Raw genomic sequence first — 53,013 nt, forward strand, 5'->3', positions numbered from 1 at the left:
ACGGTCGATCTGGCCATTGATCTTCACCCCGGCGGGCAGTTCCGGGGCCGTGCCGGTCAGGGCCACCTCGGCGCGGGAGCCGGGGCCGAACACCGGCGCAAAGCGGGCATCGTCCAGCACGCTGAAGGCTGCCTCGATCATCTCGGCGCGCTGTTCATCGTCCAGATCGACTTCCTTGGACAGCATCTTCACTGCCAGGGTCCGGCGCATCGCCGGTGCGATATCGGGCAGGCGCTCCAGCAGGCGGTGGATCAGGTCACCCCTGCGGAAACGGCCCAGCGCGGCCCCGCCAGTCGGGGCGGTCGCCAGCGGCGAGGGGGCGGGAATACGTTTGACCGTCTTGCCGTCCTCCATGCGGGAGGGGGCCGCAAAACGGGCCGACATGTCCGCGGCAGGGCGTGAATGCGCCCAGTCGGGCAGGATCGCGGCCTCGGTCTTGTCTGCCGGCGCGGCCTTGTCGGCGGGCGGGGGCATCTGCCCGTAATAGCGCCGTCCGTCCTCACCCTCCTTGGCCAGGCCGCTGTCGACCGCTGCCGTGAAGGTCTCGTCGAGGATCTGCCACCAGCTGCCCTGCATGGCGGCATCGGTCTTGAGCGCGCGGCCCATGATGATGACGCGATCCTTGGCGCGGGTCAGGGCCACATAGAGCAGGCGCAGGCCCTCCTCGCGCGCGCGGGCCTCGCGCATTTCTCGGAACTCGGCGGAGGCGGGGCAGTCCTCCTTGGCAGAGGTCGGGCAGAACAGCCACTGGACGGTGTTGTCCTTTTCCCTGGCGATCAGCGGCAGGCCCATGCCCTTCACCGGCGATGTGGTGTCGGGAAGAATGACGATGGGGGCTTCCAGACCCTTTGAGCCGTGGACGGTCATCACCCGCACCTCATTGCGGGCCCCTTCCATCTCGCGCTTGACCTCGACGGCGCTCTGTTCGAGCTGGTGGAGGCAGCTTTCCAGATCGCGCCCGCCGCGCTCCTCGGCGGCCAGGATCTGGTTCAGGGTCTCGTCAAGAGCCTCTTCGGTCTCACGTCCCAGACGGTCGAGGATGCGGGCACGACCCGAGCGACCATCCGCGAACAGGTGATTCAGTGCCGTAGTGAAGAAGGTGAAGGGATCGCCGTCGCGCACGGCCAGCAGGGTCTCCAGGAAGCTGGCGGCCTCTTCCCACTGGGGATGCTCGCTGCGGCGCTCGCGCAATACGCGCCACAGCTTGCGGCCCTCGCGCGTTTTCGCATCGGCCAGATGGAACAGGTCGTGGTCCGCGCCGAAATCGGGGATGCGGCAGAAGGGGCTGCGCAGGATTTCTGCCAGCGACAGGTCGTCGTCCGGGAACTGGGCAAACCGGCCGAGCGCCAGCATGTCGTCATAGACGATATGCTCGTTCAGCTTCAGCCGGTCGGCCCCGGCCACGGGCACGCCCTCCATCTTGAGGGCGCGGATGATTTCCTCGAACAAGGCCTTACGACGGCGCACCAGGATCAGATAGTCGCCATAGGTCGCGCCACGGGTCGTGCCGTCACGGTTATATACGGGGGCTGCATTGGCCACCTGTTCGCGGATCTCGCGGGCCAGGGCGCGGGCCAGCTGCTTGTTGGCGCTGGCCTCACTCTCCTGATCGACAGGGGCCGTCCACGGCTTCTTCTCTTCCGTGGGCGGATCACGGAACAGCGGCCAGATCTCGACCAGACCGCGCTGCCCCTGACGGGCGGCCTCGTGGGTGATGGTGTCGCCTTCGTCGCCATTGAGGGCGCGGGCACGCTCAGGATCATTGAATACGCGGTCGACGAAGGACAGCACATCGGGCGTCGAGCGGAAGGAGGTGCCCAGATCGACATTGCGGAAATCGGCCCCGACGGCGTGGGCATGAGCGCTGTAGCGCTGGCTTTCCTGCAGCAGCCGCTCGGGGCGTGCGCCCTGGAAGGAGTAGATGGACTGTTTCTCGTCCCCCACGGCAAAGACCGAGCGGGCGATGGCGCGATCACGCTCCACCCCTTCGCCCGCATAGAAGCTGTCGGTGAGGGCGCGCATGATGTCCCACTGCTCGGGGGCCGTATCCTGCGCCTCGTCGATCAGAATGTGTTCGATGCCGCCATCGAGCTTGAACAGCACCCAGGCGGCATCGGTACGGTGGACCAGCAGGTCCAGCGTCTTGCCGACCAGATCCGTGAAGTCCAGCCCGCCGACAGCGCTCTTGGCCTGTTCGTAGATGAAGGCGTGTACCTTGGCCAGTTCGAGGAGATAGTGGGTGTTCTGGGCGACGCGCGCGGCCCGAAGGCGACCGAGGGCAGCCTCATAGGCGATAGCCAGGTTTTCCAGATAGAGCTTGGCCTCTGCGGCGACTTTGGCCCCGCCGAACTTTTTACGGATCTGGCCCTTGGTGTCATAGAAGATGCTGTACATCGCCGACAGGGCGGTGTCGGGCGGCACGGCCGCGCGCATGCGCTCGGCCATCTTGATGTCATTGGCCCCACCGCCGGTTTCCTGAAGATCGGCCATGCGCCGCCATTCCGCCGGGTCGATCCGGTTCAGGAATTCGGCCTCGACATCCTGCGGCGACAGGTCGGCTTCCAGACCGACGATGTGCCACGGGGCCAGGGTGTGGTCGGTGTGACGGGCCTCCTCACAGGCCTTCAGCTCGTTGCGGCGGGCCTCGATGGCGCCCAGCAGGCTGTTGAAGCTCTTGAAGTCCAGATTGACGGCGAAATGGGCATAGGCGCGACCGACCTCGCTGTCGGCATTGCGCAGGGCGTACTGGGCCAGAACCTTTCGCGCATCACGTGAAAGCGCCTCGGCAGCCTGGTCCTCCAGAACTTCGAAGCCGGGGGTGACGCCAGCCTCGATGGGGAAGCGCCGCAGCAGCTTTTCGCAAAAGGCGTGGATGGTCTGGATCTTCAGCCCGCCGGGGGTCTCCAGCGCGCGGGCGAACAGGCGACGGGCGTCGGACAGGTCCTGTTCGGTCAGGGCGTTCGGGTCGCTGTTGTCCAGTTCGGACAGCGACTGGCGCAGGGCCGCGTCACTGGCTACGGCCCATTCGCCCAGCTTCTGGAACAGGCGTGACTGCATCTCGGCCGCGGCGGCCTTGGTATAGGTCACGCACAGGATCTCGCCCGGGGCCACACGTTGCAGCAGCAGACGGGCCACGCGCGCGACCAGGGTGGTCGTCTTGCCCGAGCCGGCATTGGCCCGCACGAAAATGGACAGGCGCGGATCGGCGGCAGTTGTCTGGTTGCGTCGGGCCTGTTCGACCGGTGACAGGGAAATCGCGCTCATGGCCTATGCCTCCTCACCGTTCTCGCCGCCGACGACGAACCATTCCCACACCCGGGCCAGATGATCGTAGTTTCCGCCGAAATTGCCCATGTACTGGGGCGCTTCCCATGACGGATAGGCCTTGGCCTCCTCGTCATAAAGGGCGACGGCTTCCTTGAGACGGTCCAGTTCGTCCGAGGCCAGGGTGGCGGCTGCGGGCTTGGAGACGTCCTTCTCCTCACCGCCCTTGCCACCGCCAACGCGGACATAGAGCAGCTGGTCGGGCGTGGCAGCAATGTCGAAGCCACCCCCGGCCAGGATGGCGGCGGTCAGCGGAAGCTGCGGCGCAAAGCCTGTCCTGACCTGGGTAGCCGAGGGAGGGGTGCCCGTCTTGAAGTCGATTACCGAGGCTTCGCCGTGGCACCGCTCGATGCGGTCGGCCTTGGCGGTGACGGTGAAGGGGCCGCCTGGGGCATCGAAGGTCAGCCGTCCGCTCTGTTCGACCAGAATGACGATGCCGCGCTGGCGACGGGTGCGCTCGAAATGGCCAAGGAACTGTGCCATGCGGTGACTGAGGGGCACTTCGCGCGCCATGGCCGCTTCGTTGAAGCCCTGTTGACGCAGCTCTTCCTGGATAAGGTCGGCCAGTTGCGCTTCCAGATCCTCGGGAAGCTCGCGCGGCCAGGTCTTGGTCATGCGCTCGATGGCGGCGTGGATGGCCGTGCCTCGCTTCAGGGCCTCGGCGGGCTCGCCCGGTCGGTCCAGCTTCCGCAGGCCCAGAATGCGCTCGGCATACAGGGCATAGGGGTCGCGCACCCAGCGTTCGATACTGGTCACCGGCAGCTCGCGCGGGCGTCGGTCGACGGGCGGTGTGGGGGCCGGTCGACGGGCATACTGTGGTGTGGCCGTCAGGGGCGCATCCATGGCCCGCGTCCATTCGGTGATGTCGCCCAGCGGCTCCAGCTTCACCGGATGGGACTCGTTATTGGCCCCCGAGGTCAGCATTTCGAGACGCCACAGCCAGCGCGAGGCGACAGCGGGCTGGCCGCCACGGCGCTCGCAGTGGACGAGGATGGCCTCGTCCGAGCAGGCGGCCTGGACAAAGTCCTGCGCGCTCTGGCCGATGCGACGCTCGGGTGGGGGCAGGCCCAGCTTGGCGCGCATTGGGCGTGACAGGAAGGGATCGACCGGCGCGCCCTGTGGCCAGATGCCTTCTTCCAGTCCGGCCAGGATCATCAGGTCGGCGCGGACCAGACGGGCCTCGATGGCCCCCAGAATCCGCAAGGACGGGTGGGTGGCTCCGCCGGTACGCACGACGGTTTCGGCCAGCAGGCTGTCGACCAGCTCGGAAAACTGGGTGGCATCGATCCGGCCCAGAGCCGCCCCGCCGCCGATCAGTCCGGTCAGGATGGCGGCGGCCTGTTCCCCGTCCGGTCCGGCCCAGGCCTGCTGGCCCGCCAGAGCCTCCATCAGCCGGGTCAGCCCCTCGGCGGCGAGATTGAGCGCGACCATGCCCTCGTCATCGAAATCGGCCTTCGCCTGTCCGATCAAGGCTTCCAGAGTGTCGATGAAACCGTTCAGCCGTCCATTGCGCTCGACAATGGCGGCGCGGGCCTCGTCCGACAGGCCGGAGCGGTCAAGGGCTCGATCCAGATGCTGTCTCAGGGCCGCAAAGCTGGCATGGGCAGAGGTGCGCAGACCGTAGCGTTCCAGCTCGCGCACATTTTGCGGCGTGGTCGCGTCACCCATGACCGTGAGCGGGTGTTTGAGGATGCCCAGCAGGGTCTGCGGATTGACCGGCTCCACCATCCAGCGGGCGCAAAGCCCCATCAATATGCCGGCGGGCATGCGGTTCAGTGGCTCACCCGCCGAGGCGTCGGCGACAATGCCCCAGCGTTGCAGACGGGCCTGGACGCGGCGGCCCAGCGCCTGATCGGGCGTGACGAGGGCGCAGGTCTTGCCGGGCGTTTCCAGCGTCTGGCGCATCATCAGCGCGATGGCGGCAGCCGCCTCTTCCTCGTGCTTGAGCGTCAGGGTCTTGAGACCGTGGGTACCCTCGGCGATCGGATCATGATCGGTTCCGGCGGCGGCGCGGATGTCGTCAATGGCCTGGCGCCAGTCACCCGTGGCATCGGCGGGACGCAGGGCTTCGTTGAGCAGGCGCTGGCGGGCCTGCCCCTTGCGTTCGGCCTCGGCGGTCAGAGCCGGGCGGAACCATGGGCGCACGGCCTCGCGGGCGATGTCGTGCCGTTCCAGAAGGCGCTTCAGGGCGCGCTGGGGGTGTTGTTCATTGTCGGCGTCGATCTGTTGCCAGACCTTTTCTTCGAGATGGAAGTCCAGACCGGGCAGAACCACACACCCCATCGGCGCACGGGCCACGGCCCCGAGCACATCGGCGGCAGCGGGGACGGTGCCGGTCGAACCGGCGACAATGACCGGATTTTGCGGCGGGCTTTCGCTCCAGTGTTCGGCCAGACGGCGCAACAGCTTGGCACGGCGCCATGCCGGATCGACCAGACCCAGTTCCTCGAGGCGTCTGGGCCATTGCTCGACCCCGATGGACAGGAATTTTGCCGATTTCTGCCAGTGCACGGCCATGTCGCCATCGACCAAACTGCCGATGACGCTCGGGTCCTGCACCTCTTCAAGCTGGCAGGAATCCAGGAACCGACCGAGGGCATCGGCCATGTCCAGTGCTTGCACCGGCGTCAGAGAGGGATCGTAGGATTCAACGATCATCCGCGCCAGCTCGAACCGGCGGGTCAGTGACGGGATGGCAGGCGCCAGGTCCATGCCCAGGGCACCGGGCGTGAACGGCGGCTCGTCATCCTCGAGGTCACCCAGCGGCCTGACCTGGGGCAGCAGGACCGGCTTGTCGCCCGACAGCTTCGACAGGGCGGCGGTAAAGGCCCGCGCGGCGCGGCGGTTGGGCAAGAGGATGGTGGCATCCGACAGCTCTTCGGGCGGGCGACCGCCCAGCCAGCTCAGGACCCCTGCCGCCAGATCTTCCAGAAACGGACGATGGGCCGCGATGGTGTACCAGCGCGGCGTACCGCCGGAAAACGGATCAAATACCCCCTCGCCCATTATCCCTATCCTTTAAGTTTCAGCTCGGCCTCGTCGCGGGCCTGCGGGTCACCGACGTGCATCCAGTCGCCGTCCATGACCGTCCCGTACAGCCGTCCTTCCTGCGCCGAGGCACGCCAAAGTGGGCTGAGCGAGAAGGCACCGTCCGGTCCCTGATCGGCATAGGACGGGCGGGTGATGTGCACGCCCATATAGGCAAACGGCACGGATGGACGATCGCCACGGAAGGTCAGGCGACCATCGTCCGCGACCGAGAAATCTCCATCGCCCTCAAAGCCGATGGAGCCTTCGCGGCGGGCCAGCAGCAGGGCGGCATCCATCATCTCGGGATTCCACAGACGCACCAGATCACCCAGCGCATCGCCACGGTCGATCCACACGCTGTCGATATTGGCGACGAACACCGGATCATCGCCCAGCAGGGGCTTGGCCTTCTTCAGGCCGCCGCCCGTTTCCAGCAGTTCGGCACGTTCGTCCGAGATGATAATGCGGACGTCATCACGCTTGGCCAGATGCTGCTCCAGACGGTCCGCGAACCAGTGGACGTTGACGACCGCGGTCTCCACCCCCGCCGCGACCAGACGGTCCAGCACATGGTCGATCAGGGCGCGACCATGGACCTCGACCAGCGCCTTGGGGCGGTCATTGGTCAGCGGACGCATACGGGTACCCAGCCCTGCGGCCAGCACCATTGCGGTTTTAGGAGCCGTCATTGGCGCACCTCCGCCGGAACATATCTATCGAACCATGCGGCGACCGTGGCCAGTGCCGGCTGTTCGAGGTTGCGGTTCAGATGCGCCCACATGCGCGGCAGGAACTGGGCATAGCGCGGCTTGCCGTCACGCGCGATCAGTCGGGCGAAGATGCCGATGATCCGCGCCTCGTTCAGCGCGGCGAGGCCCGCATAGTCGGCCATGAAGGCCGCACGGTCCACGTCGGGGCGCAGGGCGAAATAGTGGTCCAGCGCCTCGGCCTCCAGCTCCGGCGACACATCGCGGCGGGCGTCCTGAAGCAGGGAATGCAGGTCCCAGCTGGGATGGGCGATCACGGCATCCTGGAAGTCGATCATGCCGACGCGGGCGGCACCTTTGCGGTCCGCCAGCCAGATCAGGTTCTCGGCGTGATAGTCGCGGTGCGCCATGACAGATGCCCCTTCGGCCCCCGACTTCACGACCGGAGCCCATGCCTCGCGCCATGCGGTGATGGCGGCCTCGTCAAAGCTGACGCGGCTGTCGTATTTCGGCAGCCATTCCACGAACAGGTCAGCCCCGCCCTGAAGCGCTACCTCGTCATAAACCAGCATCGGCCACGGACCCGCCGGACCGTTCAGGACCGAAGGCGGGGTGCCTGCATCGTGCAGCTTGGCCAGTGCCTCGATGGCGGCAAGGTAGAGCGGGCGCTCAATCATGCCCTGTTCGATCACGCGGGCGAACAGGTCGTCACCGAAATCCTCCAGCAGGGCCAGACCATTGGCGGCATCGAGCGCCGGAATGGCGGGTGCCGACAGACCCAGAGCGTTCAGATGCGCGGCGACGGCGGCGAAGGCTTCGATGCGGCCGGCCGACAGGCGCGCGACGGCATTCCAGCCCTGTGCATGGCGCTCATCGGCACTCCAAGCCGGATCGCATGGCTGGCTCTCGGCGGCGAGCGGCTGGTCCATCAGCATGAAGCGGCGGCCATCGGGCGCGACAATGCGCTCATAGCGGCGGGTCGAGGCATCACCCGGCAGCGGGTGCCGTTCGGCATCAGCAAGGCCTGCCTTTTCCAGCACGGCCAGCTTCAGGGTTTCGCGCTCAGAGTTGGAGGTCATTGATCTTACCTTCCCAGCGGCCTGCGCCAGAAACGGTCGCAAGGCGGGACTGGCCCTCTTCTTCGAGGGTAATCGTCAAAATGTCGGGGCCGAGGAAACGCGACGGGTCATCGCCCAGACGTTCCGGCCATTCGATGATGGCACAGCCTTCGTCCAGCGCCTCGTCCAGTCCGATCTCCCACGCCTCTTCGGGATCGCTCAGGCGGTAGAGGTCGAAATGCGCCACCGCCGGATCGCTCTCGTAGAACTGCACGAGGGTGAAGGTAGGGCTGGGCACATCCTCGTCCGGACGGGTCAGGGCGCGGATCAGTCCGCGTGCAAGGGTGGACTTGCCCATGCCCAGCGGGCCGTAGAGCAGGATGCTGTCTCCGGCTTCAAGAAGGGGGGCAAGGGTCTGGCCAAGGCGGGTGGTCGCCTCGGCGTCGGCGAGATGCAGTTTCATTCAGGGAACGGGGCGTCCGGACGCGCGGCCAGATGCCGCTCGATATAGGTCTTTAGCTGATCGGTTGCGGCATCGGCGTCAACCGGCAGTTGGTCGGGTGATACGGGTTTGGCGAAGGTCAAGCCGAAGGTCCGGCCTTCCTTGTTCAGCAGTTCGTGGAAAAGAGTGACGTCGCGCAGCTCTTCGGAAAAGCGGTCGAAGGTGTGGAACAGCTTGCTGGTCGGCCCTGTCATCCGTACGGGCACGACGGGCGCATTGTATTTGCGGGCCAGCGACGCCGCCGAGCTTTCCCACGGCGGATCGGTCAGGACGCCGTTCTCCGCCCGTGCAAGCCTCCCTGCGGGGAACATGACGATGCAGCGTTCCTCGGCAAAGGCCTGTTTGGCGGCGTTCAGGGTGTGGCGGGTCTTTTCGCGGGTGCGCTTGGCGTGGACCCACTCCACCGGAATGATGGTTTCATCCAGTCGCGGCGCGACCCGCAGGGCATCGGCATTGGCAAAGAAGATGGCGTCATCGCGCACCTGCCGCACCGCATCGTACATGGCGACGCCGTCAGCGATCCCCGTCGGGTGGTTGCAGACAATGACGCACCGCCCCTTGGCGGGAAGGTTTTCCAGACCCGTCGTCTCGACCTTCAGCTTCAACAGGTCTGACACATATTGAAAAGCGTCGGCACCGCTGAGGTCTCTGACGGCATCGGCCATGGCCACGGCCTTGGGGTAGCCCAGCACGCCATAAAGGGCCGGTCGCACCACTGGCCAGAAGACCGAGCGCGTCAGACGCGGCGCGCGCTCCGCGATCAGGACATCGACGATGTGGAGGGGCGAGGAAGCCATGTCCTGTTCTCGCCTGTCACGGTGCGGCGGGCAAGCGCCTTGGCGTGACCGCGCAAACTGCTATGCAGGTCGCCAGTATTTTTCTGGGAAGGGGGAGCAGGCGTGATGCGTGCACACTGGATGATGGCAACGGCGGCGGTCGCCTTGATGGCGACGGCGGCTCCGGTTTGGGCTCAGGAAGCGGGGGCTTCGGAAACGGCTGCTCCGGCAGCCGCCAGCCAACCGGCCAAGACCGAACATACGCTGGAGGGCGGGCTGGGCCTGCAAACCTTGGCCTCGATGGAGCGTGTATCCGCGCCGGTCCTGTCGCCCGATGGCAAGCGCGTCGTCTATGCGGTGTCCAGTGTGGACTATGACGCCAACAAGTCCTCGTCCTCGCTCTGGATCGCCAATGTCGATGGTACGGGTGAGCCGCGCCGCCTGACAGTTTCCGAAGGCGGGGCATCGAACGCCCAGTGGGCACCGGATGGTCGCGCCATCTATTTTACCTCGTCACGTGGTGGCTCCAATCAGGTCTGGCGCACCGATGCCGAAGGTCATGCCGCCGCACAGGTGACCAGCCTGCCGGTCGGTGTCTCGGGTTTCCGGATCGCGCCGGATGGTCGCTCGCTGGTGCTGGGCGTGTCGGTCTTTGCCGACTGCGAGACGCTGGAATGCACCAAGACGCGCAGCGATGCAGCCGCCAAGGCCACCCAGACCGCCTATGACCAGATGCCCCTGCGCGTGTTCGACCGCTGGCACGATGGCAAGAAGTCCCACCTGTGGGTTCAGCCGCTGAATACATCGGGTCTGGCCGAGGGATCGGCCCGCAGCCTGACCCAAGGGCTGGAGGCCGACTTTGGCGTGGGTGGGATCGAGTTTACCCGCGACGGGGCCATTCTGGTTTCGACCAAGCTTCTGGGTGACCGCAACGCCTTCACCAACAACAACGACCTTTACCGTATTCCGCTGGCAGGCGGCGCTCCGGTCAATCTGACTTCCGGCCATACCGGACCGGACAGCAATCCGGTTCTGTCGCCCGATGGCCGCCGTCTCGCATGGCTGGCCAGCCCGCGTGAGAACGTCGGCGGGGATCAGGCTGTGGTCATGCTGGGTAATGCCGATGGATCGGGCGCGCGCGCCCTGACCCACTGGGATCGCGGCCCCGGTGACCTGACGTGGCGCTCGGATGGACGGGCGCTTTATGCGGTGGCCGCCGATCAGGGCCAGCAGCGCCTGTTCGAGATCGACGCCCGCACCGGCGACGTGCGCGCCCTGACCGATATCGGCACCGTTAGCGCCTATGACGAAGTGGGCGGCACGGTGGTCTATGCGCTGGAAAACTATACCGCCCCGACCCAGCTCTTTGTGCTGAAGGGCAATGAGGCGCGCCAGCTGACGTACCATAATGCCGATGCGATGGCCTCTATCCGTCCGTCGCGACCGGAAGAAATCCGTTTCGCGGGCTGGAACGGTGAACAGGTCCACGGCTGGGTGTTCAAGCCGGTGAACTATGTCGAGGGCCAGAAATATCCGGCCATCTATATGATCCATGGCGGTCCGAAGTCGCCGTGGACCGAAAGCTGGTCCTATCGCTGGAACCCGCAGGTCTATACCGGCGCGGGCTATGCGGTGGTGATGATCAATTTCCATGGCTCGCCCGGCTATGGGCAGGCCTTCACCGACGCGATCAACTCCAACTGGGGCACCCGCCCGCTGGAAGACCTGCGCAAGGGCTGGGAAGCGGCCCTCGAGCGTTACAGCTTCATCGACGGCAGCCGCGCCTGTGCGCTGGGGGCCTCTTACGGCGGCTATATGGTCAATATGATCGCGGGCCAGTGGAACGAGCCGTGGCAGTGCCTCGTCAACCACGCGGGCGTGTTCGATGTGCCGCAGCTGATGAATGCGATGGACATCGCCACCTTCATCCACGAGTTCGAGGGCAGCACATGGGACCGCAAGGCGGTCTATGACGCCCAGAACCCTGAAACCTATGTCGCCAACTGGAACAAGCCGATGCTGGTCCTGCACGGTTCGCGCGACTTCCGTGTGCCGATGGAACAGGGGCTGGCCACCTTCTCGGCCCTGCAACGTCAGGGTATTCCCAGCCGCTTTGTCCATGTGCCGAACGCCAACCACTGGGTGCTTGAGCCGAAGGCGTGGGTGAACTGGCAGCAGGAAATCCTCGACTGGACGGCCAAATACACCCAGCCCTCACGTTAATCTGAGGGTTTGCGGGCGGCGTATCGGGTGTTAGGCCTTTCAGCCTGACTGTCCCAAAAAGAGGGAGCGCCCATGCGCCGCCTGTCCCATCTTCTCTGCGGCCTCAGCGCCGTGGCCCTGCTGACCGCAGCCGCTCCGGCTCTGGCCGATACCGCGACCGCCCCGGCGGTGGCCGCGACGGCTGAAGCCGGTAACGCCTTTACCTATAACGACATGATCCCGGCCAACCGTCTGGGTGACCCGCAGGTGTCGCCGGATGGTGAGTGGGTCGTCTATTCGGTTACCCAGACTGATGTGGCCGCCAACCGCCGCAGCTCCAAACTCTACATCCAGTCGCTGAAGGGCGAGGGCCAAGCCACCGTCCTGCCGATCAGCGAGGGCGGTGCCAACACCGCACGCTGGGGCAAGGACGGACAGCTCTACTTCCTGTCGTCGCGCTCGGGCTCGTCGCAGGTGTGGATCTCGACCGACAGGGGCCAGACCGCGACGCAGGTCACCAACCTGCCGACCGATGTGAACGCTTATCGCGTGAACGATGCCGGTGATGCCGTGGCCGTGTCGCTGGCCGTCTATCCGGACGCCGAGAACCTCGCCGCCTCGGTCGCCCGCGCTGCTGCCGAGGCCGAGCGCAAATCGACCGGCAAGGTCTATGACCGCATGTTCGTGCGCCACTGGGATACTTGGAATGACCACACCCAGAACCACCTGTTCGTCATTGGTCTGGGCGACAATGCCCACGAGCCTGTCTGGGTGACCAAAGGCTTTGACGGCGACACCCCGTCCAAGCCGTTCGGTGACGAGAGCGAGTTCACCTTTGCCCCCGATGGCCGCAGCCTGGTTTTCTCGGCCCGCCATGCCGGAAACTCCGAGCCGTGGAGCACCAATTTCGACCTCTATCAGGTCGCCGTCGACGCGCCGGGCCAACTGACCAACCTGACCGAGAGCAATCCGGCATGGGATACCGGTCCTGTCTTCTCGCCGGATGGCCAGACTCTGGCCTATCGCGCGATGGAGCGTCCGGGCTTCGAGGCGGACAAATATTCGATCTTCCTGCGTGATGTGGCCACCGGCCAGACCCGCCAGATCGCCGCCAACTGGGACCGTTCGGCTGACAGCCTGCAATGGTCCAAGGACGGCAACAGCCTGTTCGTGACGGCAGGTGACGTTGGTAACACCAAGCTGTTCCAGATCGATACCCGCAACGGTTCGGTCGTTGCCCTGACCGGCGAAGGCCACGTCGGCGCGGTCCAGCAGACCAATGACGGTTTCGTACTGTCGATCGATACGCTGAACCGCCCCAGTGAGCTGTTCGTGAAGTCCTTCCGTGGCCGCGAAATGCCGCGCCGCATCACCAATGTGAACCCGCAACTGGACAACAAGCAGTTCGGTGCCTTCGAGCAGTTCAGCTTCCCCGGCTGGAACAACGAAACCGTCCACGGCTATGTCATCAAGCCGGCCAACTATGTCGAAGGCCAGAAATATCCGGTCGCCTTCCTGATCCACGGCGGGCCGCAAGGCTCGTTCGGTAACGGCTGGTCCTATCGCTGGAACCCGCAGACCTATGCCGGTGCAGGCTATGCCGTGGTCATGATCGATTTCCACGGTTCGACCGGCTACGGTCAGGCCTTCACCGACGCCATCAGCCAGCACTGGGGCGACCGTCCGCTGGAAGACCTGCAAAAGGGCTGGGCCTTCGCGCAGCAGAAGTACGGCTTCCTCGATGGCGATAACGCCTGTGCGCTGGGGGCTTCCTACGGCGGCTATATGATCAACTGGATCGCTGGCAACTGGTCCGACGCGTTCAAATGCCTCGTGAACCATGATGGCGTGTTCGACATCATGGGCATGGGCTATGGCACCGAGGAGCTGTGGTTCACCGAGTGGGAATACGGCGGCACGCCGTGGGAAAACCCGGAAGGCTATCAGCGCTTCAATCCGGTCAACCATGTCCAGAACTGGAAGACCCCGATGCTGGTCATTCAGGGCGACAAGGATTTCCGTATCCCGACCTCGCAGGCCCTGTCGACCTTCACGGCCCTGCAGCGTCGCGGCATCGAAAGCCGCTTTGTGATGTTCCCGGACGAGAACCATTGGGTCCTCAAACCGGCCAACTCCATGCAATGGCACAATGAAGTGTTCGGCTGGCTGGACCAGCACCTGAACAAGTAAGACCTTCCGGTCTTTCCGAAACGGGGCGCGTTCCTTAGGGGCGCGCCCTTTTTCTTGGGCGGCGCTTGCATCCCCGCGCAACGTCGTTCCTAAAGGGCGAATGGCGAGGGATGGAATGACGCGGCGCGCACTATGCGCCACGGCGGGGATGGTGACGGCGGGGCTGGCATTACCGGCGTGGGGCAGGTCGTTTGGGGCCGATGGGCGGATGGCCTACGGACCTGATCCGCGCCAGACGCTGCGCCTTTATCCCGCGCGGGGGCAGGGGCCGCATCCGCTGGTCATCATGGTTGGCGATGCCACTGAGAGGCCGTCCGGCGCGATGGAGCGCACGGCCCGTCGTCTGGTGTCTCGGGGCATGACGGTGGCTCTCATAGACCGCAGACCGTCGCGCCATGGGCTTCAGGCCCACACATCCGATGTCGTGCGTGCCCTGTCGCAGCTGCTCGCTCGGGCTGATGGTCTGTCGCTGGATGGCCGCTTTGCCCTGTGGGGCGAGGCGGCTGGCGCATCGGTCGTTCTGCTGGTCGCGCGGGACAGGCGCTATCTGACAGCGGCCAAGATCGATCCCTATCGGCTGTGGGGCACGGTGGCGCTGGGAGCGCCGCCGGAAACGGACCCGACCTTTACCCGCGCCTCCGCCTATGGCCTTGGCCCGACGCGGTCCCTTTATCAAGGGCAGGCGGGTCAGGCGGCGCTGGGCACCGCCTTCCTTGATGGCCTGTTCTAGGCCTTCATGCGCTCGAACAGGGCGCGGATAACCTCGACATAGATGGCCGTAAGGTCGCGCAGTTCCTGTTCGGGTACGCGCTCGTCGATCTGGTGCATGGTCTGGCCGACGAGGCCCAGTTCCAGCACCGGACACATGTAGCGAATAAAGCGGGCATCCGACGTGCCGCCGCTGGTCGAGGCGACGGGGCGACGGCCAACGGCCTTCTCCACCGCATCCTGAACCCCGCCGATGAAGGCATCGTTCTGGGTCAGGAAGGCCTCGCCCGAGATCATGTGCTCGACATCGATCTTCAGGCCCGTTTCGGCTTGCAGCTGGCCCGCTTCTTTGGTCATCCACTCGGCCAGTTCCGCACCCTGATGGGTGGGGTTGAAGCGGATGTTGGTACGGGCGCGGGCCACGGCGGGGATGATGTTGGTCGCCGTATTGCCGATGTCGATGGTGGTGATTTCGAGGTTCGACGGCGGGAACTCGGGATAGCCTTCGTCCAGCACACGCGCGTTCAGGCGCGTCAACAGTTCGGCGATGACGGGGGCCGGATTGGCGGCGCGTTCGGGATAGGCGACGTGGCCCTGTTTGCCGTGGACGGTGAACCAGCTGTTGATCGAGCCGCGACGCCCGACCTTGATCATGTCGCCCAGCTGCGCCGACGATGACGGCTCGCCGACGATACAGGCGTCGATCACCTCGCCCTCGCCCATCAGGGTCTCGACCACACGCTTGGTGCCGTGAAGGGCGGGGCCTTCTTCATCACCGGTGATCAGAAGGGACAGCGAGCCTTCGACCTCACCTTCGGACAGGATCTGCGACAGGGCCGCGACCCACGCGCCGATCCCGCCCTTCATGTCTACGGCACCGCGGCCATAAAGGATGCCGTCGCGGGTCTCGCCCTCGAACGGGCCGGTGGTCCATTGCTCGGTCGCACCGGTGGGCACCACATCGGTATGGCCCGCGAAACAGATGTTGGGAGAGGCCGTGCCGCGACGGGCATAAAGGTTGACGATGGGCGCATCCACGCCTTCACCGCTGGGGCCCGAAAACTCCATACGGCGGCAGGTGAAGCCCAGCTCGACCAGAGCTTTCTCCAGCACTTCCATCGCGCCTTCGTTGGCAGGCGTCACCGACGGGCGGCGGATCAGGGCGCGCGTCAGTTCGACAGGATCGAGAACGGAATTTGATGTGCTGTTCATACTTCGATGCTTTAGGCAGGTAAGCCTGTAACGAGAAGGGCGATCTTGCGCCTGTCCTCTCCATTTGCCGAGATTTTTGATCAGTGACGACCGAAAACCCCCGCACTGCGGATGAGACGCCCTTGGAGGGACCTTCCAGCCCGTGGAAGATTCCGGATTTCCGCCTTTTGTGGATTGGACGCGTGGTGGCGGTTCTCGCCATCCAGATCCAGTCCTCGGCCCTGTTATGGCAGGTTTATGAGATCGCGCGCCGCGATCACCCGATCGAACAGGCCAGTCTTTATCTGGGGCTGGTGGGCCTGTGCCAGTTCCTGCCGCTTCTGGCCTTCACACTGCCTGCGGGGGCCATGGCTGACCGGCGCGACCGCAAGAATACGGTAACCCTGTCGATCGTAGTCGAGGCTGTGTGCGCGGCGATCTTTCTGGCCATGGCGTGGCACGGCTCGCCGCCCCTTTGGGGGCTGCTGGCTGTGGCGGCGGTGTTCGGGGCGGCGCGGGCCTTTCTGGCTCCGGCTTCGCAAGCCTTCCTGCCGATGGTGGTGGGACGCAAGGCTCTGCCTGCCGCCATCGCGGCCCAGTCTATCGCCTTCCAGACCGGAGCCATCGCGGGCCCTGCTTTGGGTGGGGTGATCGTCGGCATTACCGTACCGCTGGCCTATGCCTCGGCGGCGGCGCTATTCCTGATCGCTATCGGCTGTTTCCTGATGATCAAGACCTCGGGCAAGCCCCAGGTCGTATCGACCCATTCGCCGGTCGAACTGGTCAAGGAAGGTTTGGCCTATGTGTGGAAGACCAAGATCGTACTGGGCGCGATTTCGCTGGATCTGATCGTGGTGCTGTTTGCAGGCGTGGCCCTGCTGACGCCGATCTTTGCGCGTGACATCCTGCATGTGGGGCCGATGGGCTTTGGCTTCCTTCGGGCGGCCTTCGGTGTCGGGGCGCTGTTCATGGCTCTGTGGCTCAGCCGCTTTCCGATCCAGAAGAATGGCGGGCTGTGGATGTTTGCAGCGGTGGCGGTGTTCGGCATCTGCACCATCGTTTTCGGCCTGTCCAAGATCGTCTGGCTGTCGGCACTGGTGCTGTTCATCGGCGGAGCGGCGGACATGATCAGCGTCAATGTGCGCCAGACCCTGATCCAGTTGGCCACGCCCGATCACATGCGCGGGCGGGTGTCGTCGGTGTCCATGCTGTTCATCGGCGCATCGAACGAACTGGGCGAAGCCTATTCGGGTGTGATGGTTCGTATGCTCGGACCGATTGGAGCGGCTGTTTTCGGCGGTTTCGGCGCTCTGGCCGCCACCGGCATCTGGGCCAAGGTCTTCCCGTCTCTTCGGAAAGCTGATCGGCTTTCCTGAACGAAAAAGCCCCGCTCACGAGCGGGGCTTTTTTGTCCTAACGCTTGCCTCGCGGAGGCTCGCTGCTTGAGGACATTTGGAAGTACTCTGGTGTAGCCCGCCTATTTCCACTCGCGGAAGTGTTTGGACAGCTTCAGGCCCTGTTTCTGGTAGTGGCTGCCGCCTTCGCCATAGAGGCGGGTGGGGCGCTCGGTCAGGGGTTCATAGACCAGTCGGGCGACGGTCTGTTCGTGTTCCAGCAGGAAGGGGGTGTCGTGGGTGCGAACCTCAAGCACGCCCTTGGAGCCTGCGCCGTGCGCCTCATCCGTGCCGAAGCCCGGATCGAAGAAGCCTGCATAGTGGACACGGAACTCGCCGACCGAGGGGTCAATCGGGGTCATTTCAGCGGCTTGGTCGACGGGGATTTCCACGTCGTCGCTGGAGGCAAGAATGTAGAACTCGCCCGGATCGAGCAGCAGGTCGCCATCACGCAGGGTCAGGGGTTCCCAGAAGTCGCGCGGGTCGTGACCGTCAATATTCTCCAGATCGACCACACCCGCATGGCGGCGGCCACGGAAGCCGACGATGCCATTGGCACCGGGCATCAGATCGACGCCAACGCTGCGGGTTTCCAGGCGCGGCGGCTCGCCGGCCTTGAGGCGCAGCTGGTTCAGGCGCGTGCCCGGACGCACGAGGATGGAGAAGGTCTGGGGCGCGATTTCCAGATACAGCGGGCCTTCATAGCCTTCATCGACGTCGTCGAAGCTCTGGCCCTTGTCGGTCAGCAGACGCACGAACACATCGACGCGGCCCGTCGAGGATTTCGGATTGGCGCGGGCGTTCAGCCCCTTGGGAAGGGACAGGTGTTCCTGCAGGCGGGCGATATAGACGCAGCCCTTTTCCAGAACATAGCCACCCGACAGGTCGATGGCGTGCATGGCCACATCCTTGATGCGGTCCTCGACCTTGCGCTTGCCCGGCAGGAAGCTGGCGCGGACACGCCACGCCACGTCCGACAGGCGCAGGTCCAGACTGGCCGGTTGGACCTGATCGGTATCAAAAGCGGTCTGGCTGGTGATGGCCCCCGTCGCGATCAGGGTCTCGATGCCCTGAAACGGGATGATGCCGGCTTGGTCGGGAAGAGTGAACTTGGTCATGCCGTCCTGTTCTCACACGGATTTTTCCGCCTGTCTCGCCCAGAAAACATCAGTTTGGAACGAGAGTCTGCTTGAACCCCGCGTACGGCGGGACGCATATAGCGCATGGTTCATGGTTCTGCCTATAGCGCCGAGACAGAAGGTATGGTCGTTCGCGTCCAGCCGTCGTTTCTCGCCGCCCAATCCGACCCCGAGGCCGGCCACTGGGTGTGGGCCTATCAGATCGAGATCGTCAATCTGACGGGGGCAACGGTACAGGTCGTGGCCCGTCGCTGGACCATTACCGATGCGTTGGGCCGCGTCGAGGAAGTCCGCGGATCGGGCGTTGTCGGCGAGCAGCCCGTGATCGAGCCGGGCGACAGCTTCTCCTATGCCTCGGGTTGTCCGCTGACCACGCCGTCGGGATCGATGGTGGGGGCCTATTACTGTCAGGACGAAGAGGGGCGGATGTTCGAGATCGCCATTCCCCATTTCAGCCTCGACGTGCCCGATACCCGTCGCACCCTGAACTAGGGCGCATAAGAAAAGGGCGTAACGGTTGCCCGCTACGCCCTGATCTTCTCGAGATTTCCGTCGAACGGAAACTTAGATGTAGCGACGGAGGCTACGGGCCAGTTCCGACGCGCCGTCCTTGGTCTTCTTGACCTGCGGCTGATAGGCCACGCGGGCGTGCTCGACGCAGTAGACGCCTTCCGAGGCGCGACGGCCGCAGAAGGAGAACTCACGCGAGGACGGGTCGCCGATCGGCCATTTGCACATGTGTGCGCCCAGCGTCAGGACGGTTGCCGTGCCCGGCAGTTCCGGCATCGGAGCCGGAGCGGACGGTTGGGCCACCTGCGTCGGCACAGCGGCCGGACGCGGAGCCACAGCTTCGATACGGCGCGGAGCCGACGGAGCTTGGGTCGGTTGAGCCGGAGCAGCAGCCGGAGCCGGTGCTGCCGGAGTTGCAGCCGCTGCAGCAGCAGCCTTGGTTGCGCTCGGACGAGCCGTGCGGAAAGTCGTGCGTGCCGGTTGCGACGGTGCCGCGCGGCCCGAAAGGCCCAGACGGTGCACCTTGCCGATCACAGCGTTGCGGGTCACGCCGCCACCCAGAGCCTTGGCGATCTGGGAGGCCGATTGACCTTCAAGCCACAGTTTCTTCAGAGCGCCTACGCGATCTTCGGTCCAGCCTGCGTTCATGCCACCCTCCAAGGGAAGTCGGATTCAATATCTTGTGTCGGAGGGCCGTAATTAGCGCTCCTCATTGGCGCCAATCGTAATTCACTGGTTAAAACACGCAATATGTGGAGATTCGGCTGTCCACAGAAACCAGATGTAGTATGGTTAATGTCCCGTTTTGACTCACTTTATTTAGTGTTCGTCTAACAACGGGCACCTTGCGAAACAGCCTAACTGTGCGCATTTGGGCGCTTATGACCTTGCAGAACCCGTCAGAACAGACCGTTTCCTCCCTTCACCAACCGCGTCGACATGCGGGCGTGAACTGGGTGGGCTTGCGTACACTCTATCTGCGCGAGGTGCGCCGCTTCTGGAAGGTGGGCGCCCAGACCGTGGCGGCCCCTGTCGTCACGACGCTTCTGTACATGATGGTGTTTGTGGTCGCGCTTCAGGGCGCGCGTCCGCCGCTTCACGGCACGCCCTTTGCCGAGTTCGTGGCACCGGGCCTGATCATGATGGCCATCTTGCAGAACGCCTTCGCCAATGCTTCGTCCAGCCTGATCCAGGCCAAGATCATGGGCACGGCGACCGACTTCCTGACCCCGCCGCTCAGCCCGCTGGAACTGACCATCGGTTTCAGCCTCGGTGCTGCGACGCGCGGTATCGTCGTGGGTCTGGTGACGGCCATCTGTGTCCTGCCGTTCGCCAAGCTGGGCATCAGCAACATCCTGCTGATCGTCTGGTTCGGCCTGATGTCGTCGCTGCTGATGGGTATGGTCGGCGTGCTGGCCGGCCTGTGGTCTGAGAAGTTCGACCATCTGTCGGCGGTTCAGAACTTTGTCGTCATGCCGATGACCTTCCTGTCGGGCACCTTCTATCTGGTCGACAACCTGCCCGCGCCGTTTGACACCATCAGCCACTTCAACCCGTTCTTCTATCTGATCGACGGTTTCCGCGCGGGCTTCATCGGCAATGCCGAAAGCAATCTGATGGTCGGTATCGCCATCAGCGGCATCCTGACGGTGGTGCTGGGCGTGATCTGCTGGATGGTGTTCAAGTCCGGCTGGCGCCTGAAGAGCTGATCCTGAAAACAGGTCATCCTGAAAAAGGACCGGTCGGTGGCCGGTCCTTTTTTCTGGCCAGTGTTTGGACGGACCGCTAACCCATAGGCAAACAGCACTGGCTGGCTTGATGGGGAAATAGACATGCGTATTCGTCAACTTACAGGCTGCGCGGCCTTTATTGCGGCCCAAGTGGCTGCTCTGGCCGTTGCGGGCGGTGCATGGGCGCAGCAGCCCGAAGCGGCTGATCCGTCGCTGGACGCCATCCGTTCGGCAGCCAGCGCCATGGTGCGCGGCTCCAATCCCGAACGGCTGGAAGTGCTGAAGTCACAGCTGGATGCCGCAGGCGTTCCCTATTCCCTGCATGCCTTTGAGGGTGGCAACCAGCGCACAGGCCCGATGGCGGGCAACAATGTCGTCATCACCCTCGGCGAGGGCGACAAGGACATCGTCCTGACCGCCCACTATGACGCTGCTGTGCTGCGTGACGGGGCCTTTTCGCATGGCGTCGTCGATAATGCGGGCGGGACGCTGGCAGTACTGATGGCGGCCAAGGCGCTTCCGGTGTCGAGCCTGAAGCACCGTATCGTGGTGGTGCTGACCGATCAGGAGGAACTCGGCCTGATCGGCGCGCGCAAATGGCTGGAACAGACGGACAAGAGCCGTATCGCGGCAGCCATCAATGTGGACGTGGCCGCCTATGGCCGCACGGTCATGTATGGCCTGAACAACGGCGAGGCTTCGCGCGGTCTGGTGCGTGATCTGCGTGTCCACTGCGCCGAACGGGATGTCGATTGCGTCGCATTCCCCGTCTATCCGCCGAGCGAGGACCGCGTCTTTACCGCCGCCAATCTTCCGGTGCTGTCGCTGGGCATCCAGAACCCCGTCGGTGCGCGCCAGATGTGGCTGGCCTTTAACGGCGGCGAGGACAACGGCCTGCGCGACGGCTTCGTGCCGGACGTCTTCCAGAACATCCACACCCATGAAGATACGCTCGACAAGCTGAACCCCGCCGACGTTGCGGCCTTTGCAGATTTCCTGACCCAACTGGTTGTCCGGATCGACGGCACCCAGCCCTAAGGGCCTATTCGGTAATGACCCTGGGCCGACGTAACCTTATCGCCGCAATAAAAGCCCGGAAACGGCCGGGCCGCGGTGTTGACTATGGGGCATCATCGTCGGACAAGGCTTGAACCCTTTTTAGCGGTCCCGTCGTGCAGCGGCGGGGCCGTCTCTCATTTCAGGAGCTTGCCGTGTCCGGTCATCTGATGGGCGTTTACAATCGTGCACCGCTGGAAGTGGAGCGCGGTCAAGGCACCCGACTGTGGGCTAAGGATGGTACGGAATATCTGGACTGCGTGTCCGGTATTTCGACCAATGCGCTGGGCCACGCCCATCCCAAGCTTGTCGAAGCGCTGAAGACGCAGGCCGACAAGCTGTGGCACGTCTCGAACATCTACCGCATCCCCGGTCAGGACGAACTGGCCGACATGCTGTGCGAAAAGTCGTTCGCCGATGTGGTGTTCTTTGCCAACTCCGGCACCGAGGCTGTGGAATGCGCGATCAAGACCGCGCGCAAATACCACTATGCCAAGGGCAATGTTGAGCGCATCGACATCTATGGTTTCGACGGCTCGTTCCATGGCCGTACCTATGGCGGCATCAACGCTGCGGCCAACCCGAACTACACCGAGGGCTTTGGCCCGCCGATGCAGGGCTTCTTCCAGCTGAAGTGGGGCGACAAGGACGCCCTGACCAAGGCGTTTGAATCCCCGACGACCGCCGCCATCATCCTCGAGCCGGTTCAGGGCGAGGGCGGCTGCCGCGCCACGCCGGAAGAGGACCTGCGCTGGATGCGCGAGATGGCCGACAAGCACGGCGTCCTGATCATCTTCGACGAAGTGCAATGCGGCATGGGCCGTACCGGCAAGCTGTGGGCCCATGAATGGGCGGGCATGACGCCGGACATCATGGCTGTGGCCAAGGCTCTGGGCGGCGGCTTCCCGATCGGGGCCTGCCTTGCCACCGCCGAAGCCGCTTCGGGCATGACCGCAGGCGCGCACGGCTCGACCTTCGGCGGCAACCCGCTGGCCATGGCTGTGGCCAAGGAAGCCTTCTCGATCATCTCCTCGGACGAGATCCTGAACAACGTCAACGAAGTCGCGGGCTATCTGAAGCAGCAGTTCGCCGGTCTTCAGGAACGCTATCCGGACGTGATCGCCGAGGTGCGCGGCAAGGGCTTGTTGATGGGTCTGAAGTTGATCCCGAACAACCGCGACTTTATGGGCTGGGCCCGCGACGAAGCCCAGCTTCTGGTCGCTGGCGGTGGTGACAATCTGGTGCGTGTCCTCGCGCCGCTGAACATCACACTGGACGAAGCCCGCGAAGCCGTGGCCCGTCTGGAAAAGACCTGCGAATACGCCCGCAGCCAGGTGGCTGGCTGAACCCCACAGTAGCTTGAGGAGGGTCGGACGTTCCGGCCCTCCATTCGAAACGACGGAGACCAAGATGGTCCGCCACTTCCTCGACATCCACCGCCTGTCCGCCGAAGACCTGCGCGGTATTCTGGATGATGCCCACGCCCGCAAGCAGGCCCGCAAGGGCTGGCCCAAGGGCAAGGTCGACGCCGATGCTCCTGCCAAGGACCGCGTTCTGGCGATGATCTTCGAGAAGAACTCGACCCGTACGCGCTTCAGCTTTGACGCCGCCATCCGCCAACTGGGTGGTCAGGCGATCATCGCCAATGCGTCGGACATGCAGCTGGGTCGTGGCGAGCCGATCGAGGACACCGCCAAGGTTCTGTCGCGCATGGTGGATGCGGTCATGATCCGCGCCAATGACCATGAGGACGTCGAGCGTTTCGCCCGCGTCTCGACCGTGCCGGTCGTCAACGCCCTAACCGACCGTTCGCACCCGTGCCAGATTCTGGCCGACCTGCTGACGATCGAAGAGCACCTCGGCAATGTCGCTGGCAAGACGATTGCGTGGGTGGGTGATGGCAACAATGTCTGCCACAGCTTCATGCACGCTGCGCCCAAGTTCGGCTTCAAGCTGCGTGTGGCCTGCCCTGCGGAATACCACCCTGACCTGCGCGATCTGGAAAAGGGCGGTGACCGCGTCTTCCTGACCAGCGATCCGGCCGAGGCCGTAAAGGGTGCCGACGTTGTGGTCACTGACACCTGGGTGTCGATGGGCGACAAGGACTATGAGGCCCGTCTGGCCGCGTTCGAGCCCTACACCGTCGATCAGGGCCTGATGGACCAAGCCAACGAGGGCGCGGTCTTCCTGCACTGCCTGCCCGCCCACCGCGGCGAGGAAGTGACCGATGAGGTCATCGACGGCCCGCAGTCGCTGATCTTCGATGAAGCCGAAAACCGCATCCACGCCCAGAAGTCGGTTCTGGCATGGTGCTTTGCGGGCTAAGCCTGTCGAATAGCCTATTAGGAAAGGCCGGTGCGAAAGCGCCGGCCTTTTTCGTTAATAGGTCACGGGCTGTGGACCGGCACCGAACAGTCCGGCGACATGGATCAGCAGCAGCATGCACAAGGCTGCAAACACCAGCATCAGAAAGCGCCACGGCATCATACGCGGCTTGGCGCGGGAAAGATCGAGCGGCCTTGCTCCCCTCCAACCGCACAGCGCGGTCAGGGATGCGGCAATGAACAGAAGGATGAGGGTGAGATTCAGGCTCATCCGCTCCACGTGGCCTAACGGAATTCTTTACGCAAGCCTTGAAGTTGTGGGCTGGCAAATCAGCAACCTTCTGTTAACCAAGGTCACAACGGTCCAGCTTTTGTATGCGGGCCTTCCGGCGTCGTCGGATCAATATATTGTGGTTATATAAGTTCTGATCCACTTTATGCTGTGTTTGGGTGCCCTTTTTCTGGGGCCGCGGGAGACGAATCAGTGAGCGCAACGGCGCCGTGGAGCGTTAAGGGAATCGACCCCAGAGCGCGCGAGATCGCAAAAGATCTGGCGCGGCGCTCGGGTATGACTCTGGGCGAATGGCTGAACTCGGTCATCATGGATGAGCCCGAGGATGACGGTACGCGCCGTATGCTCCTGAGCGACGGGCTGGACCGTCGCAGCCAGCGCCGCCGCAGCGAGGACGAAACCGAGACCAACTTCACCCTCAATGCGCTGATCGCCGAACTGGGCGAACGGCTGGAAGCGACCGAGCGTCGCTCGGCTTCTGCCATTCAGGGTATCGATCAGGCTGTCTCCACCCTGATGCGCCGCATGGAGTCGGACCGCGAGCAGGACAGCCAGCGCGAGCGTCGTCTGGACGATATCGGCCGTGAACTGCGCGAAGGGCACCAGCGTCTGCGGGCGCTGGAAAGCCGTGACGGTTCGGCTGGTGTCTCCGACCTCGGACAGCGTCTGGATCAGGCCCAAAACGCCACGCGTCTGGCCCTTCAGGGCATGGAGCGTTCGTTCGCGGCCTTGGAGCAACGACTGGGTCAGGTCGAGGCCCGCCCCGCCGGTGCCGAGGGCGCTCTGACGCAGCTGGCTGACAGCCTGCGTGAACAGATCGAGGCCAACCGTCAGGAACTGCTGGGCAAGCTGAACGGCGTGGCGGACAGCGCCCGTCTGGCCCGCGTGGAACAGGTCGTGGCCCAACTGGGAGCCCAGACCAAGGCTGCCGAGCAACGCGCCGCCCGCGCCGTCGAGGCCATGGGCCAAGAGGTCATGCGCATCGCCCGCAACATGCACACCCGCATGCAGGCGGTCGAAGAGGCCGCCGCCGCGAGCCGCGCCGAGGCTTCGGTTGACCAGCGTCTGGCGGAACTCGGCCGCGTTCTGGACGAGAAGCTGGATCGCGAGATCGCCCGCCAGTCCGAGACGATCGAGAGCCGCCTGACCCGTCACGAGGACCAGCACGCTCTGGCTCTGGAACGACTGGGCAATGAGATCACCCGCATCTCGGACCGCCTGTCGGAACGGATCGCCCAGACCGAGCGTCGCTCGACACAGGCGATCGACGACATCAGCCGCCGTCTGAATGAAAGCGCCGAGCGTCTGGAGCGCCGCTCCGATGATACGACCAGCGATCTGGCCGAGCGTCTGCGCCAAAGCGAGGAACGCACCCGTAAACTTCTGGACGAAGCGCGGGAGCAGCGGGCCCGTCGCGAGGCTTCGGCCTCGTTCAATGCCCCGCGCCTGACCGCCGAAGTGCCGCCGTCGGACACCTTCGACAGCGTGCCGGAGTTCATTCCGGAATCGCCCGCGGCCTCGCTGTTTGGCTCGACACAGGACAGCCCTCCCGCCCAGACCATTCTGGATGACTGGCGCGCGGTGGTGGCATCGCGTGCCGAACCGGCTGCACCCGAAGCGCAGGCTACGCCGGGCTGGGCCGATACGGTCGCGGCGGAACTGGCGGTCGATCCCTTCCCGTCGGCGGACACCTTGCGCCCGTTCGGCAGCCTGGAAGACGATCTGGACGCCGCCGTCAGCGAGATCTCGGCTCCGGTCGCCGAGGCCGATCCCTATCCGGCAATCTTTGAAGGCTCTGATGCGCCCGAGGACGTCTTTGGCGACATCCACGCCGTGCAGCCGCAAGAGCCGCAGCCGGAGTTGATCGAACAGTTCGCCGCCGCGCCGCAAGAGGATGCCGGTGCATTTGACTTCGGCGAGTTTCTAGCCGCCGAGGAAAAGGCTGCGGAAGAAGAAGCCCCGGAAGAAGTCCCTGTCGCTGCGAGCGATGAGGACCTGTACGCCGACACCGACCAAGCGGTTGAGGCGGCTCAGGACGTCTTTGATACGGCTCTGGATGACTTCTCGCTGACGCCCCAGCCGACGACGCGGGATGTGATCGACAGCGCGCGGGCCGCCATTGCCGAAGAGGCCGTCGAGGAAGCGCCCCTTAAGACCTTTGGCCTCAAGCTGCGCAAGAAGGGTGGCACCTCCGCCCTGCAGCAAAAGCTGAACCGCAAGGCCGAGCGCGACAGCTCCACCTTTGGTCAGGCGCTGAAGGTGTCGGCGCTGGCCATGCTGGTGGTTGGCGGCGGTGGCTATGGCACGCTCAAGCTGATGCGCGGTCAGGACCTGTCGACGCCGATGGGCAAGGAGCCGGTCGAGGCGGGGGCCCCGATGGCGGCTCTGGCACTGGATGCGACGCCGACCGATGCGGTTCCGTCGCGTGAGGTTGCCGAGACCGAGGGCAAGGCGATCTTTGAACGTGCGGTCGCCCTGATCGACAATGGCGATCCTTCGGGTATCGAGCCTCTGACCCGCTCGGCAGAGCTGGGCTATGTTCCGGCGCAGATGCGTCTGGCGGCCCTCTATACCGATGGCGGTCTAGGTGTCGGTGTTGATCTGGTCGAGGCGCGTGAATGGGTGCGCCGCGCCGCCGAGGCTGGCGATGCGCGGGCCATGCAGCACTATGCCACCCAGCTTTATGACGGCGTGGGTGGTGCCCGTGACGAGGCTGCCGCGGTGCATTGGATGCGCCGCTCGGCCGAGGCCGGTCGCGTCGACAGCCAGTACAACCTCGCGCACCTGTACGAGAAGGGTGTGAAGGGCGTTCCGGCGGACCGCGTTCAGGCCTTCACCTGGTACATGATCGCCGCCCGTCGCGGAGACCAGCAGGCGCTTGAATCGGTTCAGCGACTGACCACCAGCCTTACTGCAGAGGAACGCCGTCAGGCCCGCGACATGGCCGACGACTTCAATGTTCAGCCTTTGGCCTGATCAACCTCGGCTAGGGTAGGGGTGGTTTCTTCGCGCCCCCTTGGTTAAAGCCTTAGGAACGCCTCGTGGCGTTCCCGATGCCTGTACCCTGCAACCCGAAGGCGCGTACTGTGGATATTTATCTGCCGATCGCCGAAGTCTCGGTGAACTGGCCGCTCCTGATGTTGTTGGGGGCGACGGTGGGCTTTGTCTCGGGACTGTTCGGGATCGGTGGTGGCTTCCTGATGGCCCCCATCCTCGTCTTCATGGGCATCCCGCCGACGGTGGCTGTCGCCAGTCAGGCCAGCCACGTCGTCGCCTCCTCGACCTCGGGCGTCATCCGCTACACCATGATGAAGGGAGTCGATTACAAGATCGGCGGCATCATGGCCGTGGGCGGTGTGCTGGGTGCCCTCGTCGGGGTCGAGTTGTTCCGCTACCTGCGCCTCTTGGGGCAGGCCGATCTGGTGGTGGCGGTTTCCTATCTGATCTTCCTTGGCTCCATCGGCTCGATGATGGTGTTCGAGAGCCTGACCAAAATCCTTCAGCGCGTTCGGGGCGAGACGCCGCCGCGCAAGGAGCGCCGCCGCCCGATGTGGCTGTACGGCTTGCCGCTGCGTATGCGCTTCCCGCGCTCGGGCCTGTACATCAGCGCCATTCCGCCGTTCGGGTTGGGCGTGTTCGCCGGTGTCCTGTCGGCCATCATGGGGGTGGGCGGCGGCTTCATCCTTGTGCCGGCCATGCTCTACATCCTGCGCATGAAGGCCAGCGTGGTCGTCGGCACCAGTCTGTTCCAGATCATCATCACCACGGCCATCACCACCATCCTGCAGGCGGGACGTAACCAGACGGTCGATATCGTCCTGTCGATGATCCTTCTGCTGGGCGGGGTGGTCGGCGCCCAGTATGGTGCGCGCCTGTCGGGTCGTTTCCGCGCTGAAGAAATGCGCGCAGCGCTGGGGCTGATCGTGTTGCTGGTGGGTATCCAGATGGGGCTGGAACTGTTTGTCCGTCCCGGCGAGCTGTTCGTTATCGCACCGGGTGTGGGGTGATGATGTTTCAGGAGCTTCCCCCCGAGCCGCCCGCTGTCGTCGAGACGATTGCCGCACCCCCTGCGCCGGAACAAAGCGTCGATACCGCGCGCGAGGTGCGCGTCGCGGCGGCGCTGACCGACACCCAGATCAAGGTCGATACCCGCTTCAGCGGTGCGTCTATCGTGCTGTACGGGGCTGTGTTCAATCCGACCGACACGCCCACCGATGTGGTTCTCGTGGTGCGCGGACCGGACGAAACGGTGCGGCTGGTGAAAAAGACGCGCCACAATGGCGTCTGGCTGAACAGCCGTCCGGTGGTGTTCGAAGGGGCACCCGGCTTCTACATGACGGCCTCGACCCGTCCCTTGGCCGATGTCGCGGATTTCGGCCAGTTGCGCCGTTTGGGCGTGGGAGTCGATCACCTGCGGATCAATGCGCCCGAGGAGGCCACCACCGTCACCCGCTATGGTGTGCGCGATGTGGTCATCAGCCGTCTGGGCGAGGACTATCTGGACTGGCGCCGCGCCGTGATCCGTTTGAAGGAGTCGGCGGGACTCTATCGTGCCAATCCGCAGGGCGTGCGTTTTGTCGATCGCGGCCTTTTCCGCGCCGAGGTCGATCTGCCCGCTACCGCCCCTACTGGCACCTATTACGCCGAGGTCTGGCTGTTTCAGGAAGGGGCGCCGATCTCGGTGTCCAACATGACCCTGACAGTCGAAAAGGTCGGACTGGAGCGCCGCATTTACCAGTTCGCCCACCGCCGACCTTGGATGTACGGCGTGCTGTGTGTGCTGATCGCCATGGCGGTCGGCTATGCCGCCTCGCGCATCTTCCGTAACCGCTAACCCCTCAAGCAGCGAGCGACCGCGTCGCGAGCGATAGGGCACTAAAAAAGGGCGACCCGACGGGCCGCCCTTTTCCATGTTTACCTTTCGGCGTCTCTTAGGCGGCTTCAGCCGACTTCGAGAACTTGCCGTAGAAGGTTTCGCCAGCGGCAGCCATGTCGCGCAGCAGTTGCGGCACTTCGAAGCGCGGGCCGTAGGCGGCAGCCAGACGGTCAGCGGTTTCGACGAACTTGGCCAGACCGATCTGGTCGATGAAGGTGATCGGACCACCCGACCACGGCGCGAAGCCCCAGCCGAGGATGGCACCCAGGTCGCCTTCACGCGGATCGTCGATCACGCCTTCTGCCCAGCAGCGCGCCACTTCGACGGCCTGACGGTACAGCAGACGGGTCTTGATCTCTTCGACGGTGTCGAAGGCACCAGCGGTCTCGCCGAAGCCTTCGGTCTTGGTGGTCGGAGCCAGTTCGGCCAGACCCGGCCAGATCACCTTCGGCTTCTGGTCGTAGTCGTAGAAGCCCTTGCCGTTCTTGCGGCCATAGCGGCCACCTTCAACCATGGTCGAGACGATCTTCTCGCCTGCGGTCGGGACATAGGCGTCGCCCAGGTCTTCCTTGGTTTGCTTGGTGATCTTGTACGACAGGTCCAGCGCGACGTCGTCGTGCATTTCCAGCGGACCGCGCGGCATGCCGGTGGCACGGCCGATATTGTCGATGGCGACCGGCGAATAGCCTTCTTCCAGCAGCGCCAGACCTTCCATGAGATAGGTCGAGAAGCAGCGCGAGGTGTAGAAGCCGCGGCTGTCGTTGACGACGATCGGGGTCTTCTTGATCTTCAGGACGTAGTCCAGAGCCTTGGCCAGAGCCTCATCGCTGGTCTTTTCGGCCATGATGATCTCGACCAGCATCATCTTGTCGACCGGCGAGAAGAAGTGGATGCCGATGAAGTCTTCCGGACGCACCGAGGCCTCGGCCAGACCGGTGATCGGCAGGGTCGAGGTGTTCGAACCGAAGATCGCGCCCTTTTCGAGCTGGGCCTCGGCGTTCTTGGTGACGGTGGCCTTGATCTCGCGGTTTTCGAACACGGCCTCGATCACCAGATCCGAACCCTTGATCAGGTCGTAGTCGGTGGTCGGGATGATCAGCGACAGGATGCCGTCAGCCTTCTCCTGGGTCATGTGACCACGCGAGACGCGCTTCTGGATCAGGTCCACAGCGTACTGCTTGCCCTTCTCGGCGGCTTCCTGCGTGGTGTCGATCAGGATGGTCTCGATACCGGCCATGGCCTGGACGTAGGCGATGCCTGCACCCATCATGCCTGCGCCGATGACGGTGACCTTCTTCGGGTCCGACTTCGGAACGCCAGCCGGACGCACGGCACCCTTGTCCAGTTCCTGCTTGGACAGGAACAGCGAGCGGATCATGGCCTGAGCCTGCGGGGTCATCAGGGTCTTGATGAAGTAGCGGGTCTCGATACGCAGACCGGCATCCATCGGAACCTGAACGCCCTCATAGACGGCCTTCATCATGTTCAGCACGGCCGGATAGTTGCCGTACGAGTTCTTGCGCAGGATGGCGTTGCCCATGATGAACACCTGGGCACCGGCAGGGTGGTAAGGACCGCCGCCCGGGATCTTGAACTTGGGTTCATCCCACGGCTGGACAGCCTTGCCGCCGTTCTTGATCCAGGTCTTGGCCGCTTCGACCGACTGGCCGATTTCCACGACTTCGTGCACGACGCCAGCCGACTTGGCGTCGTTCGGACGCCACGACTTGCCTTCGGCCATCTGCATCAGGGCGGTCTGGACGCCGATCAGGCGGGTCAGACGCTGGGTGCCGCCGCCGCCCGGGAACAGGCCGACCTTGATTTCCGGCAGACCCAGCTGGATCTTCGGATTGTTTTCAACGACGCGATAGTGGCAGGCGAGGGTGAACTCGAGGCCGCCACCGAGGGCGAGGCCGTTGATGGCCGCAGCCACCGGCTTGCCGCAGGTTTCCAGAGCGCGGAAGGCACCGTTCAGAGCCCAACCGGCGTCAAAAGCCGATTGCAGGTCACCGGCGCCCGACAGCATGCCCGAAGCCATGTCACCGAGGTCGGCACCGGCGCAGAAGCCCGATTGCTTGCCCGAGGTGATGACCACGCCCTTGATGGCGTCGTCGCTTTGGATCTTTTCGACCAGTTGCGGGATCTCTTTGATCACAGCACCGGTCAGGGTGTTCATCGAACGGCCCGGGACGTCGAAGGCAACGACGGCGATACCGTCGGCATCGATTTCGATCTTGAAGTTTTCCATAGTCATTCGCTCCTAGATCAGACGCGTTCGATCACGGTGGCGGTACCCATGCCGCCGCCGATGCACAGGGTGGCCAGAGCCGTCGACTTGTCCGAGCGTTCCAGCTCGTCCAACACGGTGCCGAGGATCATGGCACCGGTGGCACCCAGCGGGTGGCCCATGGCGATGGCGCCGCCGCAGACGTTGATCTTGTCGTGCGGGATGTCGAGGGCTTGCATGTAGCGCAGGACCACAGCAGCAAAGGCTTCGTTCAGTTCGTACAGGTCGATGTCGGCAACCGACATGCCCAGCTTGGCCAGCAGCTTGCGGGTGACCGGTTCCGGACCGGTCAGCATGATCGACGGTTCCGAACCGATCGAAGCGCCGCCGAGGATCTTGGCGCGCGGCTTGAGGCCAAGGGCCTCGCCCATTTCCTTGGAGCCGATCAGGATGCCGGCAGCGCCGTCAACGATGCCCGAGGAGTTGCCCGGGGTGTGAACGTGGTTCACGCTGGCGACTTCAGGATAGCGCTGGTTGATCACGGCGTCGAAACCCATGGTGCCCATCATGGTGAAGGACGGGTTCAGGCCCGCGAGGGTCTGCATGGTGGTGTTCGGACGGATGGTTTCGTCGCGGTCGAGGCGCGTCAGGCCCAGCTGGTCCTTCACGGCGATGACCGACTTGGCAAAGCGCTTCTCTTCCCACGAACGGGCGGCGCGCTTGTGCGATTCAACCGAATAGGCGTCCACGTCGTCACGGCTGATGCCGTACTTCGAGGCGATCATGTCCGCGGACACGCCCTGCGGCACGAAGTAGGACGGGAAGGCAGCCGACGGATCGGTCGGCCATGCACCGCCGTCCGAGCCCATCGGAACGCGGCTCATGGCTTCGACGCCACCGCCGATGGCCATGCCGGCTTCGCCCGACTTCACCTTGGCAGCGGCAACGTTCACGGCTTCGAGGCCCGAGGCGCAGAAGCGGTTCAGCTGGAAGCCAGCGGTTTCCTGCGAGTAGCCGGCAGCCAGAACGGCCGTACGGGCAATACAGGAGCCTTGCTCGCCAACCGGCGACACCACGCCCATGACAACGTCGTCGACCTTGGAGGTGTCGAGGTTGTTACGGTCGCGCAGGGCTTCCAGAACCTGGGAAGCCAGGCTCAGCGCCGTGATTTCGTGAAGGCTGCCGTCTTTCTTGCCCTTGCCGCGCGGGGTCCGCACGGCGTCGTAGATATAGGCCTCGGCCATCTTGGTGCGTCTCTCTTTTATGTTCGTGTTCCCAGCTGATGACTCAGATGGGGATACGGGACTGTTCTTGCGATCTGCGCGCGCGAATTAATCCGGACGCAGTTCGAGAAGCTGCGCCTAGAAAACCGACGTTTACGTCAACGTCAAGTAACAAGGCGCGTGAGACACATAAGATGAGAGGCTCATAATGACAATAGTGTCAGTACGAGCCTCTGCTTTGGGTATTATCGGGCGAGACGGACCAGCTTGCCGTTGTCCTCGTCGGTGATGACCCAAACGGCACCGTCTGTTGCGACAGCGACATCGCGGATGCGCTCGCCAAGGCCGGTCAGCAGGCGTTCCTCGCCGACTACGCGGTCATTCTCTAGGACCAGACGGACAAGGTGCTTGCCGCCCAGACCGCCGATCAGGGCATTGCCTTCCCATTCCGGGAACATCGCCCCCTGATAGAAGGTCATGCCGCCCGGCGCGATGACCGGATCCCAGTAATAGACCGGCTGAACCGTACCTTCGGCGGTGCTGCTCATGCCGGGGATCGGTTGGCCATTGTATTCGATGCCGTATCCGGCAATCGGCCAGCCATAGTTGTTGCCCGCCGCGATCAGGTTCAGCTCGTCACCGCCGCGCGTGCCATGCTCGATGGTCCAGACCCGCCCCGTGCCCGGCTGGATGGCGATGCCCTGCGGGTTGCGGTGGCCATAGGTGAAGTTATGGGGCAGGGCGCCGTCGCGGCCCACGAAGGGATTGTCCTGCGGCACCGAACCGTCGGCGTTGATGCGGACAACCTTGCCATGGTGGGTGCCGAGGTTCTGGGCATCGGGTCGCTTGGGCTTGTCCGAACGCTCGCCGATGGTGATGTACAGCTTGCCGTCCGGCGCGAAGGCCAGCGACGAGCCATAGTGTTTGTCCCCGTCATAGGTCTGGGCGACCTGGAAGATGACCTGCAGGTTCTCGAGGCGGCTGTTATCGTCCGACAGGCGGGCGCGGGCGACGGCGGTGCCATTACCGCCCTCGCGCGGCTGGGCATAGGAGAAATAGACCAGACGGTCCTGACCGAAGGTCGGGCTGAGGATCACGTCCAGCAAGCCGCCCTGCCCCTTGGAATCAACGGCGGGTACGCCCGTGATGGGCGCGCCGATCTGGCCTTCCTTGGTCACGATACGCAGGCGGCCGGGCTTTTCCGTCACCAGCCAGTTGCCGTCCGGCAGCAGGGCCAGTCCCCAAGGGTGCTCAAGACCCGAGGCGATCACCGAATGGGACAGGGTACCTTGGGTCGCGACACCCGGCGCGCGGGTCTGGCCTTCGAAAGCCGGCTTCTGGTCGGGGTTACTCGGGGCGCGGGTCTCGACCGGAGTGCCAACGGGGGCAGGCGCGGCGCTCTGGCCCGTTGCGCCGCACGCTGTCGTCAGGGCGAAAATGGAGCTGGCGGCAACAAGGAGTGTCAGTCGCATCGGGATATCTCTCTGTGAAACCTGCGAAGGGGGGCGGGCGTCTTACGGTGACGATTGTTATGCGAAGAAGGTCAGCATGTTTAAGCAATTTCTGCGTTTAACCGCTTGAACCAAATCGTACTCGGCGATATAGGCACCGCTCTCGCGACGGATGACAACAGTCCTTCTCGTCGCAGAGCCTTCACGGCTCGGGTGGCAACACCCAAGGTGTGGAATGGTTGGGTAGCTCAGATGGTTAGAGCGGTGGATTCATAACCCACAGGTCGGCGGTTCGATCCCGCCTCCAACCACCACCTCCTTCTCCCTGAAATGATGGCTCATCAAAAAAGGCTCCCGATCCGGTCGGGAGCCTTTTTGCTGTCCTAGATGCCGATCGATCCGATGATGCCGAGGTGCTCAAGCAGGATCTTGATGCCCAGCAGGATCAGGGCGATACCACCCACGATCTCGGCCGCACGGCCCAGCTTGGTGCCGACCATCTTGCCGATCAGCATGCCGAGGGTGGCCAGCGTAAAGGTGGTGAAGCCGATGGCGGCGGCAATGATCCAGATATTGGCGCTGAGGAAGGCCAGGCCCACGCCGACAGCACCCGCGTCGATGGAGGTGCCAATGGCAGTGGCGATCAGGGTGAACAGCCCGCGCTTTCCGGCAGGCTTGGCTTCTGCGGCATCGTCTTCGTCATCGCCGTCGGGGATCAGGCCTTCATACAGCATCTTGCCGCCGACGATGCCGAGCAGGCCGAAAGCGATCCAGTGATCGACGGCCTCGACCAGTCCGGCGAACAGCAGGCCCACGCCAAACCCGACCAGAGGGGTAATGGCCTCGATCACGCCAAAGACCAGCCCCTGACGGACCGCCTGACGCGGCTCGGGGCGGTGCTTGGCACCACGGCTGATGGCAGCGGCAAAGGCATCGGCGGACATGCTGAGCGACAGCACGGCAATGGCGACAGGCGACATCATTATGGAAAACAAACTCATAGCCGGACGCGTGACAGCACACCCCGGGCGCAGGCCGGCTCGGCCCCCGAGGACGTGCTGGTCTCGCTAGGCGGAAAATCCGCTGATCGTGCCATGCCTTTCGGCAAGTGTGTTGACACGATCCCGACTGAGGGATGTCGGCAGCTACTCCCCAACGGCGGGGTCTCTATACCGTGTCGCGCAGGGCTTCAAGGCCACCCGACCAGTGGCGTAGGCGACAAACCCTCCTATCTGTGGTACACGCCCGCCCTTATCCCCCTTACGCCGTAGGATTTTTTGGCCGTGAGCATCACGCTGGACCTCTCGCGCACTGTCGCATCGAAAGCCCCCGTCAACCTGTCCGGTCTGACGCGCGAGGGCCTGCGTCAGGCGCTGATCGACGGCGGCATCTGCCCGCCGGAGAAGGCCAAGATGCGCGCCACTCAGGTCTGGCGCTGGATCCACCACTACGGCGTGACCGACTTCGCCCAGATGAGCGATGTGGCCAAGGAAACCCGCGCCAAGCTGGCCGAGACCTTTGTGCTGGACCGCCCCGAGGTGGTCGAGCGTCTGGTGTCCAAGGACGGTACCCGCAAATGGCTGATCCGCATGGGGCCGGGTATCGAGGTCGAGACCGTCTACATCCCCGACGTGGGCCGTGCGGGCGCTTTGTGCGTCTCGTCGCAGGTCGGCTGTACCCTGAACTGCACCTTCTGCCATACGGGCACGCAGAAGCTGGTCCGCAACCTGACCGCCGCCGAGATCGTGGCTCAGGTTCAGGTCGCCCGTGACGACCTCGAGGAATGGCCCTCGCCCAAGGAAGACCGCCGCCTGTCCAACATAGTCTTCATGGGTATGGGCGAGCCGCTCTATAACCTCGACAACGTCTCGGACGCGATCGACATCATTTCGGACGGTGAGGGCATCGCCATCTCGCGCCGCCGCATCACGGTTTCGACCTCGGGTGTGGTGCCCAAGATTCCGGAACTGGGCGAGCGCACCGGCACCATGCTGGCCATCAGCCTGCACGCCACCAATGACCCGCTGCGCGACAAGCTGGTGCCGCTGAACAAGAAATATCCGCTTGAACAGCTGATGGCGGCCATCCGCGCCTATCCGGGGCTGGGTAACTCCAAGCGCGTGACGTTCGAATATGTGATGCTGAAGGGCGTCAACGACAGCCCTGACGAAGCCCGCGCCCTGTGCAAGCTGATTTCCGGCATTCCGGCCAAGATCAACCTGATCCCGTTCAACCCGTGGCCGGGTACCGACTATGAGTGTTCGGACTGGAAGGCGATCGAGACCTTCGCCGCCATCCTGAACCGCGCCGGTTACGCCTCGCCGATCCGCACCCCGCGCGGCCGCGACATCCTCGCCGCCTGCGGCCAGCTGAAGTCGGAATCCGAGAAGAAACGCGCCAGCGCCCTGCGTCAGGAACAGCAGGCCGCAGCCGCCGAGGCCTCCGACGCCGCCTGAGGCTGTCTGTAGCCGTACTTCCAGATAATCCACCCTGCGACGCCACCCGGTACGGCCAGTAGCAGGGTGGCAGGGGCGCCTTGCGGCATGATGGCAAGGCCACCCGCCACGCTCAGGATCGCGCCTGTGGCAATCAGGGCCTTGCGGCCTCTGACGCCGATCCCGTGGAGGCAAAGCCAAGCAGGGATGCCCACAACCGTGATCCCTGCGGCGAAGGCGACAAAGCTGTAGATCAGCGAAACGCCTCCGGCGATGACCAGCAGATAGGTAACAGCCAGAACGCCTTCAGACACCCGCCCCACGCTGGCACCACCCGAAGATGGTGCGGTGAAGGCGCTGACGATGATGGCTGCAATGAATAGCGCGACCGTCATAACGGTCGTTGTGAGGCAGGCACCCAATACCGCATAGATGAGGGCTTTCACACGTTCGGGCATGGGTCTGAGCATCGCGCACCTGTTTAGTATTTAAGAAATATCTTAATCACTAAATTCATGGCGCTGGCAAGTGGTTAGGAAATCACTTAAATACCTCCCCATGCAGCGCGTCTTCGAAGCCCTCTCCAACCCGACCCGTCGAAAGATACTAGCCTATCTGTCGCATTCCGATCTGACGGCGGGCGAGATCGCGGCCAAGTTCGAGATGTCGAAACCGGCTGTGTCGCAGCATCTGTCGGTGCTGGAAGTGGCGGGATTGGTGACCAGCGAGAAGAAGGGCCAGTACGTCCACTACAGTCTGGCACCGGACAATCTGGCCAATACGTTGAACGGCTTTGTGCAGGAGGTTTGCCCCGTGGCCCGCCCGATCCGCAAGGCCAGTGCAGACATCGCCAGCACCCGTAAAATGGGCGAGACAGATTGATGTGCAACAAGTCGTAGCAAGAATTGGCTGCGACTGTTGCAGACCAAGGCTTGTCGAACTGCCGTTAGGCGGGCAAGTCATTTCCACGCGTTGTTGATCGCTTGGGCTTGAGGGGCCGTCTCGGAACAGATGAGTACGTCGAACGTCGCAGGAGTGCTTTCAAGTCCGGAAGTCCAGGCTTTTGCCAATGGCTTTCCGGTCATGATGCTGCATCTTGCCGTCACGCTCGGCATGCTGGCCGCAGCGGCCACCATCTATGCCCTTTTGACCCCGTGGCGCGAGGTTCACCTGATCCGTCAGGGCAATGCCGCCGCCGCCACAGGATTTGCGGCGGTCATGGTCTCGCTGGCCATTCCGCTGGCGGTCTCGCTGTCGGTGTCCACCTCCTTGCGCGATATTGTCATCTGGGGCGTGGCCTCGGTGGTGCTTCAGTTGCTGGTTTTCCGTCTGGTCGATCTTTTGCTGACGGGCCTGCCGCAACGTATCGAGCGGGGCGAGATTTCGGCGGCGGTGGTGCTGGCCGGTGCCAAGCTGGCGACCTCGCTGGTGATTGCCTCGGCTCTGACAGGCTGACAGCGGCATGAGACTGCCCCTTCCGGACTGGCTCATCTATTGCTCGGTCATCGGGGTTATCCTGGTCGCCTCGCTCAGCCGTGGGGAAAAGGCCAATGCGCCCGCCGAGCCGATGGACGATTCCGAGGCCCTGCTGGGTCCCATCTCTCCCTTTGATCCGACCGTTGTCGTGGATGCCAATGACGACGATGCCCGCCCCCAGATGGGCACGGCCTTTTCTATCGCCGATGACGGTCGATGGATCACCGCGCGACACGTCGTCGAAGGCTGTCGCCAGCCTGCGCTGATCATCGACCGTAACAAGGCGCTGGCCGCCGATGTCCGGCTGGCTGCCAAGACCGATGTGGCCCTCTTGCTGACGGATGGCGGGCCTGCGCCCCTGCCGCTGGCGGGGGACGAGCCGCTCTATAAGGGCCAGCGCGCCTTCCATCCCGGCTTTCCGCAAGGCAAGCCGGGTGAGGTGGCGACGCGCCTTATCGGTCGCGAAACCCTAAGGGTCAGGGGGCGCAATCCCTATGACGAGCCGGTGCTGGCATGGGCCGAGGCAGGCCGCACCAAGGGGCTGACCGGAACACTGTCAGGATTGTCGGGCGCGCCCGTGGTGGATCGTCGCGGCCGCGTTCTGGGCGTGACCATCGCCGAGGCCCCGCGTCGGGGCCGTATCTACACCACGGCCCCGCAGGCCTTTGTGGCGGCTGTTGGCCCCGAGCGCGGCGATAATGCCAAGGCGCTGGGGCAGGTGGTGACGACCCGCAACTATGGGGCCGTCTCCGACCAGTTGAGACGCGACCTGCGCGTGGCGCAGGTCGTCTGTCTCGGGGTTTGACCGCTTAGCGCAGGTTGGCGCTGTCGAGGTTCAGGTCCTTGGCGTCGATTACCTCGACGTTCGGGTATTTGGCGCGCAGGTCATCGAGGAACATCGAGGCGTCCCCGACCACCACCACATTGGCGCGGTCCGCCGGAATGCGGGCGGCGAAGGCGGCCTGAATGTCCTGCGGCGTCACGGCCTTCACGCGGTCGGCATAGACAGCCAGTTCGCTCAGCGGCAGGTCATAGGCGGCCAGTTCCGCCACCAGCGAGCCCAGACCCGACACGCTTTCGATCGAACGGCCAAAGCCGCCGATCATGATGGCGCGGCGCGGACCCAGTTCGGCCTCGCTGGCCGGTGACTGGCTCATCTTGCCCAGTTCTTCCAGCAGCAGTTCCACCACCTCGTCGGCGGTTTCGTTCTTGGTCTGGGTGGAGGCGGTGAACAGGCCGCTTTGGGCCATGGCACCGACACCCGAACGGGCACCATAGGACAGGCCGCGGTTGATGCGGATTTCCTGATTGAGGCGCGAGGAATAGCTGCCGCCCAGCAGGGTGTTCCCCAGAGCCAGCGGGAAATAGGCCTCGTCGGTGCGCGCGATGCTCTGCGAGGACACCGACACGGCGGCCTGACCGGCCCCCGGCAGGTTGATCACCACAACGCGCGGCGGCTGGCTGTTGGCCGGAATATGCGGGGCTGCGGCGCTGGGCGGGGTGGTGGCGCGCCAGTTGCCAAAGGCGCTCTGGGCCAGTTCACGCGCGCGCTCCGGCGTGATGTCGCCCGAGAAGGTCAGAATGGCCTGATCGGGGCGGATATAGGTGGTGTGGAAGGCCTTAAGGTCATCCGGCGTCAGCGACGAAACCGTGGCTTCGGTGGACAGGCGGCCATAGGGGCTGTCAGCAAAGTTCAGGCGCGTGGTGGCCATCGAGGCCAGCGATCCCGGCTGGCTCAGCGCCACGCGAAGATTGTCCAGAGCCTGGGTGCGCTGACGCTCCAGTTCCTCTTGCGAGAAGGCGGGCTTGAGGACGATCTGGCTCAGCAGTTCCATGGTCTGGCCAAAGACGTTGGACGGGCTGCTGGCATAGACGTTGAACTGGTCGCGGCCGGCACCGGCACCGATATTGGCCCCCAGCTGTTCGATCTGGGTCGCGATCTGCGGCGCCGACAGGGTCTGGGTGCCCTGCGTCAGCATGTTGGCCGTCATGGCGGCGACACCGGCCTTGCCCTGCGGGTCATAGGCGCTGCCCGCCTTGAAGGTCAGGCGTGCCGAGACCAGAGGCAGCTGGGTGTTGGGGGCAACCAGAACGCGCACGCCATTGTCCAGACGGAAGTCGGCGATGGCGGGCGTGGCGGGGCTGACTTCCGGTCCGGCTTGCGGAATGGGGGTGCGCTCGGCTTCCGGCTTGGTCACCGACGGCGTGCCCATCGGGGCGAGGTCGGCCACCTTGACCGGACCTTCCATATTCACGCGCTGTTGCGTGGTCGGATTGGCCTCGTCCGACGCCAGATAGCGGATGGTGATCTGGCGCTGCGGGGTCAGGTACTGGCGGGCCACGCGCTGGATGTCAGCGGCGGTGACTTTTTGCAGTTCGGCGACCTCATTGTCGGCGCTGGCGGCATCGCCCGTCTTGATCAGGGCCCAGCCCAGAACATCGGCGCGGCCTTGCGCGCCCTCGCGTTCGGCCAGAGCCGCTGCGATCAGTTCATTCTTGGCCTCAGTCAGCTCGGCCTCGGTTACCGGTTCATCGCGCAGGCGAGCGATCTCGCGCTCCAGCAGGCTGCGGCCTTCGTCCAGCGTGCGGCCTTGCGACATCATGGCATAGGCCATGAGGTAACCCGCTTCCTTCATGAAGTCGGGCATGGAGGAGGCGTTGTTGGCGGCCTGTGCCTCATAGACCAGGGCGCGGTGCAGTCGGCTGCTTTCTCCGGTCGACAGGATGCCGTCCAACACCGACAGGGCGGCGACGTCGGGGTGGCTGGCCGGTACGGTGTGCCAGCCGATGACAACCGTCTCCAGCGGCACGTTCGGCGCATAGAAGGTGTGCTCTTCCGGCGCTTCGATAGCCGGTTCACGGACCTGACGGACAGGGATGGCCGTGTCAGGGTTCTTCAGCGGGCCGAAATACTGGTCCACCCAGCCGTTCAGCTGCGCCTCGTTGAAATTGCCGTCCACGATCAGGAAGGCGTTGTCCGGACGGTAATAGGTGCGGTGGAAGCGCAGCACGTCTTCCAGCGAGGCGGATTCCAGTTCCTCGATCGAGCCGATCACGCCGCGACGGTACGGATGCTCCTTGAAGAAGGTGGCCGGCATGAACAGGCTGAACAGGCGGCCATAGGGGTTGGACAGAACGCTCTGGCGGTATTCTTCCTTCACCACGTCGCGTTCGGAGGCGAAGTTGTCCGCATCCACCACCAGCGTGCCCATACGGTCGGCTTCGGCAAACAGGATACGCTCGAGGTGATTGGCCGGAACCATCTCGTGATAGGCGGTCACGTCCTCGGCGGTGAAGGCGTTGTTATAGCCACCGACGTCCTCGGTCAGGCGGTCAAACGTTTCGTTCGGGACGTTCTCGGTCGCCTTGAACATCAGGTGTTCGAAAAGGTGGGCAAAGCCCGAGCGGCCCGAAGGGTCGTCCTTGCCGCCGACGCGGTACCAGACCTGAACCGCGACATTGGCCGAGGTTGGGTCATTGCGGGTGTAAACGTCCATGCCGTTGTCGAGACGGCGATGGGTATAGCCCAGCGGCGGGACGGTGACGCTCGAGGCTTGTTGGGCGGCGGCAGGGGCGGCCGGATGGGCCAGAGCCGGCACCGCAGTGCAGAGGGCAAGGGCCGAGGCGGCGGCGCAGAACAGGTGGCGGGTCTTCATGGACCACTCCCGATTGAAAAGTGTGGGGCACACTTAACGTCGGCTTGTCGCCACCCGCACCTTACGGTCTTGTAATATTTACCAAAGCTTGACCGTATCAGTCGTTGAAAACGCGCACGACAATATTGCCGTCGGTGTCCAGCCAGGCCCGTTTCATGCCTTGGCTGTTATAGGGATCGGCGATGCGGCCCTCGCGGTCCAGCGCGATCAATCCGCCGTCACCGCCCAATGCGCCGATCTTGTCGATCGTGGCCTGTGCGGCCTGTTCCAGCGACTGTCCGGCCCCCACCGAAATGGCTGTACGTGCGGCGGCAGCGACGCGGATGAAATACTCGCCCTGTCCGGTGCAGGACACCGCCGCATTGTCGTCCGCCCATGTACCGGCGGCGGGGATGGGGGTGTCGCCCACGCGGCCCGGCATCTTGCCGAACACACCGGCGGTCGAGGTTGCGGCGGCCAGACGGCCCTGGGTATCCAGAACGCAGACGCCGACCGTGCCGTGGCTGAGCGTGCCGGGGGGATGGTTGTCCTCTCCCTTGCCCGCACGGGTGTACCAGCTTTCCGCATCGGTCACGGGCTCGAGGTTCTGCGCCTGCGCAAAGCGGGCGGCACCGTTTCCGGCCAGCATGACGTGCGGGGTCTTGTCCATCACGGCGCGCGCGGCCACCACAGGGTTGCGGAAGCCCTGCAGGGCGGCGACGGCACCGGCCTTACCTGATGCCCCATCCATGATGCTGGCATCCAGTTCGTATTCGCCGTCGAGGTTGGGCGAGGCCCCGCGTCCCGCGACATAAAGGCCGCTGTCTTCCAGCATCACGACCGTTTCGACCGCGACATCCAGCGCCGAAGCTCCAGCGTCCAGCCGTGCCTTCATGGCCTCGACCACTTCGCGCATGTGTACGACCTCGCGGTCATAGTTGCGTTCGCGTCGTGCGCCTGCGCCGCCGTGCAGAATAAGTGCGGGTCGGACCATGGATGCTCCTAAAACAGTGTTCGCCCTCTAGGCAGGGGGCTATGGCGTGCATTAGCGTCACGATTGTGTCGGCACACGCCTATGGGGAGCGGAGTAGTATCTATGCGCGCAGTTTTGTCCAAGAGCCCGGGTGGGCCAGAGACGCTTGTCGTTGAAGATGTCATGGATCCCACGCCCGGTAAGGGCGAGGTGGTGATCGAGGTGAAGGCGGTGGGGATCAACTATCCCGACGCCCTGATCATCGAGGACAAATACCAGTTCAAACCCGAACGTCCCTTCTCGCCGGGAGCCGAGGTTGCCGGTGTGATCGATGCCGTGGGCGAGGGCGTGACGGGTGTTCGCCGTGGCGACCGCGTGATTGCGGTGCCCGGCTGGGGCGGGCTGGCCGAACGTCTGGCGATCAAGGCGAACCAGATCATCCCCATTCCGGACGGTATGGATTTCGAGACGGCTGCGGCCTTCATCATGACCTATGGCACCTCCTATTACGCTCTGAAGGATCGCGCCAATCTGCAACCGGGCGAGACGCTTCTGGTGCTGGGCGCTGCGGGGGGCGTCGGTGCGGCGGCAGTCGAGCTGGGCAAGGCCATGGGCGCGCGCGTGGTCGCGGCAGCGTCAACCAATGATAAGGTCGAGTTCGCGCTGGAACTGGGGGCCGACAACGGCCTCATCTATCCGTCGGGACCGATGGACAAGGCCGCACAGAAGGAACTGGCGGGCGAGTTCAAACTGGCGACGGGCCGTGATGGTGCCGATGTCGTCTATGATCCGGTCGGCGGCGACTATGCGGAACCTGCCCTGCGCGCCATGGACTGGAACGGGCGCTATCTGGTGGTGGGCTTCCCCGCCGGTATTCCGGCCCTGCCGCTGAACCTGACTCTTTTGAAGTCTGTCTCGGTAGTGGGCGTGTTCTGGGGCGCCGCCATAACGCGCGATCCGGCGGGCCATGCCCAGAATATGAAGGAACTGATGGCGCTCTATGCGCAGGGCAAGATCAAGCCGCGCATCTCGGGTACCTATCCGCTGGAACGATCCGCCGACGCCATCAGGGCGCTGAGCGAGCGTTCGGCCATGGGCAAGATTGTGGTGACGATCGAGGACTAGGCCTCTTCGTCACCGTCATCTTCGGCGCGCAGGCTCTCAAGGGTCTGCTTGGCCTTGTCATAGTGTCTGTCCTTGATGCTGGCCCCGAAGGTGGCCAGCACCGCGGCCAGAACAGCGGCATCATCGCTGAACCCGACGACCGCAAAGATGTCGGGGATGGCATCGACCGGCATGACGAAATAGGCCAGCGCACCCAAGAGGACCGCCTTGGCCCTGAACGGCGTTTCAGGGTCCTGGGTGGCGTACCACGCGGCGATCGCCTGTTTCGCAAAAGGGACGTGGGACGCCACGCGCCGCATCTTCGGCCAGAAATCGCGTTTGACGTGCATCGTATTCGTTTTATGGACCACGGGCACAAGAGCCTTTTCTGGATCGATGGCATCCATCGGGGATGTCGTTTTGGTTTTTGCGGGCATTACCGCTAAATCCCTTCAGCCAGTTCTGGGTTCAGAAATTTATATAGGAACGAATAGCGATGAAGCTCGACGGTTCGATTGCCGCAGTTGTCACGGGTGGTGCCAGCGGTCTGGGCGAGGGCACGGCACGTGCTCTGGCTGCCAAGGGCGTCAAGGTCGCCATCTTCGACCTGAACGAAGAAAAGGGCGAGGCCATCGCCAAGGAAATCGGCGGCGTCTTCTGCAAGGTGGACGTGACCTCGGACGAGAGTGTCGATGCCGGTTTCGCCAAGGCTCGTGCTGCCCACGGCCAGGAGCGCCTGACCGTAAACTGCGCCGGTATCGCCACCGGCCAAAAGACCGTCTCGCGCAAGAAGGACACCGGCGAGATCCGCGCCCATGACATGGCGCAGTTCGAGCGCACCGTGACGATCAACCTGTTCGGTACCTTCCGCGTCCTGTCCAAGTCGGCTGCCGGCATGGTCACGCTGGATCCGATGGAAGACGGCGAGCGCGGTGCCATCATCAACACGGCTTCCGTTGCCGCACAGGACGGTCAGATCGGTCAGGCCGCCTATTCGGCCTCGAAGGGCGGCGTCTATGCCATGACCCTGCCGATCGCCCGCGACCTGATGAACGACGGCGTGCGCGTCAACACCATCCTGCCGGGCATCATGTGGACCCCGATGATGGCGGGCATGGACCAGAAGGTTCAGGACGCCCTGGCCGCCATGATCCCGTTCCCGAAACGCCTTGGCACCCCCAAGGACTATGCAAACCTCGCCCTGCATCTGGCCGAGAACGTTTACATCAACGGCGAATGCGTCCGTCTGGACGGTGCCATCCGTCTGGCACCGCGCTAAGAACGCAAAGAAAATTCCGCGATCTTAAAAAAACGGTTGCGGATCGGAGAGGGGGCGGCTAAACGCCTCCTCCTCGACGCCGGACGGCACAGCCGTCCAACGGATGCGGGCGTAGCTCAGGGGTAGAGCATCACCTTGCCAAGGTGAGGGTCGGGCGTTCGAATCGCCTCGCCCGCTCCAGTCGAGATAAACAGAAAAAGGCCCGCCACCACGGCGGGCCTTTTTGTTTTCCGGCCCTGCCTGTGAGCGACCGAGAAATTTTCGAAAACTGTATGATTTCAGCTTTTTGCCTGTTGCCAACGGCATCGGCTTTGGCTATTCACCACCACCTCGACGCGGACGACACAGTCGTCCTGACGGATGCGGGCGTAGCTCAGGGGTAGAGCATCACCTTGCCAAGGTGAGGGTCGGGCGTTCGAATCGCCTCGCCCGCTCCAGTCGAGATAAACAGAAAAAGGCCCGCCACCTCGGCGGGCTTTTTTGTTTTCCGGCCTCCGGCAGCCGCGCCGCGATTGCATCCACGCACAGGCGGCTGACAGCGCCCTTATCCTCCGCCCCTAACCTCCGAACGACGGACATTTGTGTCTAACAGGGTATCGGCATGCGAAATTTGCCGCTGATGCGCCACACCTGCGCTTTGCATTGGTCAAAACGTGCGCCCATATGTGCAGCAGCGGTTGACCCAAAGTCAGGGTCTGCCTAAGCCCCACAGCGAATGTGCCTGTCTGTCTGGGCACGAATTTTAATGCTCAGAGGATTCCATGGCCGAAGCCTACGACGTCGTCATCATCGGTGCAGGTCCGGGTGGCTATAATGCCGCCATCCGTGCAGGCCAGCTGGGCCTGAAGGCTGCTCTCGTCGAGAAAAACCCGACGCTGGGCGGTACCTGCCTGAACGTGGGCTGCATGCCGACCAAGGCTCTGCTGCACTCGTCGGAACTGTTCGAACAAGCCAACAACGAGTTCGCCCACATCGGCATCGAAGTGAAGCCCAAGCTGAACCTCGGCCAGATGCACAAGTCCAAGGACGACAGCGTCGAAGCCCTGACCAAGGGCATCGAGTTCCTGATGAAGAAGAACAAGGTCACGGTCGTCCGTGGCTATGGCAAGATCGCCGGCAAGGGCAAGGTCGAGGTCGAAGCTGCCGACGGTTCGAAGCAGGTTCTGGAAACCAAGAACATCCTGATCGCCACGGGCTCGGAGCCGACCCCGCTGCCGGGCGTCGCTTTCGAAGAAGGCAAGATCATCGACTCGACCGGCGCTCTGTTCCTGCCGAAGGTTCCGAAGCACATGATCGTCATCGGTGCGGGCGTGATCGGCCTTGAGCTGGGTTCGGTGTGGCGCCGTCTGGGTGCCGAAGTCACCGTCGTTGAATACCTCGACAAGGTCGGCGCAGGCATGGACGGCGAAGTCGCCACCGCCTTCCAGCGCGGTCTGGCCAAGCAAGGCCTGAACTTCAAGATGTCGACCAAGGTCACCGGTGCCAAGACCTCGAAGGACGGCGTTGAGCTGACCGTCGAGCCGGCGGCTGGCGGCACTGCCGAAACGATCAAGGGTGACGTGGTTCTGGTGGCCATCGGCCGCCGTCCGTTCACCGCTGGTCTCGGCCTCGAAACCGTCGGCATCACGCCGGACCAACGCGGCTTCATCGCCAACGACCACTTCAAGGTCGCTGATGGCATCTGGGTCATCGGTGACGTGACCCACGGCCCGATGCTGGCCCACAAGGCCGAAGAAGACGCCGTGGCCGCCATCGAACTGATGGTCGGCAAGGCTGGCCACGTGGACTACGCACTGGTCCCGTCGGTCATCTACACCTCGCCGGAAGTGGCATGGGTCGGCAAGACCGAGGAAGCCCTGAAGGCCGAAGGCGTGAACTACAAGAAGGGCAAATTCCCGTTTGCCGCCAACAGCCGCGCCAAGATTAACCACGAGACCGAAGGCTTCGTGAAGGTTCTGGCCGATGCCGCGACCGACAAGGTTCTGGGCGTCCACATCTTTGGCCCGCAAGCTGGCGAGATGATCGGCGAAGCCTGCATGACCATGGCCTTCGGCGGCGCATCGGAAGACATCGCCCGCACCTGCCACCCGCACCCGACCCGTTCGGAAGCCGTTCGCCAAGCCGCCATGGGCGTCGAAGGCTGGACGATGCAGGCTTGATTTTGAGTGGGCCTAACGCGTTTCGCGTTACTTGAGGCCCGTTATTTAGTGCCCCTATCGCCCTTCGGGCTACTTGAGGGGCATTTGGTGGGCCTACCGCGCTAAGCGCTACTTGAGGCCCATAAATCGCTGAAAAGAAAACGGCGCGCTCCATGCGGGGCGCGCCGTTTTTGTTTTGTCTGCGGCTTGGGCCTTTGCCGATGCTCAGGCGGCGCATCCCTTGTTTGCCATGACGGATCGCAACTGGGCGATATGGGCCGTCACTGCTGCGTCGGCGTCGGATTTGCGGGTGGAATAGAGGCGTGGACGGTCCAGACGATTGGGCGACGCGGCGGCCTCTATGCGGGCGATGTTCTGCTGGGTCTGCAGGGCACTCTGCAGATCATCGGCAAGCTGGGCGCAGGTCTGCGCTTCGAGAGCGGTGAGCGGCTGTGCCGGTGTCATCGGATAGTAGCGCACGCCGCACGCGCCAAGAGGGAGCGCGACCGCCGCCATGATCAGCAGTCGAGCAATGGGGGATGTCATGAAGCCACTCCTTGCCTGTGTCGGACAGACTTAAAAGGAGGCGGCAACCCTTGAATAGTTAAAGCCTTGTCACCTGCTTTGGAGGGGCTTGATCAGGCCGCGATAACGGTGCGGTTCCGGCCCGAGTTCTTGGCCTGATAAAGGGCGGCGTCGGCCGTCTCGATCAATTGGTTGTAGTCGGGGTGCTCGTTGAACGCGGCCAGACCGATAGACGCCGTCACGCGCAGTTCCCCGCCGGTCGGCAGGCGTAGATCGCGACTGGCCAGCGCCTGACGCATGCGCTCGGCCACGACCTCGGCATCGTCGATCGTGGTCTCGACCAGCACGATCAGGAACTCTTCCCCGCCATAGCGGAAGACAAAGTCGCTGAGGCGGATGTTGTCGGCAATCACCTCGGCCACCTGTTTCAGCACAAGGTCGCCTGCAGAGTGGCCGTGGGTGTCGTTGATCGCCTTGAAGTGGTCCACGTCCAACATGATCACGCTGAGCGGAGCACCGGAGCTCTTGGCCAGGCTGATCTCGCGGCTGAGGATGGTGGGCAGGAAGCGGCGGTTGAGCGCGCGGGTCAGCGGGTCGCGACCGTTCTCAAGTCCTGCAACGCTCTGGAACAGGTCGTTGATCAGGAATTTGATTTCCTGAACGGTGGCTTGAAGCTCTGCCAGAGGAGCGGTCATCGGCTCGCCGCGGTCATGGGCATGGGTGACGCGCAACAGGATATCGCTGTCGATGCAGGACACCAGTTCGTCGATACCCTTGAGGCTGGGCGCACCTTCGAAAATCAGGCCCGCACGGTGCGTCAGCCACAGTCCGAAGGGCGAGGCCCCCAGACGGCCCGCCGTCAGATGGCCGTCCTCGAACATGCGGAACAGAACACCTTGCAGCCATTCGAACAGGGCCGCGATCTGGCCGTCGCGTTCATGGGCGATGTCCTGACCCAGTGCGAACAGGCGATAGGACTCATCCACCTGAGCGCGCCGCATCGAGCCCTTCATATAGGCCTCGCTCATGATGGCGATGGCCTCGTCGATCAGGCAATCGACGGCGGAAATGGCCGAGGCCAGTTCGTCGCGGGTTAGATCCTGTGCGGACAACAATTCGGCCAGCCGCATCTTCAGGACGCTGGCCCCGTGCATGACCAGACGCAGGGGCACCTTGATGCGGGCGTGGACCTCGCCGATCTTGCGCTGCTGCTCACGGAACTCGGCGGCGGCATCCCCGCTCTGGCGGAACAGGTCGACCACCCAGCGGACCAGCGAAGACTTCAGACGTTCCTCGACCATGGCCGAGCTGAGGAAGGTCAGCGCCTCCTCGTCGGTCAGCAGGACTTCATAGAACCGGTCAGCCAACTCTCCGGCATGTTGTTCGGAGAGGCTTTCAAGGGTGTACTCGACCTGTGCTGACAGGGCCGGAACAAGGCTTTGCATGCGGAACTCGGTACTGGTGGCGTGTGCCGGTCGGGGGAGGCGATCACGCTGTCGCCTGAAAGGCGCAGCTAGAAATCTACCGTTCGCCTTATGGACGAAAGCGTGACCTTTTGAGGGCTGTTATTCGGGAAGCGGGATGAATTCCAGAGAGTCCTCGGGCGGCAGGATCATTCGGCCCGCCTTCCAGTCCGCCTTGGCCTGATCGATCCGCTCCTTCGACGAAGAGACGAAATTCCACCAGATGTGACGCTTGCCCAGCGGCTCACCGCCCATCGACATGACGGTTGAGGGCTGGATGGCGGTGATGACAGGCTCGGCGTGCGGGGCAAAGACCACCATCTGTCCGGTGTGGAAGCGTTGATGGTCCACCTCCACCTCGCCCGCGGCGATATAGATGGCGCGCTCGCTATAGCCGCCAGCCTTGCCCGGACCGGGCGGGGCGGTGAAGGTGCCGCCGACGGGCAGTTCATAGTGCAGATAATAGAGCGGGCTCTCAACCGGCGTGCCCGCGCGCTCCCCGAAGGCCGCGCCAGCGACCAGACGGGTAAAGACGCCGCCGCTGCGGTCTGACGGCTGGGCGTCCTCGCCCAGATGTGTGAAGGAGGGGGCGATCTCTTCCTTCTCGGTCGGCAGGGCAACCCACGCCTGCATGCCGTGCATGGCCCCGCCCTGTGATTTCTTGAGCGGGTCGGTGCGTTCGGAATGCACAATGCCCGAGCCCGCGGTCATCCAGTTCACCTCGCCCGGAATGATCGGCTGGGTATAGCCCAGACTGTCTCGGTGCATGATCTCGCCCTCGAACAGATAGGTGAGGGTCGACAGGCCGATGTGCGGGTGAGGGCGGACATTGATGGCATCGCTGCCCGGCGCGAATTCGGCCGGTCCCATCTGATCCAGAAAGACGAAGGGGCCGACCATGCGCTGCTGGACGTGCGGCAGGATGCGCGAGACCTCGAAGCCGCCCAGATCGCGGCGGGTTCCTTCGATGACCAGTTCAATCACGGGGGGTGTCCTTGAGTTGAGCGCCGCCCAAACAACAACGCCGCCCCAGATTAAGGGCGGCGTCGGTCATTGTGCAATGTGACGTAGCGTCAGTTGACGTGAGGGGTGACAATGCTCAGCGGCAGGGTGGTCACATTCTTCACGCCGCGCGTCACGATGTGGCTGGCGCAGTCGGACACGATGCCCAGCGTCAGCAGTTTGTCGCGCAGGAATTTGTCGAAGGTGTGCATGTCCGACGTGATGATTCGCAGCACGTAATCCTCGCGGCCGGTGATGGTCGCGCACTGCACGACTTCAGGCCAGGTCTCGACGGCTTTTTCGAAGATGTCGAGGTTTTCGCGCGACGGCAGCGACAGTTTGACGATGGCGTAAACTTCGAAGTCCAGACCCAGCAGGCTGGCATCGAGCAGCGTTACGCGCTTGCGTATCAGGCCGCTATCCTCCAGTCTCTTGATCCGGCGCCAGCATGGCGAGGCCGACAGACCTACGCGATCAGCGACTTCGGCGACCGACAGTCCAGCATCCTGCTGCAGGATGTCGAGGATGCGTGCGTCGATTGGATCAAGTTCGTCGGCCAAAGGCGTTCTCCAGATTGCGATTACGCGCAATAAAATACCCTATTTGAGAGTATTGCAAGGGTATATTTGGAAGAGCGCATGGAGCGGGGCCATGCTATGCCTTTCCGAACGAGGAAACGCGTGCCGCTATAGAGGGACGGGATGCACATGAAAAACACGCCCCCACTGTCACTCCGCGTTCCGGAGCCCCACGGGCGACCGGGAGACAAGCCGGATTTTTCGCACCTTCAACTGGATGCAGCCGGCGCTGTCGAACGCCCCGAAGTCAGTACTACGCCTGCAGAAATGCGCGAGATGGCCTTTCGTCTTATTCGCGTATTGGACGATGAGGGCGTGGCCCAAGGCCCGTGGAATCCCAAGCTTGATCCGGAAACCCTGCGTCGCGGCCTGAAGGCCATGATCCTGACGCGGGCCTTCGATGACCGGATGCACCGCGCCCACCGTCAGGGCAAGACCAGCTTCTATATGAAATGTACCGGCGAGGAAGCGATCGCCGTGGCGCAGGGCATGGTCCTTAGCCGCGAGGACATGGGCTTCCCGACCTATCGCCAGCAGGGGCTTCTGATCGCGCGCGGCTATCCGCTGGCGACCATGATGAACCAGATCTATTCCAACGCCGCAGACCCGATCAAAGGCCGCCAGCTGCCGATCATGTACTCGGCCAAGGACTATGGCTTCTTCACCATTTCGGGCAACCTCGGCACCCAGTTCGTGCAGGCTGTCGGCTGGGCCATGGGCAGCGCCTATAAGGGCGACAACAAGATCGCCGCTGCATGGATCGGTGACGGTTCGACCGCCGAGAGCGACTTCCACTCGGCCCTGACCTTCGCTGCCGTCTATAAGGCACCGGTCATCCTGAACATCGTCAACAACCAGTGGGCCATCTCGTCCTTCCAAGGGATTGCCGGTGGTCTGGAGACGACCTTTGCCTCCAAGGGCATCGGCTATGGCCTGCCGACCCTGCGCGTGGACGGCAACGACTTCCTCGCTGTCTGGGCTGCGACCGCGTGGGCCGAAGAGCGCGCCCGCACCAATCAGGGCGCAACCCTGATCGAGATCTTCACCTATCGCGGTGCCCCGCACTCGACCTCGGACGATCCCAGCCGTTACCGCCCGGGTGACGAGCACGATCACTGGCCGCTGGGCGATCCCATCGAGCGCCTGAAACAGCACCTGATCAAGATCGGTGAATGGTCCGACGCGCAGCAGACCGCCGCCGAGGCCGAGGCCGTCGAGCAGGTCCGCGCCGCCGCCAAGGAATCCGAGGCCATCGGCACGCTGGGCCAGTCCCGCCCGAGCGTGAAGGAAATGTTCGAAGAAGTGTTTGCCGAACCGGACTGGCGTCTGGTCGAGCAGCGCCGCGAAGTGGGAGTCTGATCACATGGCCGAAATCAACGACAAGATTGAAGCGGACATGGTCGACCAGAAGGACGCGCCTGCGTCCGTCGCTCCGGCCAGCGGCATTGCCCCGATGAACATGATCCAGGCGCTGAATTCTGCGCTGGATAACAAGATGGCCGAGGACGCCAGCGTGCTGTCCTATGGCGAGGACACCGGCTATTTCGGCGGCGTGTTCCGTGTCACGGACCACCTGCAGAAGAAGCACGGCCTTACCCGCAGCTTTGACGCTCCGATCTCGGAAACCGGCATCGTCGGCACCGCCATCGGCATGGCCACCTATGGTCTGCGCCCCGTCGTCGAAATCCAGTTTGCGGACTACATCTATCCTGCCTACGACCAGATCGTCTCTGAGGCGGCCAAGATGCGTTACCGCTCGGGTGGCCAGTTCACCTGTCCGATGGTGATCCGCTCGCCGTACGGCGGCGGCATCTTCGGCGGCCAGACCCACTCGCAAAGCCCTGAGAGCCTGTTCACCCACATCGCGGGTCTGAAGGTCGTCATTCCGTCGAACCCGTATGATGCCAAGGGCCTGCTGATCTCGGCCATCGAGGACGAGGATCCGGTGATCTTCTTCGAGCCGAAGCGCCTGTATAATGGCCCGTTCGACGGCTGGCACGAAAAGCCGGTGTCGCCGTGGAAGGCGCAGGAACTGGCGCAGGTTCCGGCTGAAAAATACAATGTACCGATCGGCAAGGCCCGCGTGATGCGCGAGGGCAATGACGTGACCATCCTCGCCTATGGCACCATGGTCTGGGTCGCGCTGGCCGGTGCGGAACACGCCGGTGTCGATGCCGAGGTGATCGACCTGCGCACGCTGGTGCCGCTGGACATCGAGACCATCGAGGCCAGCGTGAAGAAGACGGGCCGCTGCGTCATCGTCCACGAAGCCCCGAAAACCTCGGGCTTCGGCGGCGAGCTGAGCGCGCTGGTTCAGGAACGTTGCTTCTATCATCTGGAAGCTCCCGTTGCCCGCGTCACGGGTTGGGACACGCCTTATCCGCACGCCTTCGAGTGGGAGTATTTCCCCGGCCCGCAACGGGTCGCTGACGCTTTGAAGTCTGTCATGACGGGAGGCCGCTGAGATGGGTCGTTTCGTATTCAAACTGCCTGAC

General features: G+C 63.8%; 43 protein-coding genes, 3 tRNA genes and 1 riboswitch. Of the genes, 24 read left to right on the top strand and 22 right to left on the bottom strand.

Annotated features, from left to right (window positions below):
• From addA to Q0Y42_RS05215, 6 genes are all read right to left on the bottom strand, one after another.
• Nucleotides 1-3,264 (bottom strand): double-strand break repair helicase AddA (gene addA / locus Q0Y42_RS05190; RefSeq protein ID WP_297800915.1); only part of this gene is annotated, 3,264 nt, incomplete at its 3' end.
• Between the two features lie 3 nt (nucleotides 3,265-3,267).
• Complete coding sequence (gene addB, locus Q0Y42_RS05195) at nucleotides 3,268-6,330, bottom strand: double-strand break repair protein AddB (protein WP_297800917.1); 3,063 nt, start codon at nucleotides 6,328-6,330, stop codon at nucleotides 3,268-3,270.
• A gap of 5 nt (nucleotides 6,331-6,335) precedes the next feature.
• On the bottom strand, nucleotides 6,336-7,043 hold the full coding sequence (gene murU / locus Q0Y42_RS05200) for an N-acetylmuramate alpha-1-phosphate uridylyltransferase MurU (RefSeq protein WP_297800919.1): 708 nt from the start codon (nucleotides 7,041-7,043) through the stop codon (nucleotides 6,336-6,338).
• Nucleotides 7,040-8,140: an N-acetylmuramate/N-acetylglucosamine kinase AmgK gene (amgK, locus tag Q0Y42_RS05205; RefSeq protein ID WP_297800921.1), complete on the bottom strand. Its 1,101-nt coding sequence runs from the start codon at nucleotides 8,138-8,140 to the stop codon at nucleotides 7,040-7,042. The genes murU and amgK overlap by 4 nt, the downstream gene beginning before the upstream one ends.
• Nucleotides 8,124-8,582, bottom strand: a complete 459-nt coding sequence (gene tsaE / locus Q0Y42_RS05210; protein WP_297800923.1) for a tRNA (adenosine(37)-N6)-threonylcarbamoyltransferase complex ATPase subunit type 1 TsaE — start codon at nucleotides 8,580-8,582, stop codon at nucleotides 8,124-8,126. Before tsaE ends, amgK begins: the two co-directional genes overlap by 17 nt.
• Nucleotides 8,579-9,418 carry a 1-acyl-sn-glycerol-3-phosphate acyltransferase gene (locus Q0Y42_RS05215; RefSeq protein WP_297800925.1) on the bottom strand — a complete coding sequence of 280 codons (840 nt, stop codon included), beginning with the start codon at nucleotides 9,416-9,418 and terminating at the stop codon, nucleotides 8,579-8,581. Before Q0Y42_RS05215 ends, tsaE begins: the two co-directional genes overlap by 4 nt.
• Before the next feature lie 105 nt (nucleotides 9,419-9,523).
• On the opposite strand from Q0Y42_RS05215, the gene Q0Y42_RS05220 reads away from it, so the two are divergent.
• From Q0Y42_RS05220 to Q0Y42_RS05230, 3 genes are all read left to right on the top strand, one after another.
• The gene (locus Q0Y42_RS05220) at nucleotides 9,524-11,620 is read left to right on the top strand and encodes a S9 family peptidase (protein ID WP_297800994.1); all 2,097 of its coding nucleotides are present in this window, start codon (nucleotides 9,524-9,526) and stop codon (nucleotides 11,618-11,620) included.
• Between the two features lie 72 nt (nucleotides 11,621-11,692).
• Nucleotides 11,693-13,789 (top strand): S9 family peptidase, encoded by a 2,097-nt coding sequence (locus Q0Y42_RS05225; RefSeq protein WP_297800927.1) that lies wholly within the window; start codon nucleotides 11,693-11,695, stop codon nucleotides 13,787-13,789.
• A 208-nt stretch (nucleotides 13,790-13,997) separates the two neighbouring features.
• On the top strand, nucleotides 13,998-14,519 hold the full coding sequence (locus Q0Y42_RS05230) for a hypothetical protein (RefSeq protein ID WP_297800929.1): 522 nt from the start codon (nucleotides 13,998-14,000) through the stop codon (nucleotides 14,517-14,519).
• Here the strand turns inward: Q0Y42_RS05230 and dapE are convergent.
• Nucleotides 14,516-15,709, bottom strand: a complete 1,194-nt coding sequence (dapE, locus tag Q0Y42_RS05235) for a succinyl-diaminopimelate desuccinylase (protein ID WP_297800931.1) — start codon at nucleotides 15,707-15,709, stop codon at nucleotides 14,516-14,518. The two genes, Q0Y42_RS05230 and dapE, sit on opposite strands and share 4 nt — an antisense overlap.
• Before the next feature lie 122 nt (nucleotides 15,710-15,831).
• Here dapE and Q0Y42_RS05240 point away from each other — a divergent pair, with 122 nt between their 5' ends.
• On the top strand, nucleotides 15,832-17,064 hold the full coding sequence (locus Q0Y42_RS05240; protein WP_297800933.1) for an MFS transporter: 1,233 nt from the start codon (nucleotides 15,832-15,834) through the stop codon (nucleotides 17,062-17,064).
• A 101-nt stretch (nucleotides 17,065-17,165) separates the two neighbouring features.
• Here Q0Y42_RS05240 and Q0Y42_RS05245 read toward each other — a convergent pair whose 3' ends face one another.
• Entirely contained in the window at nucleotides 17,166-18,200 is a 1,035-nt protein-coding gene (locus tag Q0Y42_RS05245) for a 2'-deoxycytidine 5'-triphosphate deaminase (protein WP_297800935.1), read from the bottom strand.
• 105 nt (nucleotides 18,201-18,305) lie between these two features.
• Between Q0Y42_RS05245 and apaG the strand changes: the two genes are divergently transcribed.
• A complete protein-coding gene (gene apaG / locus Q0Y42_RS05250) occupies nucleotides 18,306-18,713 on the top strand; it encodes a Co2+/Mg2+ efflux protein ApaG (protein ID WP_297800937.1) in 408 nt (135 codons plus the stop codon).
• A gap of 72 nt (nucleotides 18,714-18,785) precedes the next feature.
• Here the strand turns inward: apaG and Q0Y42_RS05255 are convergent, their stop codons facing one another.
• On the bottom strand, nucleotides 18,786-19,379 hold the full coding sequence (locus Q0Y42_RS05255; protein ID WP_297800939.1) for a GcrA family cell cycle regulator: 594 nt from the start codon (nucleotides 19,377-19,379) through the stop codon (nucleotides 18,786-18,788).
• Between the two features lie 233 nt (nucleotides 19,380-19,612).
• Here Q0Y42_RS05255 and Q0Y42_RS05260 point away from each other — a divergent pair, with 233 nt between their 5' ends.
• From Q0Y42_RS05260 to argF, 4 genes are all read left to right on the top strand, one after another.
• Nucleotides 19,613-20,440, top strand: coding sequence for an ABC transporter permease (locus Q0Y42_RS05260; RefSeq protein ID WP_297800941.1), 828 nt, complete (start codon nucleotides 19,613-19,615; stop codon nucleotides 20,438-20,440).
• 123 nt (nucleotides 20,441-20,563) lie between these two features.
• Complete coding sequence (locus tag Q0Y42_RS05265) at nucleotides 20,564-21,499, top strand: M28 family peptidase (protein WP_297800943.1); 936 nt, start codon at nucleotides 20,564-20,566, stop codon at nucleotides 21,497-21,499.
• A 188-nt stretch (nucleotides 21,500-21,687) separates the two neighbouring features.
• Entirely contained in the window at nucleotides 21,688-22,863 is a 1,176-nt protein-coding gene (locus Q0Y42_RS05270; RefSeq protein WP_297800996.1) for an aspartate aminotransferase family protein, read from the top strand.
• A 64-nt stretch (nucleotides 22,864-22,927) separates the two neighbouring features.
• Nucleotides 22,928-23,842, top strand: a complete 915-nt coding sequence (argF, locus tag Q0Y42_RS05275) for an ornithine carbamoyltransferase (RefSeq protein ID WP_297800945.1) — start codon at nucleotides 22,928-22,930, stop codon at nucleotides 23,840-23,842.
• 54 nt (nucleotides 23,843-23,896) lie between these two features.
• Here the strand turns inward: argF and Q0Y42_RS05280 are convergent, their stop codons facing one another.
• Nucleotides 23,897-24,112, bottom strand: a complete 216-nt coding sequence (locus Q0Y42_RS05280) for a hypothetical protein (RefSeq protein ID WP_297800947.1) — start codon at nucleotides 24,110-24,112, stop codon at nucleotides 23,897-23,899.
• 213 nt (nucleotides 24,113-24,325) lie between these two features.
• Between Q0Y42_RS05280 and Q0Y42_RS05285 the strand changes: the two genes are divergently transcribed.
• The 3 genes from Q0Y42_RS05285 (at nucleotide 24,326) to Q0Y42_RS05295 (ending at nucleotide 28,967) form a co-directional block, all read left to right on the top strand.
• On the top strand, nucleotides 24,326-27,109 hold the full coding sequence (locus Q0Y42_RS05285) for a hypothetical protein (protein WP_297800949.1): 2,784 nt from the start codon (nucleotides 24,326-24,328) through the stop codon (nucleotides 27,107-27,109).
• Between the two features lie 110 nt (nucleotides 27,110-27,219).
• Entirely contained in the window at nucleotides 27,220-28,140 is a 921-nt protein-coding gene (locus tag Q0Y42_RS05290; RefSeq protein WP_297800951.1) for a sulfite exporter TauE/SafE family protein, read from the top strand.
• A complete protein-coding gene (locus Q0Y42_RS05295) occupies nucleotides 28,140-28,967 on the top strand; it encodes a TIGR02186 family protein (RefSeq protein WP_297800953.1) in 828 nt (275 codons plus the stop codon). Before Q0Y42_RS05290 ends, Q0Y42_RS05295 begins: the two co-directional genes overlap by 1 nt.
• A 97-nt stretch (nucleotides 28,968-29,064) precedes the next feature.
• On the opposite strand, the gene Q0Y42_RS05300 is transcribed toward Q0Y42_RS05295, so the two are convergent.
• The 3 genes from Q0Y42_RS05300 to Q0Y42_RS05310 form a co-directional block, all read right to left on the bottom strand.
• Complete coding sequence (locus tag Q0Y42_RS05300) at nucleotides 29,065-31,257, bottom strand: 3-hydroxyacyl-CoA dehydrogenase NAD-binding domain-containing protein (RefSeq protein WP_297800955.1); 2,193 nt, start codon at nucleotides 31,255-31,257, stop codon at nucleotides 29,065-29,067.
• A gap of 17 nt (nucleotides 31,258-31,274) precedes the next feature.
• Nucleotides 31,275-32,480, bottom strand: a complete 1,206-nt coding sequence (locus Q0Y42_RS05305) for an acetyl-CoA C-acetyltransferase (protein ID WP_297800957.1) — start codon at nucleotides 32,478-32,480, stop codon at nucleotides 31,275-31,277.
• Nucleotides 32,481-32,704: 224 nt separating this feature from the next.
• The gene (locus Q0Y42_RS05310; RefSeq protein WP_297800959.1) at nucleotides 32,705-33,931 is read right to left on the bottom strand and encodes a PQQ-dependent sugar dehydrogenase; all 1,227 of its coding nucleotides are present in this window, start codon (nucleotides 33,929-33,931) and stop codon (nucleotides 32,705-32,707) included.
• A gap of 216 nt (nucleotides 33,932-34,147) precedes the next feature.
• Between Q0Y42_RS05310 and Q0Y42_RS05315 the strand changes: the two genes are divergently transcribed.
• Nucleotides 34,148-34,224: transfer RNA gene (locus Q0Y42_RS05315), tRNA-Met, on the top strand.
• Between the two features lie 69 nt (nucleotides 34,225-34,293).
• Here the strand turns inward: Q0Y42_RS05315 and Q0Y42_RS05320 are convergent.
• Complete coding sequence (locus Q0Y42_RS05320; RefSeq protein ID WP_297800961.1) at nucleotides 34,294-34,911, bottom strand: manganese efflux pump MntP family protein; 618 nt, start codon at nucleotides 34,909-34,911, stop codon at nucleotides 34,294-34,296.
• Nucleotides 34,912-35,076: riboswitch (yybP-ykoY riboswitch) on the bottom strand.
• Nucleotides 35,077-35,193: 117 nt separating this feature from the next.
• On the opposite strand from Q0Y42_RS05320, the gene rlmN reads away from it, so the two are divergent.
• On the top strand, nucleotides 35,194-36,366 hold the full coding sequence (gene rlmN, locus Q0Y42_RS05325) for a 23S rRNA (adenine(2503)-C(2))-methyltransferase RlmN (RefSeq protein WP_297800963.1): 1,173 nt from the start codon (nucleotides 35,194-35,196) through the stop codon (nucleotides 36,364-36,366).
• Here rlmN and Q0Y42_RS05330 read toward each other — a convergent pair.
• Nucleotides 36,321-36,815, bottom strand: a complete 495-nt coding sequence (locus Q0Y42_RS05330; protein WP_297800965.1) for a hypothetical protein — start codon at nucleotides 36,813-36,815, stop codon at nucleotides 36,321-36,323. The genes rlmN and Q0Y42_RS05330 overlap by 46 nt on opposite strands.
• Nucleotides 36,816-36,903: 88 nt before the next feature.
• Between Q0Y42_RS05330 and Q0Y42_RS05335 the strand changes: the two genes are divergently transcribed.
• From Q0Y42_RS05335 to Q0Y42_RS05345, 3 genes are all read left to right on the top strand, one after another.
• The gene (locus Q0Y42_RS05335; RefSeq protein ID WP_297800967.1) at nucleotides 36,904-37,227 is read left to right on the top strand and encodes a metalloregulator ArsR/SmtB family transcription factor; all 324 of its coding nucleotides are present in this window, start codon (nucleotides 36,904-36,906) and stop codon (nucleotides 37,225-37,227) included.
• Nucleotides 37,228-37,356: 129 nt separating this feature from the next.
• Nucleotides 37,357-37,800 (top strand): DUF350 domain-containing protein, encoded by a 444-nt coding sequence (locus tag Q0Y42_RS05340; RefSeq protein ID WP_297800968.1) that lies wholly within the window; start codon nucleotides 37,357-37,359, stop codon nucleotides 37,798-37,800.
• Nucleotides 37,801-37,807: 7 nt separating this feature from the next.
• Entirely contained in the window at nucleotides 37,808-38,626 is an 819-nt protein-coding gene (locus Q0Y42_RS05345; RefSeq protein ID WP_297800970.1) for a serine protease, read from the top strand.
• Nucleotides 38,627-38,630: 4 nt separating this feature from the next.
• On the opposite strand, the gene Q0Y42_RS05350 is transcribed toward Q0Y42_RS05345, so the two are convergent.
• Nucleotides 38,631-41,477, bottom strand: a complete 2,847-nt coding sequence (locus Q0Y42_RS05350; RefSeq protein ID WP_297800972.1) for a pitrilysin family protein — start codon at nucleotides 41,475-41,477, stop codon at nucleotides 38,631-38,633.
• A 97-nt stretch (nucleotides 41,478-41,574) separates the two neighbouring features.
• Nucleotides 41,575-42,450 carry an isoaspartyl peptidase/L-asparaginase gene (locus Q0Y42_RS05355; RefSeq protein ID WP_297800974.1) on the bottom strand — a complete coding sequence of 292 codons (876 nt, stop codon included), beginning with the start codon at nucleotides 42,448-42,450 and terminating at the stop codon, nucleotides 41,575-41,577.
• Between the two features lie 102 nt (nucleotides 42,451-42,552).
• Here Q0Y42_RS05355 and Q0Y42_RS05360 point away from each other — a divergent pair, with 102 nt between their 5' ends.
• A complete protein-coding gene (locus Q0Y42_RS05360) occupies nucleotides 42,553-43,554 on the top strand; it encodes an NADPH:quinone oxidoreductase family protein (protein ID WP_297800976.1) in 1,002 nt (333 codons plus the stop codon).
• On the opposite strand, the gene Q0Y42_RS05365 is transcribed toward Q0Y42_RS05360, so the two are convergent.
• On the bottom strand, nucleotides 43,551-43,970 hold the full coding sequence (locus tag Q0Y42_RS05365) for a YkvA family protein (protein ID WP_297800978.1): 420 nt from the start codon (nucleotides 43,968-43,970) through the stop codon (nucleotides 43,551-43,553). The genes Q0Y42_RS05360 and Q0Y42_RS05365 overlap by 4 nt on opposite strands.
• 59 nt (nucleotides 43,971-44,029) lie before the next feature.
• Here Q0Y42_RS05365 and Q0Y42_RS05370 point away from each other — a divergent pair, with 59 nt between their 5' ends.
• The 4 genes from Q0Y42_RS05370 to lpdA all read left to right on the top strand — a co-directional run bounded on the left by Q0Y42_RS05370 (nucleotide 44,030) and on the right by lpdA (nucleotide 46,971).
• Nucleotides 44,030-44,812, top strand: a complete 783-nt coding sequence (locus Q0Y42_RS05370) for an SDR family oxidoreductase (protein WP_297800980.1) — start codon at nucleotides 44,030-44,032, stop codon at nucleotides 44,810-44,812.
• A gap of 105 nt (nucleotides 44,813-44,917) precedes the next feature.
• Nucleotides 44,918-44,992: transfer RNA gene (locus Q0Y42_RS05375), tRNA-Gly, on the top strand.
• Between the two features lie 182 nt (nucleotides 44,993-45,174).
• Nucleotides 45,175-45,249 (top strand) — tRNA-Gly (locus Q0Y42_RS05380).
• Between the two features lie 324 nt (nucleotides 45,250-45,573).
• Nucleotides 45,574-46,971 (top strand): dihydrolipoyl dehydrogenase, encoded by a 1,398-nt coding sequence (lpdA, locus tag Q0Y42_RS05385; RefSeq protein WP_297800982.1) that lies wholly within the window; start codon nucleotides 45,574-45,576, stop codon nucleotides 46,969-46,971.
• 204 nt (nucleotides 46,972-47,175) lie between these two features.
• On the opposite strand, the gene Q0Y42_RS05390 is transcribed toward lpdA, so the two are convergent.
• The 4 genes from Q0Y42_RS05390 to Q0Y42_RS05405 all read right to left on the bottom strand — a co-directional run bounded on the left by Q0Y42_RS05390 (nucleotide 47,176) and on the right by Q0Y42_RS05405 (nucleotide 50,500).
• Nucleotides 47,176-47,496, bottom strand: coding sequence for a hypothetical protein (locus Q0Y42_RS05390; protein WP_297800984.1), 321 nt, complete (start codon nucleotides 47,494-47,496; stop codon nucleotides 47,176-47,178).
• Between the two features lie 92 nt (nucleotides 47,497-47,588).
• Nucleotides 47,589-48,920 carry a GGDEF domain-containing protein gene (locus tag Q0Y42_RS05395; protein ID WP_297800986.1) on the bottom strand — a complete coding sequence of 444 codons (1,332 nt, stop codon included), beginning with the start codon at nucleotides 48,918-48,920 and terminating at the stop codon, nucleotides 47,589-47,591.
• Nucleotides 48,921-49,040: 120 nt separating this feature from the next.
• Nucleotides 49,041-49,922: a pirin family protein gene (locus Q0Y42_RS05400; RefSeq protein ID WP_297800988.1), complete on the bottom strand. Its 882-nt coding sequence runs from the start codon at nucleotides 49,920-49,922 to the stop codon at nucleotides 49,041-49,043.
• A gap of 89 nt (nucleotides 49,923-50,011) precedes the next feature.
• Entirely contained in the window at nucleotides 50,012-50,500 is a 489-nt protein-coding gene (locus Q0Y42_RS05405; RefSeq protein WP_297800989.1) for an Lrp/AsnC family transcriptional regulator, read from the bottom strand.
• 147 nt (nucleotides 50,501-50,647) lie between these two features.
• Between Q0Y42_RS05405 and Q0Y42_RS05410 the strand changes: the two genes are divergently transcribed.
• Both Q0Y42_RS05410 and Q0Y42_RS05415 read left to right on the top strand, forming a co-directional pair.
• Nucleotides 50,648-51,877, top strand: a complete 1,230-nt coding sequence (locus tag Q0Y42_RS05410) for a 3-methyl-2-oxobutanoate dehydrogenase (2-methylpropanoyl-transferring) subunit alpha (protein ID WP_297800991.1) — start codon at nucleotides 50,648-50,650, stop codon at nucleotides 51,875-51,877.
• 37 nt (nucleotides 51,878-51,914) lie between these two features.
• Nucleotides 51,915-52,982, top strand: a complete 1,068-nt coding sequence (locus tag Q0Y42_RS05415; RefSeq protein WP_366108071.1) for an alpha-ketoacid dehydrogenase subunit beta — start codon at nucleotides 51,915-51,917, stop codon at nucleotides 52,980-52,982.
• Nucleotides 52,983-53,013 lie beyond the last annotated feature (31 nt).

It is taken from the genome of uncultured Brevundimonas sp. (assembly GCF_947305955.1).
Lineage (GTDB): Bacteria > Pseudomonadota > Alphaproteobacteria > Caulobacterales > Caulobacteraceae > Brevundimonas.

Coding starts and splice junctions, on each gene's coding strand:
- lpdA (WP_297800982.1), top strand. CDS start 45,574: ATGGCCGAAGCCTACGACGTCGTCATCATCGGTGCAGGTCCGGGTGGC.
- Q0Y42_RS05345 (WP_297800970.1), top strand. CDS start 37,808: ATGAGACTGCCCCTTCCGGACTGGCTCATCTATTGCTCGGTCATCGGG.
- Q0Y42_RS05355 (WP_297800974.1), bottom strand. CDS start 42,450: ATGGTCCGACCCGCACTTATTCTGCACGGCGGCGCAGGCGCACGACGC.
- apaG (WP_297800937.1), top strand. CDS start 18,306: ATGGTTCATGGTTCTGCCTATAGCGCCGAGACAGAAGGTATGGTCGTT.
- murU (WP_297800919.1), bottom strand. CDS start 7,043: ATGACGGCTCCTAAAACCGCAATGGTGCTGGCCGCAGGGCTGGGTACC.
- Q0Y42_RS05330 (WP_297800965.1), bottom strand. CDS start 36,815: ATGCTCAGACCCATGCCCGAACGTGTGAAAGCCCTCATCTATGCGGTA.
- Q0Y42_RS05360 (WP_297800976.1), top strand. CDS start 42,553: ATGCGCGCAGTTTTGTCCAAGAGCCCGGGTGGGCCAGAGACGCTTGTC.
- Q0Y42_RS05305 (WP_297800957.1), bottom strand. CDS start 32,480: ATGGCCGAGGCCTATATCTACGACGCCGTGCGGACCCCGCGCGGCAAG.
- Q0Y42_RS05280 (WP_297800947.1), bottom strand. CDS start 24,112: ATGAGCCTGAATCTCACCCTCATCCTTCTGTTCATTGCCGCATCCCTG.
- Q0Y42_RS05410 (WP_297800991.1), top strand. CDS start 50,648: ATGAAAAACACGCCCCCACTGTCACTCCGCGTTCCGGAGCCCCACGGG.
- Q0Y42_RS05335 (WP_297800967.1), top strand. CDS start 36,904: ATGCAGCGCGTCTTCGAAGCCCTCTCCAACCCGACCCGTCGAAAGATA.
- Q0Y42_RS05230 (WP_297800929.1), top strand. CDS start 13,998: ATGGCCTACGGACCTGATCCGCGCCAGACGCTGCGCCTTTATCCCGCG.
- Q0Y42_RS05265 (WP_297800943.1), top strand. CDS start 20,564: ATGCGTATTCGTCAACTTACAGGCTGCGCGGCCTTTATTGCGGCCCAA.
- Q0Y42_RS05320 (WP_297800961.1), bottom strand. CDS start 34,911: ATGAGTTTGTTTTCCATAATGATGTCGCCTGTCGCCATTGCCGTGCTG.
- Q0Y42_RS05300 (WP_297800955.1), bottom strand. CDS start 31,257: ATGGAAAACTTCAAGATCGAAATCGATGCCGACGGTATCGCCGTCGTT.
- argF (WP_297800945.1), top strand. CDS start 22,928: ATGGTCCGCCACTTCCTCGACATCCACCGCCTGTCCGCCGAAGACCTG.
- Q0Y42_RS05395 (WP_297800986.1), bottom strand. CDS start 48,920: ATGCAAAGCCTTGTTCCGGCCCTGTCAGCACAGGTCGAGTACACCCTT.
- Q0Y42_RS05255 (WP_297800939.1), bottom strand. CDS start 19,379: ATGAACGCAGGCTGGACCGAAGATCGCGTAGGCGCTCTGAAGAAACTG.
- Q0Y42_RS05295 (WP_297800953.1), top strand. CDS start 28,140: ATGATGTTTCAGGAGCTTCCCCCCGAGCCGCCCGCTGTCGTCGAGACG.
- Q0Y42_RS05270 (WP_297800996.1), top strand. CDS start 21,688: ATGGGCGTTTACAATCGTGCACCGCTGGAAGTGGAGCGCGGTCAAGGC.
- Q0Y42_RS05365 (WP_297800978.1), bottom strand. CDS start 43,970: ATGCCCGCAAAAACCAAAACGACATCCCCGATGGATGCCATCGATCCA.
- Q0Y42_RS05415 (WP_366108071.1), top strand. CDS start 51,915: ATGGTCGACCAGAAGGACGCGCCTGCGTCCGTCGCTCCGGCCAGCGGC.
- Q0Y42_RS05390 (WP_297800984.1), bottom strand. CDS start 47,496: ATGACATCCCCCATTGCTCGACTGCTGATCATGGCGGCGGTCGCGCTC.
- tsaE (WP_297800923.1), bottom strand. CDS start 8,582: ATGAAACTGCATCTCGCCGACGCCGAGGCGACCACCCGCCTTGGCCAG.
- Q0Y42_RS05310 (WP_297800959.1), bottom strand. CDS start 33,931: ATGCGACTGACACTCCTTGTTGCCGCCAGCTCCATTTTCGCCCTGACG.
- Q0Y42_RS05370 (WP_297800980.1), top strand. CDS start 44,030: ATGAAGCTCGACGGTTCGATTGCCGCAGTTGTCACGGGTGGTGCCAGC.
- Q0Y42_RS05225 (WP_297800927.1), top strand. CDS start 11,693: ATGCGCCGCCTGTCCCATCTTCTCTGCGGCCTCAGCGCCGTGGCCCTG.
- Q0Y42_RS05220 (WP_297800994.1), top strand. CDS start 9,524: ATGCGTGCACACTGGATGATGGCAACGGCGGCGGTCGCCTTGATGGCG.
- amgK (WP_297800921.1), bottom strand. CDS start 8,140: ATGACCTCCAACTCTGAGCGCGAAACCCTGAAGCTGGCCGTGCTGGAA.
- addB (WP_297800917.1), bottom strand. CDS start 6,330: ATGGGCGAGGGGGTATTTGATCCGTTTTCCGGCGGTACGCCGCGCTGG.
- Q0Y42_RS05260 (WP_297800941.1), top strand. CDS start 19,613: ATGACCTTGCAGAACCCGTCAGAACAGACCGTTTCCTCCCTTCACCAA.
- dapE (WP_297800931.1), bottom strand. CDS start 15,709: ATGAACAGCACATCAAATTCCGTTCTCGATCCTGTCGAACTGACGCGC.
- Q0Y42_RS05245 (WP_297800935.1), bottom strand. CDS start 18,200: ATGACCAAGTTCACTCTTCCCGACCAAGCCGGCATCATCCCGTTTCAG.
- Q0Y42_RS05350 (WP_297800972.1), bottom strand. CDS start 41,477: ATGAAGACCCGCCACCTGTTCTGCGCCGCCGCCTCGGCCCTTGCCCTC.
- Q0Y42_RS05340 (WP_297800968.1), top strand. CDS start 37,357: ATGAGTACGTCGAACGTCGCAGGAGTGCTTTCAAGTCCGGAAGTCCAG.
- Q0Y42_RS05215 (WP_297800925.1), bottom strand. CDS start 9,418: ATGGCTTCCTCGCCCCTCCACATCGTCGATGTCCTGATCGCGGAGCGC.